The following is a 57671-nucleotide window of genomic DNA, read 5'->3' on the forward strand; positions in this document are numbered from 1 at the left end:
TAGAACCTATAGTGTTACGGATGCTGCCGGAAACAGTATCAATGTCACACAAACAATCACGATTAACGATACTACGAATCCTACTATTGTATGTCCTGCGAATATTACTCAACAAGTAGATTCAGGAGAAGCATCAGCAATAGTTAATTTCTCAACTCCAGTAGGTATGGATAATTGTACTGGAGCATTAACTACTCAAATTGCTGGGTTATCATCGGGTTCTGAATTTCCAGTAGGAATAACCACAAATACATTTGAAGTAACAGATGGAGCTGGAAATTCAATTACTTGTAGTTTTGATGTCATAGTTTCCGCAGAGATTATAGCCAATGATGATGAAGTTTCGATAGAAGGGGATTTAGGAGGAAATTCAATGAATGTTGTAGATAGTAATGATACCTTGAATAGTAATGGAGCGATATTGGGAGTAAATGTCGAGATAAATAATGTTATAGATGCTACTCCTGCAGATGGAGTGAGTTTAGATCCATTAACAGGAGAAATATTAGTCTTGCCAGGTACACCTCCAGGAGAATATAATATTACTTATACATTATGTAATACCATAATGCCAATAGTATGCGATGATGCTACAATTAGAATAATCGTGACAGATAATTCGAATGCAAATCTAGCTTTAACTAAGATAGGTACCTATGTAGATCGTAATGGAGATAATGCATTAAATGCTGGGGATGAAATACATTATACTTTTACAGTTGAGAACAATGGGAACGTAGATATAGATAATATAACCTTGACAGACTTGCTGGATGGTATAAATGTTAGTGGAGGACCTATAGATTTGATTGCAGGAGAAATAGATGATACCAGTTTTAGCGCTATTTACATCCTAACAGAAGAAGATGTTGTATCTGGAAGTGTTTCGAACCAAGCAACGGTATCAGGTATATCTATTAATGGAGAAGAGATTATAGATGTTTCAGATGACCCTTCAAATACTACGAATATTGACATTGATGGAGATGGAGATTTTGAAGATATAACTATAACGCAAATAGGGTTTGGTGAAGAAATCACTATATATACGGGTCTAACTCCTAATGGTGATGGGATAAACGATGTCTTTATAATAAATGGATTGGAACGATATGAAAACACTTTAACGGTCTATAATAGATGGGGAGTGAAGGTTTTTGAAGCCAATAACTATGGAAGAAATGATAATTTTTTTAGTGGGGTTTCTAATGGAAGAAGCACTTTTAAGCAGGAGGATGAATTACCTGTAGGTACCTATTATTATTTTGTGGAGTATCAGTTAGAATCGGGAGTGACAAAAAGTATGTCAGGATATTTATATATCCAACGATAAAAAATAAAAGAGTTGAATCTCTTTTATCCAAAGAGATTGTCGTTTAACCGGAAGTAAACGGTGTCTCACCGACATATAAAAATAATGATGAACAACTTTTTCTATGTTTATCATGTAGTAAAGTATTGTTTTTGGATAGTTCTTAATAAACTAGTTATATGAAAAAAAAGTTTACAATCGTCATTATGATTTTGAGTGCCATATGTACAGAATTCTATGCCCAGCAAGATGCTCAATACACCCAATATATGTATAATACAATAAGCGTAAATCCTGCCTATGCAGGAAGTAGAGGAGTAATGAGTATAATGGGACTACATCGTAGTCAATGGGTAGGGTTAGAAGGAGCACCTCGCACACAAACTTTGACCTTAAATACCCCACTTGGAGAAAATGAAAGAGTAGGGTTAGGATTATCAGTAGTTAACGATGAAATAGGTCCTACAGATGAAACTTATATAGATGTAGATTTTTCATATACCATTCCTACTTCAGAATATGGGAAATTGAGTTTTGGTATCAAGGCCGGTGCTCACTTATTAAATGTAGACTTTCAACAGCTTATTCAGTTCAATCAAAATGACGCCTTGTTTGAAAATAATATAGACAATAAGTTTAGTCCTCAGGTAGGTATAGGATTATATTATCATACAGATAAAATGTACCTGGGTTTAAGTGCTCCAAATTTGTTAGAAACAGCTCATTTTGATGAAAGTACAACTATTAATGATAGCGATGCAGTAAGTTTCTTAGCCGAAGAACGAATCAACTATTATCTAATCGCGGGTTATGTATTCGATGTCAATGATGATATAAGGTTTAAACCGGCGTTATTGACAAAAATGGTTTTTGGTGCTCCGTTACAGGTAGATGTTTCGGCTAATTTTTTATTATATCAAAGGTTAACTTTAGGTGTTGCTTATCGTTGGAGTGCCGCAGTGACAGGACAAATAGGAGTGCAGATCTCAGATTCTATGATGATTGGTTTTGCATATGACCGAGAAAGTACAGAATTAGGACAATCTCAATTTAATGATGGGAGCTATGAAGTCATGCTAAGATTTGAATTGTTTAAAAAATATAATAGAATGTTAACCCCTCGTTTTTTCTAATTTAGGTATATGTTGTTAAAAATTAGAATGTTTGATAGTTTTGAACTTATTTTTTATGGTAAAACCATAATAAATTTGCGGTTTAATTCTGTGTTAGTTAAGTAAATTGTATTTATATTTAAGTATTGTTTTTAAAGTATAAAAACATAAATAAAATAACAGAGCAAAAAACTTATTTTCCCACCCCACCCTGAGTTTTTGTTTCTGGTATAAGGAATACCTTTTTTAGGTATAGTTGTATATTTTTCTTAGAAACATATAGTAAATATAGCACGTTCCTTGAATATTTCTTTTTTAAACTAAAGTAGATTATGGAACCTTAACAGGTTGTTGCAAAAAGGGATCATATTTACATTTAATGAAGAATATTGAAAGCTTTCACAATAATAGCTAATTATAGCTTTATGTTGAATGCAATATGCAAACAACCCCGCTATTTGTAAAACTTTGGCGAGCCAACAAAAGCAGGGTTTGAATAACGATTAATAATTAAATTAACCACTATGAGTGAATTAGTACATACTTCTATGTTTTCAGGATATCAAGCTTATCCTCATAAAACATCTCTCATATATACATCTAATTTCTTATGTCTTTTCGTTTCTCTTTTAGACTCGAAATATAGGAATTCTATTAATTATTTATGGTGTTTCCGTAATACTTTTAAGACTTTATTAACAGAAATTAGACTACCTAGAGTTTTCAATCTTAACAGGCATTTCAGTAGATTATATTCTTATATAATTACTCGTACAAAACTTTATACAAGACCAACAATCAACATGTTTCATATAACACCCATTTCAAGAGTAAATTTTGAATATTGTGTTTTGGAGACATAAAGAAAAAATATTGACTATTGACTTTTTAGTCTTTAGTTCTGAAGATGCATTTTGACGATGTGTTTACTTTAAACCCCCCGGCTTTAGGGGTAATTCTGGGGGGTTTTACTATTATTCGTCAATAAAAGAAGCGTTTTAGATTTTGACCAGTTTTTTAAATTAAATGTAGATTTTGGGAAACCGTTTGATACTTGTGATCAGGCGGTTTTTTTATATATGTGATACTGTTAATTTTTTATATTTTAGCAATTATGACCGATGTAAAACTCCTAGAATATTTAGAATCCTTTCTAACTACCAGAAGACTTGGATTGTATAAAAAAGTGTTGGCGCAAAGAACCAATTTTTTTACGGTTGCCATAGAAGATGTATATCAATTACATAATACTAGTGCGGTAATACGAAGTTGTGATGTCTTTGGTATTCAGAATGTTCACATTATAGATGAAATTCACCAGAAACGAATTGATAGAGAAATCGCAATGGGTGCACAAAAGTGGGTAGATATTAATCGTTATCCAAGCACCAAAGATTGCATTACAAAGCTCAAAGCACAAGGATATCAGATTGTTGCTACAACACCTCATGATGATTCAAAAATTTTAGAAGATTTTGATATTAATGTTCCATCTGCATTTTTCTTTGGTAGGGAGCAACAAGGTCTTAGTGATATGGTTTTGGAAGAAGCAGATGCGAAATTACATATCCCGATGGTTGGTTTTACAGAAAGTCTTAATATTTCAGTTTCTGCGGCTATAATACTTCAGTATATTACTAGTGAATTAAGAAAATCCAATATTTCCTGGAAATTATCTGAAGAAGAAAAATTGGCAAAAAGAATGGAATGGGCAAAAAAAGCTATAAAAAGCCATCATGAAATTATTGAAAGATTCTATCATGAACAGGGATTGAAGTAGCCTTTGCATCTTGACATAAAAATTGCTAAGGTTTACATATTTTATTTTTAGACGATTTAAATTGTTGGTATATTTCTAAAACACTAAAAAGTTTGTGATGGTTATATGGTTTGAGATTCCGGTAATTGATATGGAAAGAGCAAAAGCGTTTTATGAAAAAGTTTTTGATATTAAGATTAGCATACACAATATGGATGGTTTAGAAATGTGATGGTTCCCTAATAAAAATCAAACAGGGTTGTCAACAGGGACTTTGGTTAAAGCTGATGAACATTATAGTCCAAGCCGTAATGGTGTTTTGGTATATTTTGCTTGTGAGGACGTTGGTAATGAAATCGGTAGAGTAGAAGCGGCAGGGGGCACTGTAGTTTCTGGTAAAAAACAGATTTCAGAAAACAATGGGTATATGGCTTACTTCGTAGATTCAGAAGGAAACCGAATTGCATTGCATTCGCAAAAGTAAAATGAGATTCAGATTCCTTTTAGGATAAACAATTATTTACGATCTAGCACTTTATACTCTTCGTAACATTCACTAATCGCATCAAGAATTTGTAGGTCATTAGCAAATTTGATAAAGTCTGCAGAATAGTTGCAATTTCTCAATATTTCATCAATATCAAGGCGTTCTACTTGTAGTAAAGCCATTAATGTAGCTCTATCGAATTTGTTTTCAAGCAGATTCCTGATCTCATCATCCTTTTTCATTTTACGCAACTTTCTAAGTTCTTTAGACCGTTTGCTAAAAATATTATATAAAAAGTCGGCAGGATTAAATATTGCTCCCAATACCTTGTTTACAGCTCCTGGCTGTCTACTACCTCCTTCATAACCAGAATTAAGTCCAGAAATACTATATCTATAGTTATTGTAAACTGGTATACGTTTAGCATCAATCTCAAGATACCCTGTGAGCTGTACATCTGCAACCACAACTTCTTCGAGAGCGATACCCAGTTCGGTCATTTTTATTTTTACATCACCATATTTTACCCAATCATTGGTTACTCTTACTCTAATAGGCTTATACCCGATATAAGAAAAATATAGGGTGTCATTTACTTTTGCTTGAATGGTAAAGTCACCTTCTTTATCGGTTATAGTACCAATAACTTGTGTAAGGTTAACGATATGAACACTTTCTAATTCTTTATCATTAGCAGCATTCAATACTTTACCAGATACGGTTTCGCTGCCTTCTTGAGCATAGGTAATACAACCAAAAAATAGTACTATGTAAAATAAAAGTTTCTTCATATAGTATATAGACGTTCAATATTTATGAATATAACATAAAAATCGGGCCAAAAATCATATAACCATGTTAATTAATCTAGATTTATCTTCGATCACTACGTTTTCTTCTATCTCTTCTTGAGTTTCCACCTTGATCTCTTCCCTCACCACGATCAAAACGTTTTTTTCCTTTAGGTTTAAAACCGTCACTTCTCCTTTTTCCTTTGAAACCGTTACCATCGCGGCGGCGTTTACCTCCTCCTTTGCGACCAGATCCTTTAGAGATTTCAACATTCACCTTTCTGCCTTCCATTCTGAAATCTTCAAAAATAGAAAGTACACGTTCTTGATATTCTGAAGTAGTATTAAAAAATGAAAAGCTTTCCTTTACGTCGACACGACTTAAAGAGTCACTTCCTAATTCTAATACTTCTTTAAGGAAATCTTTAAGGGTCATCCAGTCGAACCCATCTTTTTCACCAACATTTATGAAATAACGGGTAGTACCATCTCCACCAGAACTTCTTTCATTATCTCTTCCCGTTACATTAAGATCTCTGGCATTTTTGTAATAGTTATGAAAGCGGGAAAATTCTACTGAGAAAAATTTCTTAATTAATTCTTCTTTACTAAAACCGTCTAACACCTCATGAATGGAAGGTAGATAACTATCAATTTCATGATTAATTTCTGCTTTTCCGATATCACTGGCAAGGTGAAAAAGCTGTACTTGACAAATTTCTTCACCGCTTGGTATTTCTTTCTTCTCAAATTCTTTTTTGATAATACGCTCTACCGACTTGATCTTTCTTATTTCACTTTTAGAAACGATTACCATAGAAACTCCACTTTTTCCAGCTCTACCAGTTCTTCCGCTTCGGTGTGTATAGGTTTCTATTTCATCGGGTAATTGATAATTAATAACGTGAGTCACATCATCTACATCGATTCCTCTTGCCGCTACATCGGTGGCAACCAGCATTTGTATTTGTCGATTTCTGAAGCTCTTCATTACCAAATCTCTTTGGTTTTGGCTTAAATCACCATGTAATGCCGCTGCGTTATAACCATCTCCAATAAGATTTTCTGCTACCTTTTGAGTGTCTCTTTTTGTTCTACAAAAAATCACCGAGAAGATATCAGGGTTTGCATCTGCCAGTCTTTTAAGAGCAGCATATCTGTCACGTGAGTTTACAACATAGTATTCATGCGACACATTTTTTGATCCGGTATTTTTATGACCTACCGTAATTTCTTTTGGGCTATCCATAAATCGCTTAGCGATGGTTGCGACCTCTTTAGGCATAGTTGCAGAAAACAGCCAAGTGTTTTTATGCTCTGGAGTATGAGATAGTATAGCATTTATATCTTCATAGAATCCCATATTTAGCATTTCGTCTGCCTCATCTAATACACAAAACCCGATATCGCTAATGTTCACCATTTTGCGATTGATCATATCTTGCATACGACCAGGTGTTGCTACAATAATTTGGGCACCACGTTTAATCTGTTTTGCTTGCTCTGTAATACTAGCTCCACCATAAATGGCTACCACGTTTAGGCCAGAAATATATTTAGAGTAGTTTTTAAGTTCATTGGTAATTTGTAGACATAATTCTCGAGTAGGAGAAAGAATTAACCCCTGGGTAATTCTACTTTTTACATCAATCTTTTCGATTAATGGAAATCCAAAAGCTGCTGTTTTTCCGGTACCCGTTTGGGCCAGAGCAACTATATCTGTATCTTCATTAAGTAAGATAGGAATTGCTTTTTCTTGTACCTCACTTGGGGTTTCAAACCCCATATCATTCACCGCCTTTAGAATTTCATCACCGAGGCCTAAAGCTTCAAATTTGTTCATATAAATAAAATAAGCCGCAAAGGTACGGTTTATTATTGGTCTATAACAATAACGTGATATATATTATAGTGTTGCAACAAACTTAATTTATCTGTAGATTTTTAATTAGGAAGATTTACCTTTTTGTAGGAACTTATTCAACCACTTCAATCTCAAAAAGTTTACCCCAATACTTACCAGTTACAAATAATTGTTGGGAGTCTTTCTTATAAGCGATACCATTAAGTACATCGAGTTCAGGATGTTGCTTTACTTTGTTTCGAAGTCCAGAAAGATTAATAACACCTTCTAAAGCACCGTTTGATGGATTAATAATGGCAATACCATCTTTTTGCCAGGTATTTGCATATATTTTACCATTAACCCATTCTAACTCATTAAATTTTGATTTTACACCTTTATTAGTGGTAACTTCAATGTACCCTTTTTCAGCAAGAGTTTCTGCATCTAGGATCCAAATCTTCTCGGTTCCATCACTTTTATAAATATGCTTTCCATCATTACATAATCCCCATCCTTGTTTGCTATCGTTGTAAGCAAAATTTCCTGTTTTCTCCATGCTTTCAAGGTCATAGATAAAACCTTCTTTTGCTTGCCAGGTAAGTTGAAAAATTTTGTTGTTCATTATAGTGATGCCTTCAGCGAAGTATTTTTGAGGAACTTCTTTCTTAATAATCACTTCACCGCTTTTATAATCTACTTTTCTTAATGAGGATTGTCCTTTTTTTCCTGTGCTTTCGTATAAAGTATCTCCGACAAATTCTAAACCTTGAGTAAAGGCACCTTCATCATGTGGATAATCTGCTACTATTTTATAGGTATACAGTTTTGGTGATTTATTATTTAAAAGCGTAATTTTCTTGGTAATTGTATCTACATTTCCGTCATAGAACACCAGAGCTTTTAAAACATTATGTCCTAATTTTTCGGTATCTATTTTTTCTTCGAAGCTAAAATTCGTTCCTGAAGTTGTTTTTTCTTCATTTAAGATGTAAGAAACAGAGTCGATATTGATGTTTTCGTTGTTTTTTATGCTTGCTTTTATGGTTTCTCCTAGCTTAAAAATTCTCTGATTGTTCTCTGTTTCTATCGAAAAATATTTTTTTTTCTTTTCTTGATTACTTCCACAAGAAAAAAATAAAATGCTTAATGTAGTGATGACGAAGAGGTTACGAGTATTCATTGTAATATTTAAAGTTTGAAGCAAGATATTTATTTTAATTGGGTTTGAAAAATGATTGTAATATTAACTAAAGGTTGTATCTTTGCAGCCGGCAAGTCCTACACAACCAGCTCCTGTTGAATCCTCCAGGGCGGGAACGCAGCAAAGGTAAATGGTCGTAGCGGTGTGATGTAGGTAGCTTGCCTTTTTTTGTGCCTTATTGTTACCTCTCTATTTATCTACTCAAACTTTTACTTGATTTTAAATCCATTTTTCAGAATAGTTGATCTGTTTTCGAAAATCATAATTGTATATTTGCGGGCATGAATAAAGATCATAAATCAACTGTTGTTTTAATCACTGGAGGTTCTTCAGGAATAGGTAAATCTATAGGTACTTTTCTTTTTAATAAAGGATATACGGTTTATGGAACAAGTCGTAATCCTTCAAAATTTACAGATTTTGGACCTTTTGAACTTTTGCCATTAGATGTAACCCAAAAAGAAACTATACAATCTGCGGTTGAAGAGGTTGAAAAACGACATGGTCGATTAGATATTTTGATAAATAATGCGGGAGCGGGAATTACAGGGCCAATAGAGGAAACCCCAGAGGAGGAGATTTTTCGAAACTTTAATACAAATTATTTTGGGGTAATTAATGTTACCAAAGCAGTGTTACCCATAATGAGAAAACAAGGAGGAGGGCTGGTAATTAATATTACATCAATAGCTGGATATATGGGATTACCCTACCGAGGAATCTATAGTGCTTCCAAAGCAGCGCTAGAAATCACTACGGAAGCCTGGCGAATGGAATTGAAACAGTTTAATATTGAAATGACTAATGTAGCTCCTGGAGATTTTGCCACAAATATTGCTGCAGGTAGATTTCACGCTCCAGTGATAAAAGGATCTCCGTACGAAAAAGCGTATGGTAAATCACTAGCACTTATGGATGCTCATGTGGATGAAGGAAGTGATCCTCAAGATATGGCTAACGCTATTCTTAAGGTCTTAGAAACTAAAAAACCAAAGGTACATTATAAGGTAGGTGCTTTTATGCAAAAATTTTCAATTGTACTTAAAAGAGTATTACCTGACAAGACGTATGAAAAACTCCTGATGAATCATTATGAGTTATAATTGATTTTGAAGAGTATTGAATTAACAGAACAGATAGCTATAGAATCCTGATTATAGTTATCTTCGCAAACGAAAAAGAGTAAAACTAAACACAACAATTTAAATATCACATTATGAAGTTTTTTATTGATACTGCAAATCTTGATCAAATTAAAGAAGCACAAGATTTAGGTGTTTTGGATGGAGTAACTACTAATCCATCTTTAATGGCAAAAGAAGGTATCACAGGAAAAGAAAATATTATTAATCACTACAAAAAAATATGTGAGATTGTTACCGGTGATGTTAGTGCCGAGGTAATTTCTACAGATTTTGAAGGCATCATCAAAGAAGGAGAGGAGTTGGCAAAACTTCATGATCAAATCATAGTAAAAGTACCTATGATCAAAGATGGTGTTAAAGCTATAAAGTACTTTAGTGATAATGGTATAAAAACTAACTGTACGTTGGTATTTTCTCCTGGACAAGCATTATTGGCGGCTAAAGCTGGAGCAACTTATGTTTCACCATTTATTGGTAGATTAGATGATATTTCTACAGATGGTCTTAATCTAATTGCTGAAATTAGAATGATCTATGATAACTATGGATTTAATACTCAAATTTTAGCAGCTTCAGTAAGACATACGATGCATGTTATTGATTGTGCTAAAATTGGTGCAGATGTAATGACTGGACCTCTTTCTTCAATCGAAGGGTTGTTAAAACACCCATTGACAGACATAGGACTGGCAAAATTCCTTGCAGATTATCAAAAAGGAAATTAATAAAGCTTTTAAGTAAGTTAAAAAGAGTAAAGCCATTCATTAAGAGTGGCTTTTTTTATTCTAAGCTGGCAAGTCTGGTGTATTGCATAAGCTGCCTTTCAAAAACAGAAGAGAATAGATTTGCTTTTGCGTTGATGATCTTACCTTCTTGGTCTACGAGAATAACCTTGTTGTTAGAGTGAATCACAAGTTCTTCTGAAGAGCATTTAGGGTATTTAAATTCATATTCCATACCCAAATTATAATGATGTCTTTTAATGGTTTTTAACCAATTTTTTGTTTGATCGTCATCAGTATTAATGGCGATAAAATCAATTTCAGGATATAGAGCACTTAAATATGATGCTTTTTTGTGGGCTCTAATATAATGATCTTTGCTTTCCATAGACCAAAAATATAAAGCGGTAATAGGTTTGTTGAATAGAGCTGAAAGTTTTGTGCGTTCTCCTTTTGAAGAAATTAATTCTTGATCGGGAATAACTTTGTTGGGTCTTAATCTTGCAATGGCTTTGGCAAGTTTTTTAAGTTCTCTTTGTGATTTTTTGTTAGAACTTACCGATAAGTAGTGATTTAAGACTATGTCGGAGTCTTTGTTGTTTTTACTATTCAATAAAAAGTTAGTAGTCACTCTTCTTAATAAATTGTTCTTTATATAAGGATGATCAATAATACTATCTATATGATCTAATTTGTGAATGGTACTTCCTAAACGTCCTTTATAAATATTTTTGATATCCTTAGCATTAGATAATGAAGTGTTGGTAAAATAATAATTCAAATACCTATTGTACGAGTATAACTTTTCTAAGTCGTGATCACTGTAATTAATATCTTTACGATAATCAAAGAAGGCTTTTGGTAAATCCATTGTAGAATCAAGACCTCCTATGCCATATCGACTGTGAAAATATAGTTCATGTCTTGTAAAATAGTCAAAAGTAAAACAAGCTTGAGTTACTTTTTTTGCCAAGGGACTTAATTCACATTTATTAGTAAGTTTATTATATGCAACTAACTTCGGTTTTAATAAAGAATCTTGATTCCTTTTAAAATACGTCGGTGATAACTTTAAATCGGTTCTGCGTAATCGTTCTCTTTCAATTTCATTTTGCAGATACATCTCTATCAAAAAATTGTTTTTTCTTGCCCCATCACCTGTAAATACCAAAGATTCATCAAATTCAAGAGTGTTGAGTCTAATAAGAACACTATCTCCTTTTTCTAATATAACAAGTTGGTTTTCTGGAGCATGTTTAAAAGAGTATAATCCTTCTTTTAAATTTTCTATTTTATGGAAAAAACGATTATTTCTATCGAGAAGAATGGTATCTCCCGGTTCATCTGCTTTGGATAATACAATATAATTGGTGTTTGGATTAACAATTTCTCCCCCAAAATAGGTGTATTCACGATTACTTTTTTCTGAAGAGCCACAACCTAAAATAGAGCATGACAACAAAGTAATAGAAACTATATATCGTATAGAGTAGAACTGCATTTTGGGAACTATTATTAACCGACTATCTGGTCAAAAATAAATGGAAACCTATAGTACAGTTGTTAACAATTCGTTAATTCTTTAATAATTAGTATTTTATTAGAAATTGTCCTACCTGTTTAGTATTGAGTGATTAATTACATCCTTTGTTTTCGGTTTTGAAAATAATAGCCTTATTATGGTAAAATAATGACTGATTGTTTCAGGTTCTGAAAGCATTTTTCTACTTTTGCGCCAAATTCAAATTTCAATTTTTTAATCATGTTATCAGTTTCAAATCTTTCGGTTCAATTTGGTAAAAGAGTACTTTTTGATGAAGTAAACACAGCGTTTACACAAGGTAATTGCTATGGTATTATCGGTGCAAATGGAGCAGGGAAGTCTACGTTTCTCAAAATACTCTCTGGAGTAATGGAAGCTACCTCGGGTCATGTGCATCTAGAACCGGGAAAACGAATGTCTGTTTTAGAACAGAACCACTATGCTTATGATCAGTATACTGTACTTGAGACTGTTATTATGGGTAATAAGCCATTGTACAAGATTAAGAAAGAAATTGACGCACTATATGCCGACTATACCGATGAGAATGCCGAAAAGATAGGTGAGCTTCAGGTAGAGTTTGAAGAAATGAACGGTTGGAATGCTGATAGTGACGCTGCTGCGATGCTCTCAAACTTAGGAATAAAAGAAGATTTGCACTACACGCAAATGTCTGATCTAGATACGAAACAACGAGTAAGGGTATTGCTTGCTCAATGTTTGTTTGGTAATCCTGATGTATTAATTATGGATGAGCCTACCAATGATTTAGATTATGAAACTATTTCTTGGTTAGAAAATTTCTTGGCCAATTATGACAATACGGTGATTGTAGTATCTCACGATAGACACTTCCTTGATTCTGTATGTACTCATATTTCAGATATTGACTTCGGAAAAATTAATCATTATAGTGGTAACTATACATTTTGGTATGAATCTTCTCAATTAGCAGCTAGGCAGAGAGCACAACAAAACAAAAAAGCAGAAGAGAAGAAAAAAGAATTACAAGAGTTTATTGCACGATTTAGTGCCAATGTTGCTAAATCTAAACAAGCGACTTCTCGTAAAAAGATGATAGAAAAACTTAATATCGAAGATATTAAACCTTCTAGTCGTCGCTATCCTGCCATTATTTTTGAAAGAGATAGAGAAGCTGGGGATCAAATTCTCAATGTAGAAGGGTTGACAGCTAGTATTGATGGAGATGTACTTTTTAAAGGAGTAGATATTAATCTGGCCAAAGGAGACAAAGTAGTTGTGTTTTCTAAGGACTCTAGAGCTACAACAGCTTTTTATCAGATATTAAATGATAAACAAAAAGCTGATGCAGGAGAATTCTCTTGGGGTATAACCACTACCCAATCTTATTTGCCGGCAGATAATAGTGAATACTTTGAAAATGATCTTACTCTAGTAGATTGGTTACGTCAATGGGCATCTACCGAAGAAGAGAGAGAAGAAGTATTCATTAGAGGGTTTCTAGGGAAAATGATTTTTAGTGGAGAGGAAGCTCTAAAAAAATCGAATGTATTATCAGGAGGTGAAAAGGTACGTTGTATGTTATCTAAAATGATGATGACAAGAGCCAACGTTATTATGTTGGACGAACCTACAAACCACTTAGATTTGGAGTCTATCACAGCATTTAATAATTCTCTAAAGAAATTTAAAGGAACAGTGCTATTTACTACGCATGACCACGAGTTTGCTCAAACGGTCGGGAATAGGGTTATAGAACTTACTCCAGGAGGAGTGATAGATCGTTATGCTACTTTTGATGAATATATGAATGATCCTAAAATTAAAGAGCTTCGAGACAAAATGTATGCAGTCGGAGTTTAAGATTTTCGTAACATTTTGAAATTTTTATCGTACTTTGTATTGAAAGACTAATGAAGCTTTGATCACGTTCAATTAGTAATCATACAATATTATCTTTTGAAATCAATAACTAGCGACCAACTTATCATAGAACAAATCAGGAACAAAAACGAGAAAGTTTTTGAATCTGTTTTTAAAGAGTACTTCAAAGTACTTACGATACATGCAAAAAAGTATGTGTTGGATCTTGATATTGCGAAAGATATAACCCAGGAAACTTTTGTTAAACTTTACGAAAAAAGAGAAGAGTTGGTTATTCATACTTCTCTCAAGTCCTTTTTATATACTGCGGTTAGAAATAGATGCTTAGATTACATTAAGTTGAATAAAATCAGGCAGAATCACAAAGATGCTATCGCTTACCAATCTGCTACAAACTCTGAAGAGGAGGAAGAAGATAAAGAGATACGAATAACCGAATTGAAACAGAAAATTCATAAGGTTATACAAACACTACCTTCTCAAAATCAAAAAATTTTTATGTTAAGTAGATTCGAAGGAAAAACGAATCAGGAGATTGCAGATGAACTTAACATAAGTAAACGAACTGTAGAAACGCATATAAGCAACGCTCTTAAAAAGATTAGAGTTTCTGTTGCTATTGCACTATTACTTCTATTTTTGAGTTTTTTGTAATTTTTTCAAAAATTTTCTTGCTACAATTTACGTGTACCTTATTTTATGTTCGTCATCCCTATGAATTAACCACAGGGTGTCTCAACAAGACACTCTCCAAAAAAGCATAGGTATGAACATGTACAACCAATCCAATTTAGAGTATTCATTAATTAAGTATTTTTCTGGAAAAGCTACACCTGAAGAAGAGGTTTTTGTAGAGAAATGGGTGTCTCAGAGTAGTGATAACACTTCTTACTACCAGCGATTTCAACGTTTATGGGCACAGCGAATCATTCTGTAGTCTTTTACTTGCTAAAGTAAAATCAAACATTTTTTCTTTTCTCTAAAATCATTTACACCTTGAAAACAAAACAAGTATTACTTGCCTTTTGGGTATTAGCTATAAGTATTACCAATGTCTTTGGTCAATCGTCTAACCAAAAAACCAAAAAACACACCATTAGCGGATATGTAAAAGAAGTTGGAAGCCAGGAATACCTGCCAATGGTATCTATATATGTACCAGCGAGCAAAGTGGGAACGACTACAAATGATTATGGTTTTTTTTCTCTCACCATTCCAGAAGGAACACATGAATTGATAGTATCTTTTATTGGTTATGGTACTATTCGAAAAACTGTAGAACTTACAGATGATGTGGAGCTTAGTTTTGAAATGGAATTATCTGCAGAAAGCTTAGATGAAGTAATTATTGAGGCAGACCGGGGAGTTAATGAAAGCCAGGTGACTCAAATGAGTGTTGTGACTATTAAACCTTCTGAAATAGAAGATATACCAGCAATCCTGGGAGAAAAAGATGTAATCAAAGCGTTGCAATTAATGCCAGGAATACAAAGAGGAAATGAAGGAAGTGCAGGTTTCTTTGTAAGAGGAGGGACTCCAGATCAGAATTTAATTATTCTGGATGAAGCTCCAGTGTATAATTCTAATCACCTTTTCGGAATATTTTCGGTGTTTAACGGGGATGCCATAAAATCTATAGAGACTTACAAAGGAGGTTTTCCGGCAAGGTTTGGTGGTAGGTTGTCATCAGTACTAAAAATAGATACCAAAAATGGAAATAAAGAAAGACTAAGCGGAAAAGTAAATGTAGGTCTTATTTCGTCATCATTAGTTCTAGAAGGACCAATAAAAAAAGGAAAAACTTCGTTTATTTTTAGTGGTCGTAGAACATACGCCGATTTATTGTCTAAACCATTTCAATCTTCAGATTTTAAAGCAGGATATTTTTTTACAGATCTTAATTTTAAGATTCATCATGTCTTTAATGAAAAGAATAAATTGTATTGGAGTAACTATTTTGGACAAGATAGATTTACAGGAGATGAAAGAGACGATGGGGAACGGTTTAAAACTCGATTATTTTGGGGTAATATAACATCTACTTTACGATGGAATCGTCAATTTAGCGATAAATTCTTTTCGAATACATCACTAATTTTTAGTAATTACAATTTTGGATTAAAATATGACGAAAAACTTAATGATAGTCGCTTCTTATTCAAGTTAAGCTCAGGAATAAATGATTATGGAATTAAAGCAGACTTCGATTACTATCCTAATCCTAATCATTCTATTCGTTTTGGGGTCGCTTCTACGTACCACAGTTTTATACCAAAACAATCAAAAATAAGAGAAACTGGAGAAGATAATAATGACGTAAAACAAAAAATAGAATCTCTAGAAAGTGCAATTTATGCTGAGGATAACTGGAAAATAACAGAGAATTTAAGTTTATCTCCTGGTGCTAGAGTTACCCATTTTCAATTTAAATCTAAAAGCTATCTCAATTTTGAACCCAGGGCAACTATTGCTTGGAATATAAAGCCGGATCTTGCTTTGAAGGCTTCTTATTCAAAAATGAATCAATACATACACTTGTTATCTAATTCGGGGATAGGATTACCAACAGATTTATGGGTGTCTTCAACAGATAATCTTAAGCCACAAGTGTCGCAGCAATATGCTTTGGGCTTAGCAAAAGATTTTTTGGATGAAGGATATGCAATTACGCTGGAAGGATACTATAAAAAGATGGATGATGTGATCTCTTATAAAGAGGGTGCTTCTTTTTTGTTGCTTGAAGACCTGGAGACGGGTAGAGAAATAGATTGGGAGGAAAATATCACAACAGGTGAGGGATGGGCCTACGGAGCCGAATTATTATTAAGAAAGAAAACAGGAAAATTAACAGGTTGGCTGGGGTATACGCTGTCATGGTCAGAGCGACAGTTTGACGAACTTAATCAAGGAAGAAAGTTTTTTGCAAGATATGACCGTAGACACGATTTGTCATTAGTAGGTATTTATAAACCTCATGAAAGAATTACGCTTTCAGGTTCCTGGGTGTTTTCATCGGGAAACAACTTTAACTTACCCGATAGAGAAGCGATATCTAATACAGCAAACTTTCCAATTCCTATTAGTTTGTTTAATGGGGGTACGACGCCATTTAGTACAGAACGCAATAATTTTAGAGGAGAAAGTTACCATCGCTTAGATCTTGGGGTACAATTTCATAAAAGGTTTGCTAAACATAGAGAACGAACATGGGGATTTTCGGTGTATAATATCTACGGCCGTAGAAACCCATTCTACTATTATTTTGATGATGCTGAACTTAAAAAGGTATCGATTTTACAGTTTATTCCATCCATAAATTATACCTACAAATTCTAAAGCTGATTATGCACATTAATTCTTTAAAAACAAAATTCATGAAATACATACAATATAGCATTATCATAATTTTAAGCGCGGTACTCCTAAGTTGCGAAACTAGTGTAGATGCAAGTGACCTCTTAGCAAAAGAACAGTTGGTAGTTATTAATGGGTATTTATCTCCGCAGGATACTACCTTGAAAGTACAGGTGTCAAAATCGAGATCTAGAGCGGCTTCGGGGTCGCAAAATAATGAAAATTTGATAGTTAATGATGCTTTGGTAGTATTATCAGATGAAGAAGGAAATGAAGTTACGCTTACCTATTCTAATATTACCTTTAGTTATGAAGCTGCGGCTTCAGAATTAGTTATTACTCCTGGGAGGCAGTATTTTTTGACCGCTGTTGTAGAAGGAAAAGAATACAGGGCGTCATGCACTATTCCTGCTGAACAGGCCCAAAATGTAAGAGCCGAAATTTTGGATAGAGAAGATGATGAATTGGGAAATCAATCTTTAAAAGTAACTGTTGATGACATAAGAGATAAAAGAAATTTCTATATAGTAGGGGCGGCTGTGAACTGGAGGTCGACCGATATTGGATCAGGGGAGCCACAGGTAAGTAGAGTAGATTTTGAATTTGAACAATTTACCACCGACAGTAACAGAGAAAATGCATTAATTACCGTAGACGGGTTCTTTTTTATCGATACGTTTTCAGAAACCTTATCGGCAAATATTCAAGTGGCCAATGCAGAACAGATATTGTATGATGCCCTTAGAGCTACTTTTTTGAACGATTATAACGAAGATGATCCTTTTTTTGAACCAGTTATTGCCCCAACTAATATACAAGGAGAAAACGGTTTTGGCGTTTTTGCAGGGTATCAGTTATTAGAGGAAGAAATAATTTTTTAATTTTTTTAAGATTATTTACGTGTTTGTAAAAACTACTTCGTCATATAGGCAAAGAAGTATTATAAAGAACAAGATTAGTAAACGAAACATCTTAACTTTTTATTCGCCTTTTAAACGACAAATGGAATTTATATATCAAGAGTATTAAATTTTACTTAAGTCATGACAATACAAGATGAACATATAAATTCTATATTTGTTACTTTAGAAGTAGATTTAGATTATGGCAATTAAGAACGAAGATCAAATATTAGCAATTTTGACCCGTTATCTGGAGGACGACGTGGAGCTGGAAGAGCAGAAGTTTGTGAAAGACTGGATTTCCGAATCTACCGCGAATAAGAATTATTTTGAAGAGGTTAAATCAATCTGGAAGGCCTCAGAAGACATAGCCGATTTTGATAAGATAGATGTAGAAGAAGAGTGGGGTAGTTTCAAGCAAACAATTTCGGTTCAAGAAAACTCTGCAAAGAATAAAGTTTCAAATACAGTTTTTTATAGAATAGCTGCTTCAGTAGCGATAATTATCGGTTTGGGATTCTATTTTTTGAATTACTACAATGCTGATGTTACTTTGGTGGCTGAGGCAGGAAAAGAAAATAGATTCGAACTCCCAGATGCATCTGTTGTTTGGTTGAAAGAAGGAAGCCAATTGACATATGACAAAGGATTTGAAGGAGAAACAAGAAAAACTCAACTAAATGGGGAAGCATTTTTTGAAGTAACCAAAAATCCTGATAAGCCTTTTATTGTATTAACAAACAATACTGAGACAAAGGTTTTAGGTACTTCCTTTAATTTAAAAACAAATACTGAAACCAAAGAAACAGAGATTGTTTTAGTAACTGGTAAAGTACAATTCACCGCCGGAGGAAATCAGGAAATTCTTAGACCTGGTGATAAAGTAACTGCAAAAGCTAATGGTACATTGGCTAAAAAAACAAATGATAATCCCAATTTTATTTCATGGAAATCTAAAGTGTTGAAGTTTGAAGATACCCTTTTGAGTGAAGTTATTGAGGATATCGAACAATTTTATAATGTTAAACTCGTTATGGAAAACCCACAATTAAGACATTGTAAACTTACTTCAGTCTTTGAAAATGAATCATTAGAAGATGTTTTGGAAACTCTCACCGTATTATTCGATATTACTCACCAAAAAGATGAGGCAAATCGAATTATTATTAAGGGAGGAGATTGTAATTCATAAAGAAACATTCTTTATCATTGTAACAAAATATTTTGAATGTTTGATTCAATCATAAAGAATAAAGTCATAAAAGTAGTTGTGCTACTACTCATCCTAATTTCTACCAAGGGATACGCACAACAAACCATTCTCAATGAAAGAGTCAGTCTAGTAAAAGAAAACACTTCTATTGGAGATATTCTCTCCGAGCTAGAAAATAAACTTGGGTTTACCACAAGCTATTCAGGAAATACCATAGACTTATCTCAGAAAAAATCTATTAATAGTAGTAACCAAACATTAAATGAGATTCTAAGAAATTTATTCCCGTCTAAATTATACCGCTTTAAGGTATTGGGTAAAAAGCTGTTGATTTATAAAAGAGTACAACGAGTTACATTAAGCGGTTATACCTTAGAAGAAGGTAGTCAGGAATATTTGAGTAACGTTTCTATATACATCAAAGAGCAAAGTATTGGTGCTGTAAGTAATGACTATGGATTTTATTCACTTTCGGTACCAGAGGGAACTCATGAAGTATTTATTTCATTTGTAGGGTACAAGACAATCACCAAAACCATAGATTTTAATAAAGATATCACACTAAATTTCATTCTGGAACCCGATACTCAATATCTTGATGAGATTGTAATTACATCAGATCGTAGTTCTTTAAAAAGTGAGGTGACTCAAATGAGTTCAGAGAGTATTACTCCAGCAATCATTAAAGATACTCCAGCTATTTTTGGAGAAAAAGACGCCGTTAAAACACTACAGTTATTACCTGGAGTAAAGGCGGGTAATGAAGGTTCTGCAGGTTTTTATGTTAGGGGAGGAACTCCAGATCAAAATTTAATTATTCTTGATGAGTCTATTGTATATAACTCGAACCATCTGTTTGGTATTTTTTCCATTTTTAATGGCGATGCAATTAAAACCGTTGAGATGTTCAAGGGTGGTTTTCCTGCTCGATATGGGGGACGTCTATCTTCGGTAGTAAAAATTGATACCAAAAATGGAAATAAAGAAAAAATAAAAGGAAATGTGAACATTAGCCTTATTTCGTCGTCCTTTATGTTAGAAGGTCCTCTTAAAAAGGATAAAACCTCTTTTGTTTTGAGTGGAAGAAGAACATATCTTGATTTATTAGTACGACCCTTTTTAGAAAGTAATAACGACTTTAGTTATAATTTTAGTGATATCACCACAAAAATTCACCATGTTTTTGACGAGAAAAACAAGCTGTATTGGAGTTTGTATTTTGGAGAAGATAAATACAAGAGAAAAGAGCGATTCGAAGATGAAGGGGTAAATGATAAAACAGATGAAAGAATACAATGGGGGAATATCACTTCTACATTGCGTTGGAATCATGAGTTTAATAACAAATTATTCTCAAATACCTCTTTAATATTTAGTAATTATAAATTTCAAAATGAGCAGCTCGAAAGCAATATTAATAATAGCTCGTTTAATAGTTCAAATTCGGGGATCGATGATTATGGATTAAAAGTAGATTTTAATTATTATCCAAACCCAAAACACACTTTAAAGTTTGGGATGTTGTCTACCTATCACAATTTTAAACCCAAAGCCATTACAATTCGGGATAGTGAGGATATTGATATTTCTAATACTCAAAGAATTCGAACGTTTGAAAGTGCTTTGTATGTTGAAGACAATTGGGAGTTCAATAAGAAATTGAATATAAATCCAGGGTTACGGTTAAGTTATTTTCAGCATAAATCTAAAGTCTATTTTAAACCAGAAATAAGGTTTGCTTTGGCATATCGACTTAAACCCACATTGGCTATAAAAGCATCGTATGCAAAGATGAATCAATATATTCACCGACTCTCAAATAGTGGGTTAGGATTGCCTACAGATTTATGGATATCATCTACCGAAGGACTCAAACCACAAGTTTCTGAACAAGTAGCAATAGGGTTAGCCAAAGATTTTGGAGATGATATGTACGAAGCTACGCTTGAAGCCTATTACAAAAAGATGGATGATATTATAGAGTTTAAAGAAGGCGCTTCGTTTGCGAGTGTTAATGACTTGTCTAATATCACCAGTTCTATACAAACTGTAGATTTTGTTAATGGCTTAACAACTGGTGAGGGATGGGCCTATGGATCAGAGTTTCTATTGCGAAAAAAACGAGGAAAGTTTACTGGTTGGTTAGGGTATACCCTATCATGGTCTGAACGTCAATTTGAAGAGTTAAACCAAGGTCGTAGATTTAGAGATCGCTTCGATAGAAGACATGATATTTCATTATTAGCGGTGTATAAGTTAGATAGACCTAAAAAAGAAAACAAAAAAACGACGTTGTCTGCAAACTGGGTATTTTCATCAGGAATAAACTTTAATGTTCCTAATACTGTAGGATTAGATCCTACTACTGATTTTCCTATAAACGATGGGGATTTTCCTGGAGTTTCAGTGTTTAATGAAGAAAAAAATAATTTTAAAGGAGAAGATTTCCATAGGTTAGTATTGGGAATTCAGTTTCATAAAATAACAAAACGTAAGAGAGAGCGCACCTGGGGTTTTTCTTTTTATAATGTGTATGCCAGAAAGAATCCATTCTTTTATCAGGTAAATACAGTCGATTTTGAAACCAATAGGAGAGTATTAAGCAAAGGATATATTTTCCTATTTGTACCATCATTTAATTACAATTTGAAATTTTAAACAGGATACAAATGAAAAACTATAGTATAATGTTGTTCGCTTTTATTTTACTAGGTTGTACAGAGTTTGTAGATGATCAAATAAACCAACCCGAAGGAGAAGAACTTGTACTTATCTATGGATTTATTTCTCCGGAAGAAGAACAAATTAAGATTTCTGTTTCTGAGACCAAGTCGATTTTTGATGAAGATGTAGATTTTGTCTTTGGAACCAATGAAGATTTAATTATTGAAGATGCTACCGTGGCCCTAGAAAATGAAGATGGAACATCAGTATCCTTATTATTTGATGATACACTTAAACGATATGTAATACAGGCAAGCTCATTTCCTATAGAACCAGGAAACGAATACCGACTAAATGTTATCGCCAAGGGACAAAGTTTTACTGCTACATGCACTATTCCTGAAGGGAAAGTAGAAGATGTAGTTTCATCTCTTGGTTTTAAGATTGACGAGTTCGGGCAGCGAATAGAAAACTTAAAAGTGCAGTTTGAAGATATTAGAGGAACCAATAACTTCTATATCGTGGGAGCAAAGTATAAGCCAATCGGAGGTACCGATATAGAAACGAGCAATGCTTTTTTTGGACAACAAAGGTTTGTAACCGATGTCACTGGAGACGGTTTTCCTGTAATTTCTGATGGTCTTGTATCTGGCATTTCTGATGGTCTTGAAATTACAGCACAAGTGGGACATGTGGATGAGCTTATTTATAGAACCCTGTTGGCTAATTTTATTAATCCAAGAAGGTCTGATGACGATCCGTTTTTCAGGCCGATTATACCACCTACAAATATAGTAGGAGAAGGGAGCTATGGTGTTTTTGCTGGATTTAGACTTACCGAGAAAACCGAAAATGTTACCCCAGATTAATTCATAAGACCTTCAAATTTTAAAAACATATAGTCTTTAATGGTGGAGGCCAATGTATCTTTACTTTGATTGAAAAAATGATCATCGGTAATTAACTGGAGAATAAAGTATTCATCTAATTTAATAACAAGGTCTACAGAGACCGGATTAAATAATTTATTTTCAATTCCCTTTATGTAAAATTGCTTCAGGTCTTGTAGTAGTGAAAAAAGAAAACCTTCAATAATCTTCCAGGCGGTAGGATAATGCTGTTGCAATTGTCTAAGATAATGCGCAGAGATATCTTTGGCTCCTTCGGTAAGAATATCAACCAGAGTATTGTATTTATAATCCAATTGTACGATTTCTCCTGTTATTTCTTCTTTATAGTTATATAACCTTTCTATACGAACCTGAGTAATGTATTCAAAGATTTCTTCTTTGGTGGTAAAGTATTGATATATGGTCGATTTACTCTTATTCATCAAGAGTGCAAGGTCATCCATGGTTAGATTTCCTAAGTCAGATTGTTTTAATTTAGGGAGAATGGCCTGAGTCCATTGCTCAACTTTCTTGTTTTTTTCCTTTCTGTCTTTGGATAACGATTTCCTTCCCATATTTGGTAATTTATTAAAATCGAACTATATTTGATTAAATAGTTCGAAAAATAATATTCTTTTTTCAAACATAATCAATTACTTCATGAAGAATGAAAGAGTATGGCAAAAATATACCGGAAAAGTGGCCTGGCCTACCATATTGCTATTTGCAGCCCTATTATTAGGGTATGGAGTACTGTGGTATGCATTTAATTCTGGTCTGTCTGGAGTGTGGACTTCTTGTATAGGAGCGGTATTCGCATATGGAATGTTTACCATTGCTCACGAAGCCTCTCATGGGAATATTGCTGGAGGAGTAAAATCGGTTGTAGTTTTTGAAACGATATTAGGTTGGTTGTCGAGTATGTTTTTGCTGTTTCCATTTTGTGCTTTTAAAGTGATACACTTAAGGCATCACGCACATACAAACGACCCGGTAAAAGATCCAGACCATTATGTGAATGGTAAAAATGCCTTTACCATTTTTATACGATGTCTCACATTAATAGGTCACTACTTTGGGTTAACTCTGGGGAAAGACAGCAAGAAAGATCCTGCAATGCAGTTGATACGTAAACAATCTATAGGGTTTAGTGTTAGCATATTATTGGGGATCACATTTTTAATTGTTTCTGGAGACGGGCCCGCATTGTTCTATGTTTTTATACTTTCAGCTTTAATGGCAGCACCAGTTTTGGCATTTGCTTTCGATTGGATTCCTCACTACCCGCATAATAATTTAGATAAATATCATAATACAAGAGTGATCACAATCCCAGGGCTTGAGTTTCTTTCATTATACCAAAGTTACCATTTGATGCATCATTTGTATCCTCGTGTACCTTTCTATCATTATAAAGATTGTTTCCAGGATTATGAAAAGGAGTTATTGGCAGAAAAATCTCCAATAGAAGGTTTTAGAACACAAGATCTTGGTTTAATGCAAAAGAGGAATACCTATGTCGATGTTATCTCCGGTAAGAGTTGGAGTTTTGTACTTGAAGTTGAAAACGTATTTAAAGAAACACATGATTCATTAAAAATAACGTTCAAGAACTTAGATAATATTCCTTTTACATTTAAATCTGGGCAATATGTGGTATTGTCAGATTATGTTGAAGGGCGATTGGTAAGTCGGTGTTATTCTATTTGTGAAAACCCTTCAACGGGAAAGCTCTCGGTTATTGTAAAACGAGTGCATAAAGGTAAGTTTTCTAATCATCTGGTAGATCAAATAAAGGAAAATTATAAATTAAAGGTCTCAGGACCCTATGGTAACTTTGTATTACCCAAAGAACGAAATCAACCTTTAATACTTGTGGCAGGAGGTAGTGGGATAACACCAATATTATCTATTTTGAAATGTTATCTTGAAACTTCTGATGCCAATATTACGCTGTTATACGGGTGTAAGAGTAAAAATGATATTATAGCCCAACAAGAATTAGATAACTTATCTAGTACATATGCAGACCGGTTTAACTACATTGTAGACTTTGATATTTTAGACGAACAAAAGCAGAAAGACTATTTGAAGAATATCTCCTTGGTTTCTTTATGCTATATTTGTGGTCCTCAACCCATGATGGCCGCCTCAAAAAGGGTGTTGTCGAACTTAGGAATCCCTCAAGAATGTATAAAAACCGAAGAATTTGCATCGGCTACCAAAGAATTTACTGGAGTACTTCATGAGATAGAAGTATCTATTCATCAGCATGAACTATTATTTCATTCAGATACCTCAGAAACCATTTTGGAAAGTGCTCTAAGAGCCAAAAAAGAAATGCCATATGCTTGTGCAATGGGACAGTGTGGTACCTGTAAGGTAAAATTAATAGAAGGGGAGGTAACCTGGAAAAACAAAAGTGAAATCGCACTGTTATCCAATGAAAAAGAACAAGGGTTTATTCTACCCTGTGTTTGTAGTGCAACAACCAAAATAAGACTAAAAGTATGAGTGAAGAGTACGACTATATTATTATAGGAAGTGGTTTTGGTGGTTCAGTAAGTGCTCTACGACTATCAGAAAAAGGATATAAAGTGTTGGTAATAGAAAAGGGAAAGTGGTATGCACCCAAGGATTTCCCTAAAACCAATTGGAACCTGAAAAAATGGTTATGGATGCCTTTCTTTAGATGGTTTGGGATTATGAAAATGTCTTTTTTTAAACATGTGGTCGTAATATCGGGTACAGGTGTGGGAGGAGGTTCTTTGGTATATGCAAATACGTTACCGGTTCCCAAAAAAGAATTTTTTACATCAGGTAGTTGGAGACAATTGGCCGATTGGCAAGAAGAATTGGCTCCATTCTATAAAACGGCTTTGTATATGTTGGGAGCGCAGAAAAATCCTAACTTTTTTGATGGAGATAAGACGTTGCAAAAACTGGCCGGGCAAATGGATCTCGAAGATAAATTTGAAGCCACAGATGTAGCTGTTTTTTTTGGAAAACCCAATAAAACAGTATCTGATCCTTACTTCGACGGTAAAGGACCCGATAGAACAGGATGCAATTACTGTGGAAGCTGTATGACCGGTTGCAGAATAGGGGCTAAAAATACATTGGATAAAAATTATCTGTATTTGGCACAACAGCTTGGAGCAAAAATATTGGCAGAACATGAAGTTTATGACGTGATGCCAGTTGGAGAAGGGTATGAGGTGAAATTTAAATCTTCGACTCGGTTTTTTAAATCTAAGAAAACATTGAAGACCAAAGGAGTGATTTTTTCTGGAGGAGTTTTAGGAACGGTGAAATTATTGTTGAAATTAAAACAAAAGTCATTACCTAAACTCTCTAACCGTTTGGGGGATGATATTCGAACAAATAATGAAAGTCTAATTAGCGTTACCAACCTAGACGGGCAAAAAGATATGTCTAAGGGAGTTGCTATAGGTTCTATTTTAAATACCGATGAAAACAGTCACCTTGAGATTGTTAGATATGGGAAGGGATCTGGTTTTTGGAGATTATCACATTTACCATTAACCCACGGTAAAAATACCATAGTAAGATTGGCCAAGATGGTAACAAGTTTTATAAAACACCCTATTTCTTATATTAAGTTATATACAACAAGGGATTGGAGTAAGAGTACTACAGTGCTTCTATTCATGCAAACCTTGGACAGTACTTTAACGTTCAAACGTAATGGTTTTGGTATGATGAACACAAAAGTCGCAGAAGGTAAAAAGCCATCTGCGTTTATTCCTGAATCCTTAGATTTGGCAAAACGCTATGCTACTATGGCGAATGGTAAGGAAACCGTTTTTGGTCTTGAACCTTTGGCTGGGATACCTTCTACCGCCCATATATTGGGAGGTGCAGTGATGGGTGAAAATAGTGATCAAGGAGTGATAGATAAAAACAATAAGGTTTTTGGGTATGACAATATGTATGTGTGTGACGGTTCTATGATTTCTGCCAACCCTGGGGTGAATCCTTCTTTATCGATTACGGCAATTTCTGAAAGGGCTATGAGTAAGATACCATCAAAATCAAATTAGTTCAATTTGAAGATCTGAAGTGCCTAAAAAGAACATAAGCTCCAAAGATTATAAAGATTAGAAGTATAAAGGACCTGCTATTCCATTCTCCCTCTTCCTGAAGCCTGTTATATAATTGCAAGCTACCAATAATTACCATGGAAATGCCTATCATTAGGTTCCAGGATCGTTGAGGTCGTTTGTCTTCCTCTTCTTCCATGAATTTAAGATAAACTTTTTTCAATGATGGGGATAGCTTCCTCTACATCTGTCTTTTTTACAAATAGTTGTATATGATCAGGGATACCGCCACCAAATCCAGCCATCATTCCAGATTTCATGTCATCTCGGGTAATGGAGTTAATCCCTTTTTCTTGGAGTACTGTTTGTACAAACTGAATATTAATCAGACTTCCGGTATATACTCTTTCATATTCACTTTCAGGAAACATAGGTAATGAGGTTTAGGCGTTAAAGTATTTACTATTCCAAATAGCAGTATTAAAGTTTTTACCCAATGCAAAACCATAAAACAATACAACCGCGGCAACCGATTTAAACATAAAGAAAAAGATCATAAGAAACGTTGAGGTATCACTTGTTTTGCTAAATAAGCCATCGGGTACCATAAGTGTCAGTAGAATACTCACCAGAAATGTAAGGATGAGCAGGTTTTCAAAACTTTTGAAGAACCACATCATAAATTTGCGTAACGGGTGTAAATCATTCCCCCATTTATGGACCAAATAAAAATAATCATTACCCATAGGAGCAAAGAGTAGGGGGTCATCTGCATTTTCAAGCTTAAACAATTTAGAAGGTGCAATAATTTTAAAACCCTTAAGTTCTGTATCGTGTTTTTTTTCTAACTCTTTTATGGCAGATACGGCAGAAGCAGGGAGCTTACCTTTAAAATATTTTGAATCTAAGAAACGTAGTCGGTAATCGATACAAATCTTTTTAATTTGATCGATATGATAAATTTTACCAGTTTCTAACAGGTCAAAATCGAAATCATTTTTTAATACATCTTCCTTAACATCAAGATTTTCAAGAATCCTTTCTTCATGAGCTGCATCTTCTTGAAAAACTCTTAGTACCTGCTCTTTCCAGGTAGTAGGCGCATATTCTTTATTTCGTACTTTGTTTAGTTGATTTTCGATATTCGTTCTAGGCAATAACATAAACTTTCTTTTTCTATAGCTGTACTAAATTAAGAATTTAGAAAAAGCTTTAAAAATATTAGAACTATTAATGTTTTGAAGATGAACAGTTTTAACGATTGTTGAAGTGTGAATAGATACCTAATAAAAAAAAGCAACTGCAGATGCAGTTGCTTTCTTACAAACAGAAAAATTATCTAAATTAGATAATCGTAGATTGTCCCACGTGTATATTTTCAAAATTTATATTTGAATCTTCAGGATTTAAAATATGATCTGCGATAAAGTCTCCCACCTTTTCAGTAGTTAGTGGATTAGTGGCATTTAGATCAGGTGTTGTAAGATTGAGCTCCAAGGCTTTTTCTACTGCATCTCGAACAGCAGCAGCTTCACCAACCAAATCGAAATGTTCTAATAACATAGCTGCAGAAAGTATAGCAGCTATTGGATTAGCAATTCCTTTTCCAGTAGCTTGAGGATATGAACCATGAATAGGTTCGAACATACAGCAAGTATCTCCTACAGAAGCCGATGCCAATAAGCCTATTGAACCTCCTATAACACTTGCTTCATCAGAAATAATATCTCCAAACATATTTTCTGTTAGAATAACATCAAACTGACTAGGATTCAGGATCATTTGCATGGCTGCGTTATCAACAAATAAGAAATCTAAAGCTACAGCAGGAAATTCCTTAGAAATTTCGGTAACTACTTTTCTCCATAACCTAGAAGATTCTAATACATTGGCTTTATCGACCAATGTCAATTTATTTCTTCTTTTTTCAGCTGCTTTAAAAGCTAATCTTGCGATACGCTCAATTTCTGGTTTAGAATATTCACAAAGATCAGAAGCTACAGTCCCTTCTGCATTCAACTCTTTTTTTCCGAAGTAAATTCCACCGGTCAATTCTCTATAGATAGAAATATCGGTACCTTCAATAATTTCTGGTTTGAGAGGAGATTTATCGATTAAAGTTTGGTATGCCTTTACTGGTCTTATATTGGCATATAAACCTAGTTCTTTTCTTAATTTTAATAATCCTTGTTCTGGCCTAACTGGCGCACTAGGGTCATTGTCATATTTAGGGTCTCCAATAGCTCCAAAAAGCACAGCATCAGTATTCACACAAAGTTCGAGCGTTTCGTCGGGTAGGGGGTTACCTGTTTTATCAATGGCAATAGCACCTACCAATGCTTCTTTAAATATAAATGTATGATCAAAACTATGCGCTATCGCTTCTAGGGCTTTTATAGCCTGAACTGTTACTTCGGGACCTATACCGTCACCTGATAATACTGCTATATCTAATTTCATGTGTTCGTAATATTGTTTTATTCGTCATATTCAACTCGCCAAAGTATGTACTTTGTTTCAAATTTGATATTGGCGTGTTTCAATTTCTTAATTTCTTTTTATGTTATGCTCTTGACATTTCAAAAGCCTCTATTTCTGTTTTATTACTGATTAAGAAATCAATATCATCATATCCGTTCATGAGACATGTTTTTTTATAAGGATTGATCTCAAAATTCGATGATGAATTTGTACTTTCTATAGTTATTTTTTGAGCTTCCAGATCGACTTCTATATGGGTCTTTGCATCCTTTTCTATAGCTTCAAAAATTTCTTTTAGGTATTCTGGAGCTACTTGAACTGGGAGTACTCCATTGTTTAATGCATTTCCTTTAAAAATATCAGCAAAAAAACTAGATACCACTACTTTTATTCCGTAGTCATGAATCGCCCATGCAGCATGTTCTCTACTAGATCCGCATCCAAAATTATCTCCAGCAACCAAAATACTACCTTGGTACTTTTCATTATTAAGAATAAAATCTGAATTGATACTTCCGTCCTTATGAAAACGCCAATCTCTGAACAAATTTTCTCCAAAACCTTCGCGACTGGTGGCTTTGAGAAAACGTGCAGGAATAATTTGATCTGTATCTACATTTTCTATGGGTAAGGGTATAGCAGAGGATGTTAGTTTAGTAAACTTATCCATGATATTAATTTAGTTGTTTTGTAATGTCTATAATTTTTCCTTCAATTGCCGTCGCAGCTGCTACCAATGGGCTTGCCAAAATGGTTCTGGCTCCTTGTCCTTGCCTTCCTTCAAAGTTTCTATTAGAGGTAGAAACGCAATACTCTCCTTCAGGAATTTTATCATCATTCATCGCTAGACATGCTGAGCACCCTGGTTGACGAAGTCTAAATCCAGCATTTTCAAAAACTTCATTTAATCCTTCTTCTACTATTTGTTGTGCTACTTGCCGAGATCCAGGAACAAACCAGGCGGTAACGTTATCTGCTTTTTTCTTCCCTTTTATGAAACTGGCAGCTACTCTAAAATCTTCAATTCTACTATTGGTGCAGCTTCCGATGAAAACATAATTTACTTTTTGGTCAATTAAAGATTGTCCTTTCTCAAAATTCATATAAGCCAGTGATTTCTCAAAAGATGCATTATTCTCTGATGGAATTAGCTCTGTGATCTTAATTCCCATTCCCGGGTTAGTTCCATATGTAATCATTGGATCAATATCGGCAGCATCAAAATGATATTCTTTATCAAATACAGCACCTTTATCGGTTGAGAGAGTCTTCCAATAGGCTAATTTGTTTTCGAGATCATCACCTTTAGGAGCAAATTCTCTTCCTTTTACATATTCAAAAGTAGTTTCGTCTGGAGCAATCATTCCTCCACGAGCACCCATCTCAATACTCATATTACAAACGGTCATACGACCTTCCATAGACATTTCTTCGAACACGTTACCAGCATATTCACAGAAATAACCAGTGCCCGCATTTGTTCCTAGTTTAGCGATAATATATAAGATCACGTCTTTAGGGAGTACGCCGGGCTTCAACTTTCCATTTACATTTACACGTAAGCTTTTAGGTTTTTGTAACAGTAAACACTGGCTGGCGAATACCTGGGCAACCTGACTAGTACCTATACCAAATGCTATGGTCCCGAATGCCCCATGAGTAGAGGTGTGGCTATCTCCACATACCATGGTCATGCCCGGTTGTGTAATTCCCAATTCTGGCGCCATAACATGCACAATACCATTGTACTTATGACCTAGTCCATATAAAGTAATGTTATTTTTTTCGCAGTTCTTGGTTAGCTCTGCCAATTGATTACGTGATAAATCATCTTTAACAGGAAGATGTTGATCCACAGTTGGTGTATTATGATCTGCTGTTGCTACTATTTGATCGGGTCTAAAAATAGGAATTCCACGTTGTTCCAATTCTCCAAATGCTTGTGGACTTGTAACTTCGTGGATAAGATGCTTGTCAATATACAATATCTGCGGCCCGTCTTTAATTTCTTTGACCACATGTGCATCCCAAACTTTATCAAATAAGGTTTTCTTCATTACTATTTTTTTATGCTACTACTGCGGAAGTAATATTTGAATTTTTCATGATTACGTGGATATCTTCATCTACCACCTCTTTTTTTCTGTCTGCGAAGGTCAAAAATTCTCTATATACATCGTCCAGCTGGAGTTTGGTTAATTCATACCCGACCTTTTTAGCTCTATAGGCTAATGCGGCTCTTCCGCTTCTGGCCGTGAGAACAATGGCTGATTCAGTTACACCAACTTCAGCTGGATCGATGATTTCATATGTTTCTCTGTTTTTGATGACTCCATCCTGATGAATCCCAGAGCTATGAGCAAATGCATTGGCTCCTACAATTGCCTTGTTCGGTTGAACCAGCATACCCATATGATCAGATACTATCTGACTAGTTTCATACAATAATTTAGAATTAATTTCGGTATTAAGATTTAAATACGGATGTTGCTTCATTATCATAACTACTTCTTCTAATGAAGTGTTTCCTGCTCGTTCTCCAATACCGTTAATAGTACATTCAATTTGCCTTGCACCATTAATTACTCCAGAAATAGAATTGGCTGTAGCAAGTCCTAAATCGTTATGGCAATGGCAAGAGATAACTACTTTATCGATTCCAGTGACATTTTCTTTTAGGTATTTGATCTTGGCACCATATTCTTCGGGAAGGCAATATCCCGTGGTATCTGGTATATTAAGAACGGTCGCCCCAGCTTTGATCATGGCTTCACAAACTCGTGCCAAGAATTCATTGTCGGTGCGACCAGCATCTTCAGCATAAAATTCTACATCTTCAACAAAAGATTTAGCATATTTAACCGCAGCAATTCCTCTCTCAATCACTTTTTCCTGAGTACTATTAAATTTGTATTTAATATGAGAGTCAGAAGTTCCTATCCCCGTATGTATTCTGGGTCTTTTGGCATATTTTAAGGCTTCAGCGGCTACTTTAATATCGTTTTCTACAGCTCTAGTAAGTCCACAAACAGTAGAATTCTTAACGATTTTGGCAATTTCATTTACCGAAGAGAAATCTCCAGGGCTAGAAACAGGAAAACCTGCTTCTATAATATCTACACCAAGTTGGTCTAACTGCTCTGCGATTACAAGTTTTTGTTTTGTGTTTAGTTTACAACCAGGGACCTGTTCCCCGTCTCTTAAAGTTGTATCGAATATGTGTACTTTATTATCACTCATAAGAATCCCGTGAATTATTTTTTGTGCTTAGTAGAAAAAAGGATCTTTAAAAAATATTCTTCAAAGATGTTTCTTTAATCTCTTACGAATTTATATTTTGGGAATTCAAAAGGGAAGTATTTGGATGATTGTTTTACAATGCTAAAATGTTTTTTATAAAACTTAACTTCTTTTTAATCAGTTAATTACAATATATTTTCTTACAATGACTAATGATCAAAAAGATCCTTTGTTTGTTTTGATAAAGTCACTTTCCAAATCGGAAAAACGCCAATTTAAGGTGTATGTTGGTCGGTTAGGAGTGAATACAGATTCAAAATTTCTAGCTTTATTTAATCACTTAGATAAAAATGATGTTTTAGATGAAGAACTTATTGTTAAAAAAGGTATCGTAAAGAAACAACAGCTTTCTAATTTAAAGGCGCATTTATACAAACAAATTTTGATTAGTCTTAGGTTGAGTCCTTTGCATCAAAATATAAGATCTCAAATTCGAGAGCAGTTAGATTTTGCTTCTATATTATATCATAAAGGTTTATATAAGCAAAGTCTCAAGATTTTAGACAAGGCAAAAGCATTGGCAAAAGAGAATGAAGAGCATAATATTGCTTATGAAATCGTCGAGCTAGAAAAAATCATAGAAACTCAATATATAACTAGAAGTATTAATAACAGAGCCGATGAACTCACCGTAGAGGCAAAAATGTTAAGCATGAAAAACGTGCTTACCAGTAGACTATCTAACCTGTCACTACAGTTGTATGGTCTTATGCTGAAAAGTGGATATGTTAGGAACGATAAAGAGCATAATGTTATTACCAACTATTTTCATAGCAAGTTACCTAAATATGAATGGAATTTACTAGGATTTAGAGAGAAGTTGTGGTTGTATAAAGCTCATTTGTGGTATAGTTTTATTATTCAGGATTTTTTGTCTTGTTATAAATATTCTAAAAAATGGGTTGATTTGTTCTATGAGCATCCCAAAATGATAGGTCTAAATCCAGTATTTTTTTTAAGAGGTAATCATTATTTATTGGAGTCCTTGTATCTAATCAAGGATAAAACAAAGTTAAAGATGATGCTTGCTGAATTTGAGGAAGCCATAGAAAAAGAATCTTTCCCCAATGATGATAATATCGAAGTATTGTCATTTCAATTTATCTATAACAATAAATTAAATATTCATTTTTTGGAAGGCACGTTCGAGGAAGGAGAGTATTTGGTAGAGGAAATATTAAATGGAATTGAAAATTTTAAAAACAGATTAGACGATCACCATATTATGGTGTTTTATTACAAAATAGGTTGTTTGTATTTTGGAATGGGGAATCATAGGAAGAGTATTGAATATCTTGCGAAAATTATCAATAACAAATCTTTAAAAATGCGGGAAGATTTGATGTGTTTCTCCAGAGTATTAAGTTTGGTAGCTCATTATGAAGCGGGAATGGATTATCATTTGGAAACACAACTTAAAGAGACTTATAGGTTTCTAATTAAAATGGATGATTTGCACGAAGTACAAAAAGAGATGATTAAATTTCTAAGAAACCTTGGAGATATATTTCCGCATCAAATCAAAGATGAATTTAGAAAACTACATAAAAGGCTAAAACAATATGAAAATCATCCTTATGAGAAAAGGGCTTTCCTGTACTTAGACATATTGTCATGGTTAGAAAGTAATATTGAAGGTAGGCCCGTTGCCGATATTATTAAAGAAAAGGCAAAAGGGCAGGTGCGATAATATTTTTTAGATTTTTATGGAAAATAATCAACATTTTAAAAATATTCTTGAGCTTAATTTGGCGATGTTACTAATTAGTACTTCGGGAGCTTTGGGGAGATATATAGATATGCCGGTTCCGGTAATTATTGGTTTTAGAGCGATATTAGCAGGGATTTTACTATTTCTTTTTTGTAAGTGGAAAAAAATATCCTTCAGTACAGGAAGTAAGGATCGTCCAACTATTATTTTAAGTGGTGTTTTAATGGGATTGCATTGGATCACCTATTTCTATGCTTTAAAATTGTCTAATGTGGCTATTGGGATGTTGTCTATTTTCACTTATCCCGTAATTACTGCGCTTTTGGAGCCTCTTTTATTAAAAACTAAATTTCAAAAAGTGCATTTATTGTTGGCTCTTTTAGTGCTGTTGGGTATTTATTTTTTAGTGCCAGATTTAGATTTTGAAAATTCCTATACCAAGGCAGTTATCTTAGGAATTATTTCGGCACTATGTTATTCGCTGCGAAATCTTATCATGAAAACAAAAGTTGGAAATTATAATGGCTCTGTTTTAATGTGGTACCAATTGGTTGTAGTAAGTATATGTTTGTTACCTTTTTTATTCATTTTTGATAGTTCAGGGATAAAAGATCAATGGCCAGCAACTTTAACTCTTGCACTATTAACTACAGCAATTGGTCATACTTTATTTTTATCTAGTTTTAAGCGGTTTTCGATCACGACGGCTAGCATTATAAGTAGTGTGCAACCTGTATATGGTATTATTATAGGAATTGTTTTTTTGAAAGAAATACCAGCGCTTTCAACGGTAATAGGTGGGGTTCTTATTCTAACTTCAGTAGTAATAGAAAGTATAAGAACATATAAATAGAATTTATCTTAACTGTCAATTTTGCTTCATGAGATGACAGGAAATCAAAAATCAAAACGGTAATTCATTTTAAAAGCAACTCCCCAATTTGTTCTGGAAATTTCTTGGTTAAAATTGTCTGTAATAACAAAGTACAAATAAGACAAAGGTTTGTATTCCCATTGTAACCTGCTATTAACATTGAAATTGTTTTGTTGAGTGTTGTATTGCAAATAGGTAGTCCAATTAAGACGATTGTTAAAGAAGATTTCTTTAGTAAAACGTACCAAATGAAATGTTTCTTTACCTAGAATGTCTAGATCAATATCGTTAATGTCATACGATAGTTCAAAATTTGCAAAAGGTAATAATTGATAGTTTAAATATGCACCTGCTGTTGTTCTTTTACCACCATAATAGGTACCTTTCTGTATATTAAGTCGGTATCTGAATTTTTGATTATTGGGCGAATTATAGCCGATTTTTAAAATTCCAAAGTGATAAATATCTGGTGTTACTGCATTGCCATTACCCAAGGGGTCGAATCCATATTTCAGGTCGATATAATCATAATTAAACACATAATAAATAGCCGATAAGTCTTTAAAAAACAAAGCAGAATTTAAAAAGTGTGATGATTGTGACAGACTCCCATCTGTATTAAAATAATTGTTGTTACTGTAATTAATTAATCGTATTGAATTTAGTTTTTTTGAGCTATCATAGAACTTTTCGTACTCCAAACTTACTGTTGTCTGTGTGTAGCCTTCCCTAATTACAACATCATTAATGGCATCATAATTATACAGCCTTGGTGTAAAACCAACATCTGTAATATAATTTTCGCCCAAGCTTTTAAGACTAACATTCCATGCCAAGCCACGTTTGTTAAACCAAATACCAACATTGTAATAATTATTTTTTTTGGTAAGGTTATGATTAAAACTCTTACCGTAATTCGCAACACCTGTCCATTTATTGTTGTCTGATTTAAAATTAAGATTTATACCTGTTACCCGGTTGTAATTGTTTAAAAATTGAAATCTATTGGTCTGTTGTCTATTAATTAAAAAACCGGTTGTTGTGAAATTCTTAGATAACTGTTGTTCTCCTACCAACGCAGTAAAGTTTTGTGCATCAATATCATCATCTTCATTGGTTTGCACATTTAATATTCCAATACGTGTTTTTTGAGAGATATTTCCAGATAGTTTTATTCCAAATTGTATATCACTGGTTGCTCCAATCCTTCGTGAATAAAATGGATTTACATCATTTACTCCTAGATTAGAAAAGAGATCTGCATTTTCTAGAAAAAAATTACGACGTTCAGGAAAAAAGATAGCAAACCGTGTTAGGTTAGTTACCTGCTGATCTACATCTATCTGAGAAAAATCAGGATTGATGGTTCCATCCAATCTTAATGATGATGTAAGGTTATATTGTAAATCTAAGCTGGGTTTAAAAGTAGTTTCTTCCTCATTTTCCAAAACATCATTCTGATAATTTACGGTCATAGAAGGAGTAACGGTAAAACGAGATGTAGATTTGTTTGGAATGTTTTCAAATATAAACGGTGTGGTAAATCTTAAATCGAATAAGCGATAATTACGTTTTACATTACTTAAAATCGTCCAAGAATTCTTTTTGATATCTCTAACATACATTTGAATACCGAATACAGTGTTTCCCTTATTGTAGTTTAGGTGTTTTAGAGGAATAGCGATTTCATAAATTTTATCGGTGCCATTAACCGATGTTGCAGCTTTCCAGACCGTATTCCAGCTTAAACTAAAATCATACCCTTCGTTTACCCGCTCAACTAAACCATCTACTTGTGTTCCATAACCATTTACAGCAAAATAGTAAGCGTTTTGTTGTTGATTTTGCGTATCCAAAATCAGTATAAACGAATCGCTCAACCCAATTGACGCATCACGTTTTAGTGAATTGGTTTGTATTCTAGATTCAGAATCTTTGTAAATAGCACTCACGAATAAAAACTCACCATCATGAAACATTTTTACTTTGGTTTGATTCTCTGCTAGCCCTATATCTGTTGGCATCCAATTGTAGAAACCTGTAATTTCCGGGATTTGTGGCCAAATAGATTCGGTTAGTTTTCCTTCAATGTTTATTTTCTCTTTATAAAAGGGAATACGATGTTCTTGTGAAAAGCCCAAAAAAGAAAGACACGAGAAAAGAAGGAATAGATTCTTCATGATACCAAATGTTTAAATTCGGTATAAAACTATTTCAACGAAACACTCATTTTAGAAAAAATAGACTAACACGCTATTTACAACTATAAAACTTAAATATGGGGTTAGTAGACTATTTTAGCTGAAACATAGGATCAAAACGGGGTATTAGTAGATAAAAACAGTTTGGTTTGGGTATAAATTCTATTTTTACAACTCAATTATGCAGATATTTAAATCACATTTTAATTCAAATCTCGGAAAGCACATTTTGTTTTGGGTCTTTGTGTTTTTATATTTTATTCTTACTGCTAATTTCAACTTTTATTCTAGTTATGTACAAGTCGTAGAATTTAATCTTATGGTTGTTTTTACTCAGATATTAACAGCATACTCGTGTTTATATATTTTAATTCCCAGGTTTTTAAATAAGAAAAAGTATATAGTGTTTGGCGTACTTCTTTTGGGGTTATTGTTTGGTTTGTTTGTTATCTATAATCTGTTTAAATTTTGGTATTATGACCCCAAATACTACGAAACCTATAATGAATTAGGAAAGCAATACGCTAAAGAGTCACTTTTGGAACGACTAGCTTACCCAAGCGTATTTTTAAGTAAATGCATTAAGTTTTTGACTCCCACTGTATTGCTTTTGGTAGGAAGGATTTATAAAAATCAGCAGCAAATATTACAATTTAAAGAGCAAAAAAAAACCGCAGAACTGTTGGCTTTGAAAAGTCAGTTAAATCCACATTTTTTATTTAACACATTAAATAATTTGTACTCGTTAGCATTAGAAAAATCTGATAAAACACCAGAAGTTATTGAACGGTTATCGGATATTTTGGATTACATTTTATACAGATGTAAGGATCAATATGTGCCTTTGCAGAAGGAAGTAGAACTTATCGAAAATTATTTAGCTTTAGAAAAAGTACGTTATGGGAAACGTGTGAACATAAGTTTCAAACAAGCTATATCTGATGATACTTATATTGCCCCTCTAATCTTACTAACATTTGTTGAGAACGCTTTTAAACATGGTGTAAAACAAGCCTTAAACCAAGCTCAAATTAATATAGATTTAAAAGCCGAAAACGAGTGGATTCATTTTAGTGTAGAAAATACCAAACCAAATACAAAGCTTGAAAGTAAAGAGGAACCGTTAGGGTTAAAAAATGTAAGGAAACAATTGGAGTTATTGTATTTGGAATCTCATTCTCTCACTATTTTAGATATAAATGAACGATATTTGGTAACCCTGGAGCTACACAATAATAAGAAATGAGCAAGATCTATAAATGTATCATAGTAGACGATGAGGAACTTGCAAGAAACCTCATAAAAAATCACCTTAATCAGTTAGACGATTTTGAGATTTTTGCCAGTTGTGAAACAGCTATTGAAGCTAGTAAAATAATACAACAACAATCGGTAGATTTGTTATTTCTTGATATAGAAATGCCCGTGTTACGAGGTACAGAATTTTTAAAAAACCTTATTCATAAACCTAAGGTTATTTTTACCACGGCTTACAGAGATTATGCAATTGAAGGTTTTGAACTCAATGCTGTTGACTACCTTTTGAAACCCATAACATTTGGACGTTTTCTTAAAGCTATCGAAAAGTTCTTAGCGCTCCAGGATAATAATCGATTACAAACTAATGTTTTAGAGTCGTCTATAAAACCTGATTTTATATTTATTAGGAAAGACCGCAAACAGGTAAAAGTTTTTTTTAATGACATTCTTTACATAGAAAGTATAAAAGATTACATAAGAATTCATTTACCTGACGATAATTATGTTACAAAACATAGTATCACTACTTTTTTAGAATTATTGGATGACCGCTTTTTACGTACACATCGGTCGTATATTGTAAACAAGGATAAAGTTACTGCTTATACCAAACATGATGTGGAAATAGGGAAAACAGAAATACCAATTGGGGATAGTTTTAGAGATGTTTTACATAAGTTAACATCATGAATTGGTTATGATTATTGAGTCAAAGCAACTAAATTATCTAATAAGCTTTTTTTATTTAAAAAGGTATGAACGTGTTGAAAACAATTATTAAACACAATCATTCCATACTGGATCTTCTGGAGGTGGAGCTATAATAGTTATAGACTCTTTCTTCACTGGGTGAATAAAACTAAGTTTACGCGCATGTAAATGTATACTACCATTTTTATTGCTTCTGTCTGCTCCGTATTTTAGATCTCCTTTAATGATAGATCCAATGGTAGAAAGTTGGGCTCGAATTTGATGATGCCTCCCAGTATGAAGATCTATTTCGAGTAAAAAGTAGTTTTGTAGCTTCTTGAGTATTTTGTATTCTAAAATAGCTTTTTTACTGTCGGGAACTTCATGTTTGTTGGCATAAGACTTATTTTGTTTTGGGTTTCTTTTTAGCCAATGAGTTAGTAAATCTTGTTGTTTGGGAGGTTCTTTTTTTACGATCGCCCAATAGGTTTTTTGAGCTTCTTTGTTGGCAAAAAGTTTATTTAACCTTGGTAAAGCTTTGCTGGTTCTGGCAAATACCACAATTCCACTAGTAGGGCGATCTAATCGATGTACTACCCCGAGATATACATTACCTGGTTTACTATACTTATCAGCAATATACTCCTTAACAACATCGCTTAAAGGTTTATCCCCAGTTTTGTCACCCTGAACAATATCTCCTGGACGTTTATTAATCACTATAATGTGATTATCTTCATGAAGAACCAGGAGATTTTTTTTATTTGAAATTGTTTTTACCGACAATGCTGTTAACGTATTCTAGTATTGTTCATTTTCGTTTGGGAAGTCAACAGATTTGACATCGCTTACATATTGTTTGAAAGCATTGGTCATTTCTGTGTACATATCTAGATAACGTCTAAGAAATCTAGGGTTAAATTCGTGTGTCATTCCTAACATGTCATGTGTAACAAGAACCTGTCCATCAACTCCGCTTCCTGCACCAATACCTATTACCGGAATGGTTAAACTGTCTGCCACTTCTTTGGCTAACTTTGCCGGAACCTTTTCAAGTACAATAGCAAAGCAACCTATTTTTTCTAACATTAGGGCATCTTCCTTTAATTTACGGGCTTCTTCTTCTTCCTTAGCTCTTACTGTATATGTTCCAAATTTATAGATCGATTGAGGAGTTAACCCAAGATGTCCCATTACAGGAATTCCCGCATTCAACGTTCTTTTGATAGATTCTTTAACTTCTTTTCCACCTTCCATTTTTACTGCATGTGCTCCAGACTCTTTCATAATTCTAATGGCAGATCGTAAGGCTTCTTTAGGATCACTTTGATAACTTCCAAAAGGAATGTCAACAACTATAAGAGCGCGATAGATAGCCCGAATCACAGATGAAGCATGATATATCATTTGATCTAATGTAATGGGTAATGTAGTTTCATGACCAGCCATTACATTTGAAGCCGAATCACCAACAAGAATTACGTCGACTCCCGCACCATCTACAATTTTGGCCATTGTGAAATCATAGGCTGTTAACATAGAAATTTTCTCTCCGTTAGCTTTCATTTCTACAAGAGATTTAACCGTAACGCGTTTATAGTCTTTTTTTGCTGTGGACATTGTAGTTATAATTTAGAGCTGTAAAAGTAATCATTTACTTATATCATGACAAGTATATATCATTGAGAAAAGGGTATAATTTCCCTTTAAGCATGTTTCAAATTTGAGATAACATTTAAAATCTTATTTTTATGCAAATCAATAAAACGACTTTATGTATAAAATTTCAATCACTCTTGGCTTACTTTTTTTCTGTTTTATGTATGGATATTCGCAACAAAATTCCTCAACAGATGAAAGTAAAATTTACAAGGAACAGGTAAAAGCTACCATTTTAGAGTTTTTTGAAGGTTTTCATCAAGGAGATACTTCAAAAATTAGTAAAACAATTGATTCAGGAATGGTATTGCAAACCATTGTAACAACCAAAGAAGGAGAAATAAAAGCGGTGAAAACCGACGTTCAGAAATTTTTGACTGTTATACATAAGCGACCCGCTGATCAGAAATGGGATGAAAGATTATTATCATTTAAAATTGATGCGAATGATGGCATTGCAAATGTTTGGACACCCTATGAATTTTATCTTAATGGTATCTTTAGCCATTGTGGGGTGAATGTTTTCCAATTGTACAATAGCGGTACTTCTTGGAAAATCATGGCACTTGCAGACACTCGCAGGAAAGAAGGATGTAAATAAATAGGTATGTTAAGTTTTAGCAATCGCTTAAACTTACTTTTACTGCTAAACCTCCTTCGCTAGTTTCCTTGTATTTGGTATGCATATCCTGAGCTGTTTCCCACATGGTTTCTATAACCTTATCAAGGGGAACTTTGGCATTTGCAGCATCGGTATCTAGTGCCATTTCACATGCATTTATAGCCTTTACAGCACCCATTGCATTTCTTTCGATACAAGGAACTTGTACCAATCCTGCTATTGGGTCACAAGTTAATCCAAGATGATGTTCCATTGCTATTTCGCTTGCCATTAAAACCTGTTCTGGAGTACCTCCCATGAGTTCGGTGAGTGCTCCAGCTGCCATTGCCGATGAAACTCCTATTTCGGCCTGACAACCTCCCATAGCAGCAGAAATGGTAGCCCCTTTTTTGAAGAGACTTCCAATTTCACCAGCCACCAGCATAAATTGTTTTATATCATCAAAGTTGGCATCGTGATTTTCGATAACCATATAATACATCATTACTGCGGGTATGACCCCAGCACTTCCGTTGGTTGGAGCAGTAACTACTCTACCTAAAGAGGCATTAACTTCATTCACTGCCAATGCAAAACAAGATACCCATTTAAGAATTTGACGAAATTTCACTTCTGTATCTCGTATAGCTTCTATCCATTCTTCCGGTGTAGTATAGGGTGTCTCACCAATCAGTTTTTTATGAGTATCAAAGGCCCGTCTGCGAACATTCAATCCACCAGGTAGTGTTCCTTCGGTATGACAACCGGTATACATAGATTCCAACATTACTTTCCATACCTCGGCAATTCTTTGATCTATTTCTTTATCGCTTCGTAAAGATTGTTCATTTTCCAGAACAATTTCTGAAACGTTTTTATTTTTTTCCTTGCAGTATGCCAAAAGGTCTGTGGCTTTTTGTATGGGTAGAGGGAAACCTTTAAATTCCTCTAATTTCTTTTCTTGTCTCTTTCTTTCTTCTTTAACCACGAATCCACCTCCAATAGAATAGAAGGAAGAAGATATTTTCTGACCACTTTCTAATTGTGCATGAAAAGTGATCGCGTTAGGATGAAAATCTTTGAACTCTTTATTAAAAACAATTTGTGTCTTTGGGTCAAAATCTACTTGTAACTCAGTGTTAAAATTAAGTTTTTTGGAAGTTGTTATATGATCTATTAAAGAACCAATAGAAGCGACTTCTATAGTTTGTGGGTCATATCCACATAACCCCAAAATAACGGCAATATCTGTAGCATGGCCTTTACCAGTTAAGGATAAAGAACCAAATAAGTCTACTTTAATAGTAGTGATATGGTCAAATGCTCCTTCTTTTTTTAATTCAGCAATCCATCTTCGCCCTGCACGCCAAGGTCCTAAGGTGTGGGAGCTAGATGGTCCTACACCAATTTTCAGCATATCAAAAATACTGATACATTCCATAATTCGTAATTATTGAAATATTTAACGGGGTAAATATAGTTTTTTGGTAATAAATAAATCTGTTTTTTGCAGAATTCTTATTGGTTGTGGTTTATGGTAGAAACTATAAATTAGAAGGTGTGATTAACTATCTTAATGACAACCTGTCATATAGATCGTATTGGCATAATCATTGACCTAAGTCGGTTGTGAATATTTAGGAACAACACTATAACAATTTATAATAAAAATGAGTAAAATAATAGGAATAGATTTAGGAACTACCAACTCTTGTGTTTCTGTAATGGAAGGTAATGATCCTGTGGTTATTACTAACTCAGAAGGAAAAAGAACAACTCCATCGGTGATTGCTTTTGTTGAAGGTGGAGAGATTAAGGTAGGAGATCCAGCAAAACGTCAGGCGGTAACCAATCCAACCAAGACGATTGCTTCTATTAAAAGGTTCATGGGGAATAAATTCTCAGAATCTTCAAAAGAAGTAGAAAGAGCAGCTTATAAAGTGGTAAAAGGAGATAACGACACACCAAGAGTAGATATCGATGGTCGTTTATATACTCCACAAGAACTTTCGGCAATGACACTTCAGAAAATGAAGAAAACGGCAGAGGAGTTTTTGGATCAAGAAGTAACTCGTGCAGTAATTACTGTACCAGCATATTTTAATGATGCACAGCGCCAGGCTACTAAAGAGGCTGGAGAAATTGCAGGTTTAAAAGTAGAAAGAATTATTAATGAGCCAACTGCAGCGGCATTGGCTTATGGTTTAGATAAAAAAGGAACCGATCAAAAAATTGTTGTATTCGATTTTGGTGGAGGTACTCATGACGTTTCTATTCTAGAATTAGGAGATGGAGTATTCGAAGTATTATCTACAGATGGTGATACCCACTTAGGAGGAGATGATGTAGATCAAAAAATAATTGATTGGTTGGCTGAAGAATTTAAGGCAGATGAGAACATGGATCTTAGAGAAGACCCAATGGCATTACAACGTCTTAAAGAAGCTGCAGAGAAAGCAAAAATAGAGTTGTCATCGTCTCCACAGACTGAAATCAACTTACCTTATGTTACTGCTACTGCAAGTGGACCAAAACACTTAGTAAGATCACTTACAAAATCTAAGTTTGATCAATTAATTGATGATTTAGTAAAACGTACTATCGAGCCTTGTCGAACAGCATTAAAAGCTGCAGGATTATCAACAAGTGATATCGATGAGATTATCTTAGTAGGAGGATCTACTCGTATTCCTGCGGTACAAGAAGCGGTAGAAAAGTTCTTTGGGAAAGCACCAAGTAAAGGAGTAAACCCAGATGAGGTTGTGGCAATTGGAGCAGCAATTCAAGGAGGTGTATTAACAGGAGATGTTAAGGATGTACTTTTATTAGATGTAACTCCACTTTCTTTAGGAATTGAAACAATGGGTAATGTAATGACAAAACTTATTGAAGCCAATACAACAATTCCTACTAAGAAATCACAGGTGTTCTCTACAGCGGCAGATAATCAGCCTTCTGTTGAAATTCATGTGCTACAAGGGGAGCGCCCAATGGCAGCAGATAATAAAACTATTGGTAGATTCCACTTAGATGGAATACCACCTGCACAAAGAGGAGTTCCGCAGATTGAAGTTACTTTTGATATTGATGCAAATGGTATTATCAAAGTATCTGCAACAGATAAAGCAACAAATAAGTCTCAGGATATTCGTATCGAAGCGTCTTCTGGATTAACAGAGGAAGAAATCGAAAGAATGAAACAAGAAGCCGAAGCAAATGCTGAGGCAGATAAAGCTGCAAAAGAAACTGCAGACAAATTAAATGAAGCTGATGGAATGATCTTCCAAACAGAAAAGCAGTTGAAAGAGTTTGGTGACAAATTATCTGATGATAAGAAAAAACCAATCGAAGAAGCTTTGGAAGAGCTTAAAAAAGCTTACGAATCTAAAGATTTAGCTGTAATACAGCCAGCTCTTGATAAAATCAATGAAGCATGGAAAGTAGCTAGTGAAGAGATGTACAAAGCACAAGCGGAAGCACAACAAAATGGACAGCCAGGACCAGATGCCGGAGGAGATCAATCTGGAGGTGATGGATCTGAAGGAAGCGATGTAGAAGATGTTGACTTTGAAGAAGTGAAGTAAAACTCATATATATTGTAAAAAGGGAGCTATTTATAGCTCCCTTTTTTTATTCCTTAAAATTAAGATTCTTTAACAAAAAGATAGTTTTTTTTAACGCTCAAAGGGCTCGATTCAATGGAGTAACTTTCATACTTTTATCCCAATTAATCACATAAATTATTGAAAATGAAAAAAGTATTTTTAGCCATTTTTTTGTTGGGGGCATTAACGACTATGAATGCTCAGGAAGTTGTATTTGGTGTTAAAGCCGGGGTGAACTTTTCAAAATTTGGTCAAGATGCCGATGCCGATGGCAGAACAAGTTTGTTTATTGGAGGTTTGGCAGATTTTACCTTAAATGAGAAATTTCACATTCAACCAGAACTTTTATATTCTTCTGAAGGGTCAGAGGATATAGAGGCGAATTTTATTAGAGTACTGGGGATAGGGAAGTACTATCCGGTAGAAGGTTTTAGTTTAGAGGCAGGACCACAATTTGGTATTAGAGTTTCTGCAGATGATGCCATTGAAGATTCGACAAAATCATTTGATTTTGGTTTATCTTTTGGAGCTGGGTATGAGTTAACAGATATAGGTTTGTTATTTAACCTAAGATATAACGCCGGTATTGCCAACCTTTCTGATGTAGATGGTTTCGATACAAACTTAGGGACTTTCCAACTGGGAGTTGGTTATAAGTTCTATTAGTAAATTAATAAATAGTTTTAAAAAGCATGGTTATTATATAATAATCATGCTTTTTTATAGCTGTATTCTTTTCAAAGCTTCTTTTTCTGATAGGGGCTTTAATTTAGTTTTGGAGACAAAATCTTTTACCGCCCGTGGATTAACTTTTGAATATTCTCGCAAAGCCCATCCAATGGCTTTTTTTATAAAAAACTCATCAGATGATTTGTGCTGCGCACAAAGCGAAAATAATAGTTTGGTATCTGTTTTATCTTTATATCCCAACTGAAATAGAATTGCACTTCTATTTAACCACATATTTTCTGAATTGGAGAATTCAGGAATCACGCTAGAAATTTCTTTAGGAAATAGAAGTAAATAATTTCCTAAAACGTGTTTAGCAATAAAGTCTACGCTATCCCACCAGGAATTGGTAGTAATTAAAGTCTTTATAAAATCTAGATCACTTACTTTATATGTTTTCTTCAAAAACCTGGCTGTTAATTCGATCGCACAATAATGTAATTCACGATGTGGTTTTTTATACAAAGTGTGGGTTATTTTGGTTACGTTAGAATGTGTAAAATAGTCCTTATGATCATCTACAAGCTCCTTCAATATCTTTTTTCGTATTGGTGCCTTAATACCATAAAACTGGAATAAGTTTTTCATATAGGCTTCCATGCCTTTTGCTTCTTCGGCATTAGCGGTATCTTCGAATGCGTTAATTAGTTTTGAAACAAATTCCATTGTTACATGTTTAGTAGATACGCATGACGATTTTAAAAACCATCAGCAGTATCGTCTCCACGTTTATCTGCGCCTCCTTCTAGAGTTCCATCTGGTAGTGCAAGAATACCATCAACTTTACCAATAATTCTAGACTCTTCTTCGTTGATGTTGTACCCTTTGGATTGCAATTGTTGCAAGAGGGTTTTGTCAAAAGAATTAGGTTCGAATACAACCACATCTGGTAACCACTGATGATGAAATCTTGGAGCATTTACAGCTTCTTGCATGGTCATTTCAAATTCTTCCACATTGAGTATGGTTTGTAATACCGATGTGATAATGGTAGAACCTCCTGGAGTCCCAACAGACATCCAAAATTTATCATTTTTTTCAACTATGGTAGGTGTCATAGAGCTCAACATTCTTTTTTCTGGGGCAATAGCATTGGCTTCGGCTCCTATAAGCCCAAACATATTTGGTGTACCCGGCTTGGCACTAAAATCGTCCATTTCGTTGTTTAGGAAGAAACCTAGCTCGTCTACATACAATTTAGAACCATAAGCTCCATTAAGTGTTGTAGTTACAGAAATTGCATTACCAAAAGAGTCTACAATAGAGTAGTGAGTAGTCTCTTCGCTTTCATAACCAGGAATTTGGCCATAATCGATTTCTGAAGACAGTGTGGCTTTGTCAAAGCTAAAACTATCCATTCTTCCTTTTAAGTATGAGTTATCGATGAGCGTATCGATAGGGATTTTTACAAAATCAGGATCACCAAGGTAAAAACTACGATCTGCATAAGCTCTTCTTTCTGCCTCTGTAATCACTTGTATAGTTTTTAAGCTATTATGACCAAAACTCGTAAGATCATGAGGTTCTATCATTTTCATGATTTGAGCAAGGCAAATACCTCCACTAGAAGGCGGAGACATCGAGATTACTTTGAGATCTTTATATTTAAACTCTACTGGTTTTCGCCATTTTGCTTTGTATTTTTTAAGATCATTCATGGTTATAATTCCGCCATGATTACGGATAAAAGCCACTAGTTTTTTAGCGGTTTCACCTTTGTAAAATTCATCTTTTCCGTTTTCAATAATTCGTTCTAAAGTTGATGCTAAGGCTTCATTTTTTAGGGTGTCGTTTGCTGTATACCCTCTTAGTATTGGGATGGTGTCAGTATTTACCTTAAGAAATAGGTCTTTATAATGTTGAAAACGTTTTTCTTGTTTTTCGGTAACTACAAATCCTTTTTTAGCTAGATCAACCACAGGAGATAATAGTTCTTTAATTGGTAATGTTCCGAACTTTTCATGTACTTCAAATATTCCAGCAATTGTTCCCGGTACTCCAACGGCTAAACTACCCAATTGGCTTTTCTCTGGGATAGGATCTCCGTTTTCATCAAGATACATGTCTTTTGATGCAGCAAGAGGTGCTTTTTCACGATAATCTAAGGCACCAATATCTCCATTGGCCATTCGGTAGACCATAAATCCACCGCCGCCAAGATTACCGGCGTAGGGGTATGCTACTGCTAAGGCCATTTCGGTAGCGACCATAGCGTCAAAAGCATTACCACCTTTAAGCATAATCTCTTTACCGATTTTTGATGCTTCAGCTCTAGCAGAAACCACCATGGCTTTATTAGCAATTAGTCCTCTTATAGGTGCTTTTACAGGAGGTTTGGTAGTTTCAGTTTTACAAGAATAACTAAGAATAAGGAGTAATGATAATACTAAAACTCTCATAATGTTCTCATTTCGTTTTTGGTGAATACTTCGAGTTCTTCAAAAAAGGAACGAAATTCCTTTTCAAAATCTGTATAATACTGCTCTAGTTCGATAACAGCAAAATTCATTTTTGATCTATTTTTTGTTCTTCGGTTCATGCCCGAAAGTACACTTCCTATACCAGAAATAGTCGCATAGCTTAATAACCAGTTGTCTCGAATCATGTAAGGAAGAAAGTTCTGAATTTTTTGAGGTAAAATCTCATAGTAATCAAGTAATAAATCATAAAAATCCAAGGTGTACTGTTCCAGCGGAGTGGCAGAATAGTCTTTCCAGTTTGCGGCCAAAAAATGATCATAGAGAATATCTACAATTACCGAACTATATCTCCCATACTTTGGAGATAATCTAGATATACTTTGCTTTACAATTTCATGAGAATCAGTATAACTATCAATTTTTCGATGCAGTGTAATGCCCTGGCTTATTCTTTTTGGATATTCTAAGAATTTTTTTCCTTTTACAGAATCGGCGATAAAATTGCCAATTTTTAGTTCTGGATCTTGGCCAGAGAGATAGATATGAGCTAAAAAATTCATTAGGGGAATTTACAATTTTTTGGGAATTGAATATTGTTTTTTTGTAAACTTTATTAGTAAAGTTGTAGTAATGTATGATACCTTGTACATTTGCGTTCAAATTATACAACAGACATCAATATTATATGACATTAATAAAATCTATTTCAGGAATAAGAGGAACTATTGGAGGTGTGGTAGGGAACAATCTTACGCCTGTAGATGCCGTAAAATTTGCCTCGGCATATGGGACCTGGCTGAAAAAAGAATCAGAAAAAGAACATCCTATTGTTGTTGTTGGGAGAGATGCCAGAATTTCTGGTTCAATGATCCAACAATTAGTTATGAATAGCTTGGTAGGTTTGGGAATACATGTGGTAGATTTAGGTCTCTCAACCACTCCTACAGTCGAAGTTGCTGTTCCTTTAGAAAAAGCCAATGGAGGCATTATTCTAACAGCTAGTCATAACCCTAAGCAATGGAATGCATTAAAATTACTAAACCATAAAGGAGAGTTTTTAAATGCTGAAAATGGTAAAAAGATTTTAGAAATAGCTGAAAATGACGATTATGTTTTTGCTGAAGTGGATGACTTAGGTACTATCACAGTTAATGATACTTATATTGACAAGCATATCGATGAAGTTTTAGATCTTTCACTGGTAAATGCCGATTTAGTAAAAGAAGCTGGCTTTAAAGTGGTTGTAGATGCAGTTAATTCTACTGGAGGAATCGCTATCCCTAAGTTGTTGAAGAAAATGGGGGTAGACGTAGTAGAGTTATATTGTGAACCAAATGGGCATTTCCCTCACAACCCGGAGCCGCTTAAGGAGCATTTAACAGACTTGTCAGAATTAGTGGTTAAGGAAAAGGCCGATTTTGGACTAACCGTTGATCCTGATGTAGATCGATTGGCTTTTATGAGCGAAGATGGAGAAATGTTTGGTGAAGAATATACATTGGTTGCTTGTGCAGATTTTGTGTTAGGAAAAACTCCTGGAAATACAGTTTCTAACTTGTCGTCGAGTAGAGCGTTAAGAGATGTGACGCAAAAACATAATGGTACCTACGAAGCTAGTGCAGTTGGAGAGGTAAATGTGGTAGAAAAAATGAAAGCGAATAAAGCCGTGATAGGTGGAGAAGGTAATGGAGGTATTATCTATCCCGAATTGCACTACGGAAGAGATTCTTTGGTAGGCGTTGCTTTGTTTTTAACACACTTGGCAGAGAAAAAATGTAGCGTAAGTGAGCTTAGAAATAGCTACCCATCTTATTTTATGAGTAAAAATAAAGTACAACTTACTCCAGAGTTAGATGTTGATGCTATTTTAAAAGGATTTCATCAAAAACACCAGCAAGAAGAAGTGTCTACTGTAGACGGGGTAAAAGTCGATTTTGAAGATTGTTGGGTGCATCTGAGAAAAAGTAATACAGAACCTATTATTCGTATTTATACAGAAGCTATGAGTCAGGAGAAAGCAGATCAATTAGCGGAAGAAACAATAAAAGTATTAAAAGGAATTGCAGGTATTTAATTTACATGGTACTTATTTAAACATGGATCGGAAGGAACTAATCAATAATAGCACCTTCCGGTTTAGGTGAATCTTTATGTTTCCAACGTTTATGAGTCCATAGGTAGTATTGGGGCTTTTCTCGTATTTGTTTTTCTAGAAGTTGTAGATACTGTTTTATAACATAGAATTTTTCTTCTTCTTTACTATTTTCGGTTATTGGGATGAACTTTACCTCATAATATCCTCTTTTTATTTTTTCGACATGTAGGTATAAAACAATAACATCAAGACGTTGTGCTAAAAATTCACCACCAAGAAATATTGGCACTTTTATTCCCAAAAAATCTGTCCAGTATTTAGCATTATTTATTTTCGGAGATTGATCAGATATCATACCATAAGTGCATATTGTATTCTCTCGTTTATCTTTAATTATTTGTCTCGCTACCTTATGACTAGCTATAAGTCTTGAGTTAAATCGACCACGTATTCGATGTGCCAATTTATCAAAATGTTTATTTTTAATTTGTTTGTAGATACCAACACACGGATTTACAGATACTAAGTCGATAGCATTAGACCATTCAAAGCTTCCATAATGCCCCATTAGTGTGATAATACCTTTGTTTTTCCTTTCAAATTCGTGAAACTCATTGAGATTTGTCACTTTATATCGTTTTATCAATTCTTCGCGAGAAATAGAAAGCGATTTTGTCATTTCTAAAAACATATCACACATATGTTTATAAAAAGCTTTACGTATTTTTTTTATTTCTTTCTTAGATTTTTCTGGAAAAACTAGGTTTAGATTTTCTGTCACCGTTTTTCTTCTGTATCGTATTATATAGTAAGTTAAAAGATATATACAGGTAGAGAATGAATAGAACAGTTTCCAAGGTAATTTAGATATTCCTAAGATTATTGGATAGGTAATACTATAAATTAGTAATTGCATGTGTATGTATTAAAAACTCATAAAGGTAAGTTATTTATCAGTATTGGATACATAAACATTTATTAATCTATTGTAGCGCCTTCCGGAGCTTTAGATAAAGCCTCGCGATGTTTCCAGCGTTTATGTGACCAGAGGTAGTACTCCGGATTACTCTTGATTTGCTCTTCTAGCATTCTAAGGTATCTTTTAACGATACTGTAATCCTCACAGTTTTTAGTGTCTTCGGTTATGGGGACAAAAGTAGCCTCGTAATATCCACGTTTTATTTTCTCTACTTTTAGATAGTATACATTTATACCTAACCTTTTTGCCAATACTTCTGCACCCATAAATGTGGGGACTTTAATTCCCAGGAAGTCAGTCCAGTACATGGCATTGTATATTTTTGGGGATTGATCGGAGACCAAACCATACATATATAAACCATCACGATTTTGATCTGCCATAATCTCTTTCATTGCATTTTTGGTCGTTACTACTCTGGATCCAAAACGCGCTCTAATTCTTCGAACCAAACGATCAAAATACTTGTTTTCTATACGTTTATACACACCTACGGCTTGAAAACCTGTTTGTATATCTACTACATTCGACCATTCATAGCTGGCATAATGTGCCATAAATACCATAATGTTTTCACCTTTGGCTTCTAGTTCCTGAAGCTTTTCAAGATTGGTGACTTTAAATCTCTGTTTCATTTCTTCATTAGAAATAGAAATAGATTTAATCATTTCCAAAAACATGTCGCACATATGTTGATAGAACCCCTTCCTTATTCTTGCAATTTCTTTGGATGATTTTTCAGGGAATACAAGTTTTAAGTTATCAGTGACCGTTTTTCGTCTGTATCGTATAACATAATAGATAAGAAGAAAAATTCCTGTAGAAAAAGCATAGAACAGCCTCCATGGTAATTTAGAAATTAACCATAGTATAGGATAAACAATTCTATAAATAAGTAACTGCATATAGTAGGGTAGGGTTTTGGATGGCGAAAATACGGGTATTTTGTCAATACCGACTCATAATGTGTTAAAAAAAACTAAAAATGAGTTTCTTTTAAAAGAAGTTATAATCAAAAAAAGGTATGTTAATCTACCACAGCACCTTTAGGAATCTGAGCGTTGCGGTGTTTCCAACGTTTATGAGTCCATAAATAGAATTCTGGGCGGCTATATATCTGCTCTTCTAGCATTTTTAGATAAGTTTTGGTAATGTAGTGGTCTTCACAATTTTTTGGATCATCAGTTATTGTTACAAACTGCGCCTGGTAATATCCACGTTTTACCTTTTCTACTTTGAGGTATACCACAGGTAAATCCATTCTTTTAGCTAGCACTTCACCTCCAGTAATTATAGGAATTTTTATCCCCATAAAGTCGGTCCAGTACATCGCGTTTTTTAGTCTAGGTGATTGATCTGATAACAACCCGTAAGCCGCTAGCTTATGGTTTACTTTATCTCTTGTGATTTCTTTTACTACATGATGACTTCTAATAAGTGATGCTTTAAATCGTCCTCTTATTCTATGAACAAGCGCATCAAAATACTTGTTTTTAATACGTTTGTATGCTCCAACAATAGGAAAGTCTAAAACGAATTGTGCTGCGATTGCCCATTCATAACTGGCGTAATGTCCCATTAAAACAATAATACTTTTATCTTGTTTTTGTAATTCTTTAAACCCTTCTATATCCTTAATTTCAAATCGCTCGATCATTTCCTCTTTAGAAATAGATAGTGTTTTGACCATTTCTAAAAACATATCGCACATATGTTTGTAAAACGCTTTTCGAATTTGAAATATCTCTTCTTTAGGCTTGTTTGGGAAAACCAGTTGTAAGTTTTGGGTGACTACCTTTTTTCTGTAACCAATAACATAATAGGCAAATACATATATGATCGTAGAAAACATATAAAATATGCGCCAAGGTAGTTTAGAAATAATCCATAAAATAGGATACACAAGACGATATGTGAGTAATTGCATGAAAAAAATAATATCAGCCTACAAAGATATAATTATTCAATGCCATATTTCATAAACTTTTGCTAATACCAAAGTCTTAAAATATGATGATTTTCTTAGGTGAAAATATATGGTATATTTGAATCAAAATCATAATTGCATGAGTACACTTGGTATCGATATTGTTCTTATTGTTATTATAGCAATAAATGTTCTGGTTTCTATTACCGGATTCAACGATTTCTCTTTTTTAGAAAAATACAAGTTTAATATTGGAGGTATACGCAGGGGAGAACATGTAAGAATGCTCTCGTCTGGGTTTTTACATGTGGATACAACACATTTGTTTTTTAACATGTTCACCTTGTATTTCTTTGGTCCGGTGGTTCTTAAGCATGTTGGAAATCTTCAATTTTTGCTTATTTATTTTGGGAGTCTTTTGTTTGGTAATCTATTTTCTTTATTCTTTCATAAAGATGAATATCATTACAGTGCTGTAGGAGCTAGTGGAGCGGTTTCAGGAATTATATACTCAGGAATCTTGTTTGAGCCGTCTATGAGTTTATATTTAATGCTTATCCCAATCCCAATTCCTGCATACATTTTTGGAATAGGATACCTTTTGTATTCAATTTTTGGTATGAAAAATAGGGTGGGGAATATTGGTCATGATGCCCATTTTGGAGGAGCTGTTGGGGGATATTTGATTACCCTACTTTTAGCCCCAGTGTTGTTTCAAGAAAACTTATTTATGATTGGTTTATTGGCTATACCCATCGTTATTTTGTTTGTAATGCAAAGACTTGGAAAATTATAAGTTATATGTATAAAAAAACGACCCAAACAGGGTCGTTTTCTATTTCTTATTTTTTTTACTTACTATAAGGACTTTTCTTCAAGTAATTCAGAAATCTTCTTTTCTAAAGCAGGCCCTCTAAGGTTTTTAGCAATCACCTTTCCTGACTCATCAATAATAAATGTTGCAGGAATAGAACGTACTCCATAAGCACGAGCAATAGGATCTTGCCAGAATTTAAGATTAGAAACATGATTCCAATCTAGGTTGTCATCGGCAATGGCCTTGGTCCATGATTCTTGTTTCTTGTCAAGAGATACACCAATAATATTTAATCCTTTGTCATGGTATTTGTTGTATACTCTTACAACATTTGGATTTTCCATTCTACATGGCTTACACCAAGAAGCCCAAAAATCTATGATTGTAATTTTACCCATAGATTCCTTAAGCGATATAGTTTTTCCGTTTGGAGTTGGCGCAGAAAAGTCTTCTGCCTCACTACCAATATCAATTCTTTTTTGCATCGACATTGCAACTGCGTTATTGATAAGTCTATCTAAGTTTTTTCCCAATCTAGACTTTTTTACGGTATCGGGTAAAGCAGTGTATTTTTCTTTAGCTTCCTTGCCAGAAAGTGCCTTGAGATTCAGTAAATCTGTCAGTGCCATAATCGAAACTAATGAATTACTATTGTTATCTATAAGATCTTTTCGGTATTGTTTTTCTTGTTCTAGAATCTCTTCTTTTTCTGTAGCTATTTTTAATGCCTTCTCAGTTTCTTTTAATTTTGAAGCGATCTGATATTTGTTACTAAGATCAATTTTCTTCTCATTAAAATTTTTCATGGTATTCACATAATCAAAAAATAGCTCATTTTCATGACCACCTTTAACCACAGAAGATCTAAGACTATCTTTGTAGATAGTCATTTGTATAGGATAGTTTTCTGCTAGAAACAGTATGTTCCCAGGGACGTTTTTAAATGTAATATAATTGAAATCGTTACTTTCTGCTGGAGGAAGGGAAATTTTGAATTTTCCTTGATTGATTACTGCAGTATCAATTACAACAGGCCTATTAGATTGGCTGATGGCATTGATATAAACTTGAGTGCCATCTTCAAAGCCAGCGGCATCAGCGGTTATAGAGTATCCTTTCTCTTCTTTTTGACACGCGACAAGTAGGAGTATTGAAGCAAATAGAGCAATTCTTTTCATAGTGTTTCGATTTATTGGTGATAAAAATAAAGAATCCAAGGTATAAACACCAAAAATTAACTTTTTGATATCATATATTTAGGTAAGTTTTTGTGTAAAAAAGAAAAAACCTAATTATCTTAAGTGGGGTGTAACAAAATTGATGTATTTCAAGTCTAATAGGATGTGACATACAGCTTACAAAATTAGATTCCTTGATAAATTTTTATTTTTTTTCATTTTTGGGTCTAATTATTGATAGTATAAACGTCATATTTATATAGACAACTAACTAATAAAATAATATAGTTTTAATATATTGTTAATATCTAGCAAGACCGCTAGCTTTGTATTACTTTTGTTGAAACCAGCTAAATGAATAGGTATGAGGGTGTTAGAGCAAGATTTTCCATTAGAAATTGCGATTAGCTTTTCGAAGTTTTTTGAACAATACAGAACCTTTTTAGATAGTGATAACCAGCTTCTTAAGGAGAGAGCAAGAAGTGTTTTAAAAATTGCTGAGGAATATCCTGAGTTAGAAGAAGGGGTTAAAGATGAAGAGCGGGTAATCGAATTACTTCCGCAAATAGATCTTATTTTGGAAGATTCTTTCTCCCAAATTTTACAATTGAATGAAATAAAAATAGCAACTATACCTTTTCATAATACTGTATTAAAGTCTACTAAGCGCTACCAAAACATTATAGAAACTGCGGGTGAAGACTTTGAACCTCAGATCAAGAACCTAGCCGAAGACCAGTATTACATTATGGGCTGTAGTATTATATTAGGCAGTTATTATGGGTATAATATAGATTTTAGAAGACCATTTTTTTATGATATTCCTGATGCCAATGGTATTATTAGGCATTATAGAATTCTCTATAATGGAGATTTTATTGAAATTATAAAGACCGATAAAGCCAAAGATATTACAGATGAGGATGTTGCAGAGTTACTGGACAATTTTGATAATATAGAAATATGGAAAGAAAAGTTCCCGCCGCATAGCTGGATCTTTAAAGGGATTGTCATTGCCAATATGTTTGATGTCACAACAGATGTCTCTTTGTCAGATTTTAAAACCAGCCTGATCAGATATGACAAAACGCAAGGAGACTTTATAGGAAGTTTTCAAGATATATTTAGGGCTATATTTAATCTTACAGAGATTAAAGTTGGTTTCTCCAATTATAATGACGAAGATGATGTTTTTGAAAGAGTACCATTTAAGAATATAGATAGTTATATTCTTTACGACAAATTTTCTGATAATTGCGAAGCAGCTCTTTGTCGTGGAACATATTACTACTTATTCGAGAAGTCTACCTATTTTGCGATTTCTGATGTAAAAAGATATCAGAAATCTACTCCAGAGGAAAAGATGTATAAAAACCTAGTTGCGCAAGGAATAAACAGTGCTATTATTGCTCCTATAAAAAGTGACGGTAAACTATTAGGGATTCTTGAAATTGTATCACCTAATGTTCAAGAGCTTAACAGCATTAATGCTAATAAGCTGAAAGATATTATGCCATATTTGGTAGATTCGGTATTGCGTTCTAAGGCGAAGGCAGAAAATGAATTAGAATTGGTCATACAACAAGAGTGTACTTCTATTCACCCAAGTGTACATTGGAAATTTAGACATGAAGCAAAACGCTTTATGAGAGCCATGGTAGAGGAAAATCCCGTATCTTTCAGAGAAGTAGTCTTTGACAATGTTTATCCTCTTTATGGTCAAATTGATATAAAAGGTTCTTCAGAAGCAAGAAATCATGCCATTCAAAAAGATTTGGTGCTACAGCTTAAAGGAATAACCAAGGTAATAGACAAGGTAATAGAGGTAGATCCATTGCCAATCTATGAACAACTTAGTTATAGAACAAATCGTTATATTGAAACGATAAGTGAACAGCTACAAGTTGATAGTGAGCAAAAGATCACCAATTTTATTAAGAAGGACATCTCACCACTCTTTAAACATCTTAAAAAGAAAGATAGGGATTTAAATAGTCTTATCGATCAGTATAACGAAATGCTGGATAAGAATATCAAAACAGTTTATAAACATAGAAAAGCCTATGATGAATCTGTAATGCTTATCAATAAAAAAATGGCAGCATTACTGGATCAAAAACAGGATGAAGCTCAAGGAATGTATCCTCATTATTTTGAAAGATTTAAATCTGATGGAGTTGAGCATAACATGTACATAGGAGAATCTATTACGAAGCAAACCAATTTTAATAGGGTATATCTTTATAATCTTAGGTTGTGGCAATTACAGGTGA

General features: G+C 34.0%; 50 protein-coding genes and 1 other RNA gene (1 of these 51 running past the window's edge). 28 read left to right on the plus strand and 23 right to left on the minus strand.

Features of this window, described 5'->3' with window-relative positions:
* From M0D21_RS21945 to M0D21_RS21960, 5 genes are all read left to right on the plus strand, one after another.
* Positions 1-1333: T9SS type B sorting domain-containing protein (locus M0D21_RS21945; protein WP_248333532.1), on the plus strand; the 1333-nt coding region annotated here is incomplete at its 5' end.
* Positions 1334-1491: 158 nt separating this feature from the next.
* Positions 1492-2445 (plus strand): PorP/SprF family type IX secretion system membrane protein, encoded by a 954-nt coding sequence (locus tag M0D21_RS21950; protein WP_248333534.1) that lies wholly within the window; start codon positions 1492-1494, stop codon positions 2443-2445.
* Positions 2446-3538: 1093 nt separating this feature from the next.
* A complete protein-coding gene (locus M0D21_RS21955) occupies positions 3539-4204 on the plus strand; it encodes a TrmH family RNA methyltransferase (RefSeq protein WP_248333536.1) in 666 nt (221 codons plus the stop codon).
* Positions 4205-4301: 97 nt separating this feature from the next.
* On the plus strand, positions 4302-4415 hold the full coding sequence (locus M0D21_RS23120; protein WP_394802483.1) for a VOC family protein: 114 nt from the start codon (positions 4302-4304) through the stop codon (positions 4413-4415).
* A gap of 27 nt (positions 4416-4442) precedes the next feature.
* Positions 4443-4667: a VOC family protein gene (locus M0D21_RS21960; protein WP_248333539.1), complete on the plus strand. Its 225-nt coding sequence runs from the start codon at positions 4443-4445 to the stop codon at positions 4665-4667.
* 32 nt (positions 4668-4699) lie between these two features.
* Here M0D21_RS21960 and M0D21_RS21965 read toward each other — a convergent pair whose 3' ends face one another.
* From M0D21_RS21965 to M0D21_RS21975, 3 genes are all read right to left on the minus strand, one after another.
* Entirely contained in the window at positions 4700-5461 is a 762-nt protein-coding gene (locus M0D21_RS21965) for a carboxypeptidase-like regulatory domain-containing protein (protein WP_248333541.1), read from the minus strand.
* A gap of 82 nt (positions 5462-5543) precedes the next feature.
* Positions 5544-7304, minus strand: a complete 1761-nt coding sequence (locus tag M0D21_RS21970; protein WP_248333543.1) for a DEAD/DEAH box helicase — start codon at positions 7302-7304, stop codon at positions 5544-5546.
* A 133-nt stretch (positions 7305-7437) separates the two neighbouring features.
* A complete protein-coding gene (locus M0D21_RS21975) occupies positions 7438-8487 on the minus strand; it encodes a glutaminyl-peptide cyclotransferase (RefSeq protein WP_248333545.1) in 1050 nt (349 codons plus the stop codon).
* Positions 8488-8576: 89 nt separating this feature from the next.
* Here M0D21_RS21975 and ffs point away from each other — a divergent pair.
* From ffs to fsa, 3 genes are all read left to right on the plus strand, one after another.
* Positions 8577-8675: signal recognition particle sRNA small type (gene ffs / locus M0D21_RS21980), an RNA gene on the plus strand.
* A 114-nt stretch (positions 8676-8789) separates the two neighbouring features.
* Positions 8790-9611, plus strand: coding sequence for an SDR family oxidoreductase (locus M0D21_RS21985; RefSeq protein ID WP_248333547.1), 822 nt, complete (start codon positions 8790-8792; stop codon positions 9609-9611).
* 113 nt (positions 9612-9724) lie between these two features.
* Positions 9725-10378: a fructose-6-phosphate aldolase gene (gene fsa / locus M0D21_RS21990; RefSeq protein ID WP_248333549.1), complete on the plus strand. Its 654-nt coding sequence runs from the start codon at positions 9725-9727 to the stop codon at positions 10376-10378.
* Between the two features lie 55 nt (positions 10379-10433).
* Here the strand turns inward: fsa and M0D21_RS21995 are convergent, their stop codons facing one another.
* Positions 10434-11876 (minus strand): peroxiredoxin family protein, encoded by a 1443-nt coding sequence (locus M0D21_RS21995; protein ID WP_248333551.1) that lies wholly within the window; start codon positions 11874-11876, stop codon positions 10434-10436.
* A 261-nt stretch (positions 11877-12137) separates the two neighbouring features.
* Here M0D21_RS21995 and M0D21_RS22000 point away from each other — a divergent pair, with 261 nt between their 5' ends.
* From M0D21_RS22000 to M0D21_RS22035, 8 genes are all read left to right on the plus strand, one after another.
* On the plus strand, positions 12138-13763 hold the full coding sequence (locus tag M0D21_RS22000) for an ABC-F family ATP-binding cassette domain-containing protein (RefSeq protein ID WP_248333553.1): 1626 nt from the start codon (positions 12138-12140) through the stop codon (positions 13761-13763).
* Positions 13764-13859: 96 nt separating this feature from the next.
* Positions 13860-14438, plus strand: a complete 579-nt coding sequence (locus M0D21_RS22005) for an RNA polymerase sigma-70 factor (RefSeq protein WP_248333555.1) — start codon at positions 13860-13862, stop codon at positions 14436-14438.
* A gap of 112 nt (positions 14439-14550) precedes the next feature.
* Positions 14551-14721 carry a hypothetical protein gene (locus M0D21_RS22010; RefSeq protein WP_248333557.1) on the plus strand — a complete coding sequence of 57 codons (171 nt, stop codon included), beginning with the start codon at positions 14551-14553 and terminating at the stop codon, positions 14719-14721.
* A gap of 59 nt (positions 14722-14780) precedes the next feature.
* Complete coding sequence (locus tag M0D21_RS22015; protein ID WP_248333560.1) at positions 14781-17120, plus strand: TonB-dependent receptor; 2340 nt, start codon at positions 14781-14783, stop codon at positions 17118-17120.
* Between the two features lie 38 nt (positions 17121-17158).
* On the plus strand, positions 17159-18019 hold the full coding sequence (locus tag M0D21_RS22020; RefSeq protein ID WP_248333562.1) for a DUF4249 domain-containing protein: 861 nt from the start codon (positions 17159-17161) through the stop codon (positions 18017-18019).
* Positions 18020-18242: 223 nt separating this feature from the next.
* Positions 18243-19232: a FecR family protein gene (locus M0D21_RS22025; RefSeq protein ID WP_248333564.1), complete on the plus strand. Its 990-nt coding sequence runs from the start codon at positions 18243-18245 to the stop codon at positions 19230-19232.
* Positions 19233-19268: 36 nt separating this feature from the next.
* The gene (locus M0D21_RS22030; protein ID WP_248333566.1) at positions 19269-21911 is read left to right on the plus strand and encodes a TonB-dependent receptor; all 2643 of its coding nucleotides are present in this window, start codon (positions 19269-19271) and stop codon (positions 21909-21911) included.
* An 11-nt stretch (positions 21912-21922) separates the two neighbouring features.
* On the plus strand, positions 21923-22786 hold the full coding sequence (locus tag M0D21_RS22035) for a DUF4249 family protein (RefSeq protein ID WP_248333568.1): 864 nt from the start codon (positions 21923-21925) through the stop codon (positions 22784-22786).
* Here M0D21_RS22035 and M0D21_RS22040 read toward each other — a convergent pair.
* Complete coding sequence (locus M0D21_RS22040) at positions 22783-23382, minus strand: TetR/AcrR family transcriptional regulator (RefSeq protein ID WP_248333570.1); 600 nt, start codon at positions 23380-23382, stop codon at positions 22783-22785. The two genes, M0D21_RS22035 and M0D21_RS22040, sit on opposite strands and share 4 nt — an antisense overlap.
* 85 nt (positions 23383-23467) lie before the next feature.
* Here M0D21_RS22040 and M0D21_RS22045 point away from each other — a divergent pair, with 85 nt between their 5' ends.
* Complete coding sequence (locus M0D21_RS22045) at positions 23468-25321, plus strand: fatty acid desaturase (protein ID WP_248333572.1); 1854 nt, start codon at positions 23468-23470, stop codon at positions 25319-25321.
* Positions 25318-26871: a GMC oxidoreductase gene (locus M0D21_RS22050; protein ID WP_248333574.1), complete on the plus strand. Its 1554-nt coding sequence runs from the start codon at positions 25318-25320 to the stop codon at positions 26869-26871. The genes M0D21_RS22045 and M0D21_RS22050 overlap by 4 nt, the downstream gene beginning before the upstream one ends.
* Before the next feature lies 1 nt (position 26872).
* Here M0D21_RS22050 and M0D21_RS22055 read toward each other — a convergent pair whose 3' ends face one another.
* The 7 genes from M0D21_RS22055 to M0D21_RS22085 all read right to left on the minus strand — a co-directional run bounded on the left by M0D21_RS22055 (position 26873) and on the right by M0D21_RS22085 (position 32592).
* Positions 26873-27070, minus strand: a complete 198-nt coding sequence (locus M0D21_RS22055; RefSeq protein ID WP_248333576.1) for a hypothetical protein — start codon at positions 27068-27070, stop codon at positions 26873-26875.
* 4 nt (positions 27071-27074) lie between these two features.
* A complete protein-coding gene (locus M0D21_RS22060) occupies positions 27075-27302 on the minus strand; it encodes a putative signal transducing protein (RefSeq protein WP_248333578.1) in 228 nt (75 codons plus the stop codon).
* Between the two features lie 12 nt (positions 27303-27314).
* The gene (locus M0D21_RS22065) at positions 27315-28034 is read right to left on the minus strand and encodes a hypothetical protein (RefSeq protein ID WP_248333580.1); all 720 of its coding nucleotides are present in this window, start codon (positions 28032-28034) and stop codon (positions 27315-27317) included.
* Positions 28035-28215: 181 nt separating this feature from the next.
* Positions 28216-29331 (minus strand): 3-isopropylmalate dehydrogenase, encoded by a 1116-nt coding sequence (gene leuB, locus M0D21_RS22070; RefSeq protein WP_248333582.1) that lies wholly within the window; start codon positions 29329-29331, stop codon positions 28216-28218.
* A gap of 103 nt (positions 29332-29434) precedes the next feature.
* Positions 29435-30022, minus strand: a complete 588-nt coding sequence (leuD, locus tag M0D21_RS22075; RefSeq protein WP_248333586.1) for a 3-isopropylmalate dehydratase small subunit — start codon at positions 30020-30022, stop codon at positions 29435-29437.
* A gap of 4 nt (positions 30023-30026) precedes the next feature.
* The gene (leuC, locus tag M0D21_RS22080; protein WP_248333587.1) at positions 30027-31409 is read right to left on the minus strand and encodes a 3-isopropylmalate dehydratase large subunit; all 1383 of its coding nucleotides are present in this window, start codon (positions 31407-31409) and stop codon (positions 30027-30029) included.
* A 10-nt stretch (positions 31410-31419) separates the two neighbouring features.
* Positions 31420-32592, minus strand: a complete 1173-nt coding sequence (locus M0D21_RS22085) for a 2-isopropylmalate synthase (RefSeq protein ID WP_248333589.1) — start codon at positions 32590-32592, stop codon at positions 31420-31422.
* Positions 32593-32797: 205 nt separating this feature from the next.
* Between M0D21_RS22085 and M0D21_RS22090 the strand changes: the two genes are divergently transcribed.
* Entirely contained in the window at positions 32798-34342 is a 1545-nt protein-coding gene (locus M0D21_RS22090) for a hypothetical protein (RefSeq protein ID WP_248333591.1), read from the plus strand.
* A 16-nt stretch (positions 34343-34358) separates the two neighbouring features.
* A complete protein-coding gene (locus tag M0D21_RS22095; protein ID WP_248333592.1) occupies positions 34359-35216 on the plus strand; it encodes a DMT family transporter in 858 nt (285 codons plus the stop codon).
* 44 nt (positions 35217-35260) lie between these two features.
* On the opposite strand, the gene M0D21_RS22100 is transcribed toward M0D21_RS22095, so the two are convergent.
* Positions 35261-37417 (minus strand): DUF5916 domain-containing protein, encoded by a 2157-nt coding sequence (locus M0D21_RS22100; protein WP_248333593.1) that lies wholly within the window; start codon positions 37415-37417, stop codon positions 35261-35263.
* Between the two features lie 340 nt (positions 37418-37757).
* Here M0D21_RS22100 and M0D21_RS22105 point away from each other — a divergent pair, with 340 nt between their 5' ends.
* Positions 37758-38684, plus strand: a complete 927-nt coding sequence (locus tag M0D21_RS22105) for a sensor histidine kinase (protein ID WP_248333596.1) — start codon at positions 37758-37760, stop codon at positions 38682-38684.
* Positions 38681-39388: a LytR/AlgR family response regulator transcription factor gene (locus M0D21_RS22110; RefSeq protein ID WP_248333598.1), complete on the plus strand. Its 708-nt coding sequence runs from the start codon at positions 38681-38683 to the stop codon at positions 39386-39388. Before M0D21_RS22105 ends, M0D21_RS22110 begins: the two co-directional genes overlap by 4 nt.
* A gap of 87 nt (positions 39389-39475) precedes the next feature.
* On the opposite strand, the gene M0D21_RS22115 is transcribed toward M0D21_RS22110, so the two are convergent.
* Together M0D21_RS22115 and panB are read right to left on the minus strand one after the other, a co-directional pair.
* Positions 39476-40174: an RluA family pseudouridine synthase gene (locus tag M0D21_RS22115; RefSeq protein WP_248333600.1), complete on the minus strand. Its 699-nt coding sequence runs from the start codon at positions 40172-40174 to the stop codon at positions 39476-39478.
* Positions 40175-40189: 15 nt separating this feature from the next.
* Positions 40190-41008, minus strand: a complete 819-nt coding sequence (gene panB, locus M0D21_RS22120) for a 3-methyl-2-oxobutanoate hydroxymethyltransferase (RefSeq protein WP_248333601.1) — start codon at positions 41006-41008, stop codon at positions 40190-40192.
* A 154-nt stretch (positions 41009-41162) separates the two neighbouring features.
* On the opposite strand from panB, the gene M0D21_RS22125 reads away from it, so the two are divergent.
* Positions 41163-41648 (plus strand): nuclear transport factor 2 family protein, encoded by a 486-nt coding sequence (locus M0D21_RS22125; protein ID WP_248333603.1) that lies wholly within the window; start codon positions 41163-41165, stop codon positions 41646-41648.
* Between the two features lie 16 nt (positions 41649-41664).
* On the opposite strand, the gene M0D21_RS22130 is transcribed toward M0D21_RS22125, so the two are convergent.
* Entirely contained in the window at positions 41665-43089 is a 1425-nt protein-coding gene (locus M0D21_RS22130) for an L-serine ammonia-lyase (protein WP_248333606.1), read from the minus strand.
* 229 nt (positions 43090-43318) lie between these two features.
* Between M0D21_RS22130 and dnaK the strand changes: the two genes are divergently transcribed.
* Both dnaK and M0D21_RS22140 read left to right on the plus strand, forming a co-directional pair.
* The gene (gene dnaK, locus M0D21_RS22135) at positions 43319-45232 is read left to right on the plus strand and encodes a molecular chaperone DnaK (RefSeq protein ID WP_248333609.1); all 1914 of its coding nucleotides are present in this window, start codon (positions 43319-43321) and stop codon (positions 45230-45232) included.
* Between the two features lie 165 nt (positions 45233-45397).
* A complete protein-coding gene (locus M0D21_RS22140; protein WP_248333610.1) occupies positions 45398-45919 on the plus strand; it encodes a porin family protein in 522 nt (173 codons plus the stop codon).
* A 54-nt stretch (positions 45920-45973) separates the two neighbouring features.
* Here M0D21_RS22140 and M0D21_RS22145 read toward each other — a convergent pair whose 3' ends face one another.
* The 3 genes from M0D21_RS22145 to M0D21_RS22155 are packed head-to-tail and all read right to left on the minus strand — an operon-like array spanning position 45974 to position 48962.
* Positions 45974-46648 carry a DNA alkylation repair protein gene (locus M0D21_RS22145; protein WP_248333613.1) on the minus strand — a complete coding sequence of 225 codons (675 nt, stop codon included), beginning with the start codon at positions 46646-46648 and terminating at the stop codon, positions 45974-45976.
* Between the two features lie 32 nt (positions 46649-46680).
* Positions 46681-48381, minus strand: a complete 1701-nt coding sequence (gene ggt / locus M0D21_RS22150; protein WP_248333614.1) for a gamma-glutamyltransferase — start codon at positions 48379-48381, stop codon at positions 46681-46683.
* Complete coding sequence (locus M0D21_RS22155) at positions 48378-48962, minus strand: acyl carrier protein phosphodiesterase (protein WP_248333616.1); 585 nt, start codon at positions 48960-48962, stop codon at positions 48378-48380. The genes ggt and M0D21_RS22155 overlap by 4 nt, the downstream gene beginning before the upstream one ends.
* 125 nt (positions 48963-49087) lie before the next feature.
* On the opposite strand from M0D21_RS22155, the gene glmM reads away from it, so the two are divergent.
* Entirely contained in the window at positions 49088-50476 is a 1389-nt protein-coding gene (glmM, locus tag M0D21_RS22160; RefSeq protein WP_248333621.1) for a phosphoglucosamine mutase, read from the plus strand.
* A gap of 37 nt (positions 50477-50513) precedes the next feature.
* Here the strand turns inward: glmM and M0D21_RS22165 are convergent, their stop codons facing one another.
* From M0D21_RS22165 to M0D21_RS22175, 3 genes are all read right to left on the minus strand, one after another.
* Positions 50514-51413: a lysophospholipid acyltransferase family protein gene (locus tag M0D21_RS22165; protein WP_248333622.1), complete on the minus strand. Its 900-nt coding sequence runs from the start codon at positions 51411-51413 to the stop codon at positions 50514-50516.
* A gap of 62 nt (positions 51414-51475) precedes the next feature.
* Complete coding sequence (locus M0D21_RS22170; RefSeq protein ID WP_248333624.1) at positions 51476-52381, minus strand: lysophospholipid acyltransferase family protein; 906 nt, start codon at positions 52379-52381, stop codon at positions 51476-51478.
* Between the two features lie 122 nt (positions 52382-52503).
* Complete coding sequence (locus M0D21_RS22175) at positions 52504-53403, minus strand: lysophospholipid acyltransferase family protein (protein ID WP_248333625.1); 900 nt, start codon at positions 53401-53403, stop codon at positions 52504-52506.
* 139 nt (positions 53404-53542) lie between these two features.
* Between M0D21_RS22175 and M0D21_RS22180 the strand changes: the two genes are divergently transcribed.
* Positions 53543-54199 carry a rhomboid family intramembrane serine protease gene (locus M0D21_RS22180; protein ID WP_248333628.1) on the plus strand — a complete coding sequence of 219 codons (657 nt, stop codon included), beginning with the start codon at positions 53543-53545 and terminating at the stop codon, positions 54197-54199.
* 62 nt (positions 54200-54261) lie between these two features.
* On the opposite strand, the gene M0D21_RS22185 is transcribed toward M0D21_RS22180, so the two are convergent.
* Positions 54262-55398 (minus strand): TlpA disulfide reductase family protein, encoded by a 1137-nt coding sequence (locus M0D21_RS22185; RefSeq protein WP_248333630.1) that lies wholly within the window; start codon positions 55396-55398, stop codon positions 54262-54264.
* Between the two features lie 364 nt (positions 55399-55762).
* On the opposite strand from M0D21_RS22185, the gene M0D21_RS22190 reads away from it, so the two are divergent.
* A protein-coding gene (locus M0D21_RS22190; RefSeq protein WP_248333631.1) for a GAF domain-containing protein crosses the window boundary here: on the plus strand, positions 55763-57671 show its 5' portion. 455 nt of this gene lie beyond the right edge of the window; 1909 of the gene's 2364 nt are visible here — the first part of the coding sequence; its start codon is at positions 55763-55765; the stop codon falls past the right edge of the window.

It is taken from the genome of Aquimarina acroporae, from assembly GCF_023195925.1.
Classification (GTDB): Bacteria; Bacteroidota; Bacteroidia; order Flavobacteriales; family Flavobacteriaceae; genus Aquimarina; species Aquimarina acroporae.

Excerpts from the sequence above, each read along its gene's own strand:
- M0D21_RS21950 (WP_248333534.1), top strand. The coding sequence starts at position 1,492 with ATGAAAAAAAAGTTTACAATCGTCATTATGATTTTGAGTGCCATATGT.
- M0D21_RS21955 (WP_248333536.1), top strand. The coding sequence starts at position 3,539 with ATGACCGATGTAAAACTCCTAGAATATTTAGAATCCTTTCTAACTACC.
- M0D21_RS23120 (WP_394802483.1), top strand. The coding sequence starts at position 4,302 with ATGGTTATATGGTTTGAGATTCCGGTAATTGATATGGAAAGAGCAAAA.
- M0D21_RS21965 (WP_248333541.1), bottom strand. The coding sequence starts at position 5,461 with ATGAAGAAACTTTTATTTTACATAGTACTATTTTTTGGTTGTATTACC.
- M0D21_RS21970 (WP_248333543.1), bottom strand. The coding sequence starts at position 7,304 with ATGAACAAATTTGAAGCTTTAGGCCTCGGTGATGAAATTCTAAAGGCG.
- M0D21_RS21975 (WP_248333545.1), bottom strand. The coding sequence starts at position 8,487 with ATGAATACTCGTAACCTCTTCGTCATCACTACATTAAGCATTTTATTT.
- M0D21_RS21985 (WP_248333547.1), top strand. The coding sequence starts at position 8,790 with ATGAATAAAGATCATAAATCAACTGTTGTTTTAATCACTGGAGGTTCT.
- fsa (WP_248333549.1), top strand. The coding sequence starts at position 9,725 with ATGAAGTTTTTTATTGATACTGCAAATCTTGATCAAATTAAAGAAGCA.
- M0D21_RS21995 (WP_248333551.1), bottom strand. The coding sequence starts at position 11,876 with ATGCAGTTCTACTCTATACGATATATAGTTTCTATTACTTTGTTGTCA.
- M0D21_RS22000 (WP_248333553.1), top strand. The coding sequence starts at position 12,138 with ATGTTATCAGTTTCAAATCTTTCGGTTCAATTTGGTAAAAGAGTACTT.
- M0D21_RS22010 (WP_248333557.1), top strand. The coding sequence starts at position 14,551 with ATGAACATGTACAACCAATCCAATTTAGAGTATTCATTAATTAAGTAT.
- M0D21_RS22020 (WP_248333562.1), top strand. The coding sequence starts at position 17,159 with ATGAAATACATACAATATAGCATTATCATAATTTTAAGCGCGGTACTC.
- M0D21_RS22025 (WP_248333564.1), top strand. The coding sequence starts at position 18,243 with ATGGCAATTAAGAACGAAGATCAAATATTAGCAATTTTGACCCGTTAT.
- M0D21_RS22030 (WP_248333566.1), top strand. The coding sequence starts at position 19,269 with ATGTTTGATTCAATCATAAAGAATAAAGTCATAAAAGTAGTTGTGCTA.
- M0D21_RS22035 (WP_248333568.1), top strand. The coding sequence starts at position 21,923 with ATGAAAAACTATAGTATAATGTTGTTCGCTTTTATTTTACTAGGTTGT.
- M0D21_RS22040 (WP_248333570.1), bottom strand. The coding sequence starts at position 23,382 with ATGGGAAGGAAATCGTTATCCAAAGACAGAAAGGAAAAAAACAAGAAA.
- M0D21_RS22045 (WP_248333572.1), top strand. The coding sequence starts at position 23,468 with ATGAAGAATGAAAGAGTATGGCAAAAATATACCGGAAAAGTGGCCTGG.
- M0D21_RS22050 (WP_248333574.1), top strand. The coding sequence starts at position 25,318 with ATGAGTGAAGAGTACGACTATATTATTATAGGAAGTGGTTTTGGTGGT.
- M0D21_RS22055 (WP_248333576.1), bottom strand. The coding sequence starts at position 27,070 with ATGGAAGAAGAGGAAGACAAACGACCTCAACGATCCTGGAACCTAATG.
- M0D21_RS22060 (WP_248333578.1), bottom strand. The coding sequence starts at position 27,302 with ATGTTTCCTGAAAGTGAATATGAAAGAGTATATACCGGAAGTCTGATT.
- M0D21_RS22065 (WP_248333580.1), bottom strand. The coding sequence starts at position 28,034 with ATGTTATTGCCTAGAACGAATATCGAAAATCAACTAAACAAAGTACGA.
- leuB (WP_248333582.1), bottom strand. The coding sequence starts at position 29,331 with ATGAAATTAGATATAGCAGTATTATCAGGTGACGGTATAGGTCCCGAA.
- leuD (WP_248333586.1), bottom strand. The coding sequence starts at position 30,022 with ATGGATAAGTTTACTAAACTAACATCCTCTGCTATACCCTTACCCATA.
- leuC (WP_248333587.1), bottom strand. The coding sequence starts at position 31,409 with ATGAAGAAAACCTTATTTGATAAAGTTTGGGATGCACATGTGGTCAAA.
- M0D21_RS22085 (WP_248333589.1), bottom strand. The coding sequence starts at position 32,592 with ATGAGTGATAATAAAGTACACATATTCGATACAACTTTAAGAGACGGG.
- M0D21_RS22090 (WP_248333591.1), top strand. The coding sequence starts at position 32,798 with ATGACTAATGATCAAAAAGATCCTTTGTTTGTTTTGATAAAGTCACTT.
- M0D21_RS22095 (WP_248333592.1), top strand. The coding sequence starts at position 34,359 with ATGGAAAATAATCAACATTTTAAAAATATTCTTGAGCTTAATTTGGCG.
- M0D21_RS22100 (WP_248333593.1), bottom strand. The coding sequence starts at position 37,417 with ATGAAGAATCTATTCCTTCTTTTCTCGTGTCTTTCTTTTTTGGGCTTT.
- M0D21_RS22105 (WP_248333596.1), top strand. The coding sequence starts at position 37,758 with ATGGTTGTTTTTACTCAGATATTAACAGCATACTCGTGTTTATATATT.
- M0D21_RS22110 (WP_248333598.1), top strand. The coding sequence starts at position 38,681 with ATGAGCAAGATCTATAAATGTATCATAGTAGACGATGAGGAACTTGCA.
- panB (WP_248333601.1), bottom strand. The coding sequence starts at position 41,008 with ATGTCCACAGCAAAAAAAGACTATAAACGCGTTACGGTTAAATCTCTT.
- M0D21_RS22125 (WP_248333603.1), top strand. The coding sequence starts at position 41,163 with ATGTATAAAATTTCAATCACTCTTGGCTTACTTTTTTTCTGTTTTATG.
- M0D21_RS22130 (WP_248333606.1), bottom strand. The coding sequence starts at position 43,089 with ATGGAATGTATCAGTATTTTTGATATGCTGAAAATTGGTGTAGGACCA.
- dnaK (WP_248333609.1), top strand. The coding sequence starts at position 43,319 with ATGAGTAAAATAATAGGAATAGATTTAGGAACTACCAACTCTTGTGTT.
- M0D21_RS22140 (WP_248333610.1), top strand. The coding sequence starts at position 45,398 with ATGAAAAAAGTATTTTTAGCCATTTTTTTGTTGGGGGCATTAACGACT.
- M0D21_RS22145 (WP_248333613.1), bottom strand. The coding sequence starts at position 46,648 with ATGGAATTTGTTTCAAAACTAATTAACGCATTCGAAGATACCGCTAAT.
- ggt (WP_248333614.1), bottom strand. The coding sequence starts at position 48,381 with ATGAGAGTTTTAGTATTATCATTACTCCTTATTCTTAGTTATTCTTGT.
- M0D21_RS22155 (WP_248333616.1), bottom strand. The coding sequence starts at position 48,962 with ATGAATTTTTTAGCTCATATCTATCTCTCTGGCCAAGATCCAGAACTA.
- glmM (WP_248333621.1), top strand. The coding sequence starts at position 49,088 with ATGACATTAATAAAATCTATTTCAGGAATAAGAGGAACTATTGGAGGT.
- M0D21_RS22165 (WP_248333622.1), bottom strand. The coding sequence starts at position 51,413 with ATGCAATTACTAATTTATAGTATTACCTATCCAATAATCTTAGGAATA.
- M0D21_RS22170 (WP_248333624.1), bottom strand. The coding sequence starts at position 52,381 with ATGCAGTTACTTATTTATAGAATTGTTTATCCTATACTATGGTTAATT.
- M0D21_RS22175 (WP_248333625.1), bottom strand. The coding sequence starts at position 53,403 with ATGCAATTACTCACATATCGTCTTGTGTATCCTATTTTATGGATTATT.
- M0D21_RS22180 (WP_248333628.1), top strand. The coding sequence starts at position 53,543 with ATGAGTACACTTGGTATCGATATTGTTCTTATTGTTATTATAGCAATA.
- M0D21_RS22185 (WP_248333630.1), bottom strand. The coding sequence starts at position 55,398 with ATGAAAAGAATTGCTCTATTTGCTTCAATACTCCTACTTGTCGCGTGT.